60 protein-coding genes (2 of these 60 only partly in view) are annotated in these 55277 nt (G+C 62.9%); 43 read left to right on the top strand and 17 right to left on the bottom strand.

Annotated features, from left to right (window positions below; all coding sequences use genetic code 11):
- From A3OO_RS0117235 to A3OO_RS0117225, 3 genes are all read left to right on the top strand, one after another.
- Positions 1-239: the end of an SEL1-like repeat protein gene (locus A3OO_RS0117235; protein WP_018409102.1), read on the top strand. 3532 nt of this gene lie to the left of the window's left edge; the window shows 239 of its 3771 coding nt (coding positions 3533-3771); its start codon lies beyond the left edge, outside the window; its stop codon occupies positions 237-239.
- 118 nt (positions 240-357) lie between these two features.
- Positions 358-651, top strand: a complete 294-nt coding sequence (locus tag A3OO_RS0117230) for a hypothetical protein (protein WP_018409101.1) — start codon at positions 358-360, stop codon at positions 649-651.
- 64 nt (positions 652-715) lie between these two features.
- Positions 716-1891 carry a lytic murein transglycosylase gene (locus A3OO_RS0117225; protein WP_026223099.1) on the top strand — a complete coding sequence of 392 codons (1176 nt, stop codon included), beginning with the start codon at positions 716-718 and terminating at the stop codon, positions 1889-1891.
- Here A3OO_RS0117225 and A3OO_RS0117220 read toward each other — a convergent pair.
- Positions 1859-3022 carry an AI-2E family transporter gene (locus tag A3OO_RS0117220; RefSeq protein ID WP_040573964.1) on the bottom strand — a complete coding sequence of 388 codons (1164 nt, stop codon included), beginning with the start codon at positions 3020-3022 and terminating at the stop codon, positions 1859-1861. The genes A3OO_RS0117225 and A3OO_RS0117220 overlap by 33 nt on opposite strands.
- A gap of 155 nt (positions 3023-3177) precedes the next feature.
- Positions 3178-3378, bottom strand: coding sequence for a hypothetical protein (locus A3OO_RS0117215; RefSeq protein ID WP_018409098.1), 201 nt, complete (start codon positions 3376-3378; stop codon positions 3178-3180).
- A 165-nt stretch (positions 3379-3543) separates the two neighbouring features.
- Between A3OO_RS0117215 and A3OO_RS0117210 the strand changes: the two genes are divergently transcribed.
- The 3 genes from A3OO_RS0117210 to lptA all read left to right on the top strand — a co-directional run bounded on the left by A3OO_RS0117210 (position 3544) and on the right by lptA (position 5459).
- On the top strand, positions 3544-4158 hold the full coding sequence (locus tag A3OO_RS0117210; RefSeq protein ID WP_018409096.1) for a ribonuclease D: 615 nt from the start codon (positions 3544-3546) through the stop codon (positions 4156-4158).
- 65 nt (positions 4159-4223) lie between these two features.
- A complete protein-coding gene (gene lptC, locus A3OO_RS0117205; protein ID WP_018409095.1) occupies positions 4224-4928 on the top strand; it encodes an LPS export ABC transporter periplasmic protein LptC in 705 nt (234 codons plus the stop codon).
- Positions 4929-5459 carry a lipopolysaccharide transport periplasmic protein LptA gene (lptA, locus tag A3OO_RS0117200; protein ID WP_018409094.1) on the top strand — a complete coding sequence of 177 codons (531 nt, stop codon included), beginning with the start codon at positions 4929-4931 and terminating at the stop codon, positions 5457-5459.
- A gap of 12 nt (positions 5460-5471) precedes the next feature.
- Here lptA and A3OO_RS0117195 read toward each other — a convergent pair whose 3' ends face one another.
- On the bottom strand, positions 5472-5969 hold the full coding sequence (locus A3OO_RS0117195) for a lytic transglycosylase domain-containing protein (protein ID WP_040573963.1): 498 nt from the start codon (positions 5967-5969) through the stop codon (positions 5472-5474).
- A gap of 169 nt (positions 5970-6138) precedes the next feature.
- On the opposite strand from A3OO_RS0117195, the gene A3OO_RS0117190 reads away from it, so the two are divergent.
- The 4 genes from A3OO_RS0117190 (at position 6139) to A3OO_RS0117175 (ending at position 7996) form a co-directional block, all read left to right on the top strand.
- A complete protein-coding gene (locus A3OO_RS0117190; RefSeq protein ID WP_018409092.1) occupies positions 6139-6468 on the top strand; it encodes a DUF3175 domain-containing protein in 330 nt (109 codons plus the stop codon).
- Between the two features lie 202 nt (positions 6469-6670).
- The gene (locus A3OO_RS0117185; RefSeq protein WP_245257182.1) at positions 6671-6925 is read left to right on the top strand and encodes a type II toxin-antitoxin system Phd/YefM family antitoxin; all 255 of its coding nucleotides are present in this window, start codon (positions 6671-6673) and stop codon (positions 6923-6925) included.
- Positions 6922-7347, top strand: a complete 426-nt coding sequence (locus A3OO_RS0117180; protein ID WP_018409089.1) for a type II toxin-antitoxin system VapC family toxin — start codon at positions 6922-6924, stop codon at positions 7345-7347. Before A3OO_RS0117185 ends, A3OO_RS0117180 begins: the two co-directional genes overlap by 4 nt.
- 100 nt (positions 7348-7447) lie before the next feature.
- A complete protein-coding gene (locus A3OO_RS0117175) occupies positions 7448-7996 on the top strand; it encodes a hypothetical protein (protein WP_018409088.1) in 549 nt (182 codons plus the stop codon).
- Positions 7997-8028: 32 nt separating this feature from the next.
- Here the strand turns inward: A3OO_RS0117175 and ettA are convergent, their stop codons facing one another.
- Entirely contained in the window at positions 8029-9681 is a 1653-nt protein-coding gene (gene ettA / locus A3OO_RS0117170; RefSeq protein ID WP_018409087.1) for an energy-dependent translational throttle protein EttA, read from the bottom strand.
- A gap of 132 nt (positions 9682-9813) precedes the next feature.
- Positions 9814-10497 carry a hypothetical protein gene (locus A3OO_RS0117165; RefSeq protein ID WP_018409086.1) on the bottom strand — a complete coding sequence of 228 codons (684 nt, stop codon included), beginning with the start codon at positions 10495-10497 and terminating at the stop codon, positions 9814-9816.
- A 140-nt stretch (positions 10498-10637) separates the two neighbouring features.
- On the opposite strand from A3OO_RS0117165, the gene purD reads away from it, so the two are divergent.
- Complete coding sequence (gene purD / locus A3OO_RS0117160) at positions 10638-11921, top strand: phosphoribosylamine--glycine ligase (RefSeq protein WP_018409085.1); 1284 nt, start codon at positions 10638-10640, stop codon at positions 11919-11921.
- 36 nt (positions 11922-11957) lie between these two features.
- Here purD and A3OO_RS0117155 read toward each other — a convergent pair whose 3' ends face one another.
- The 4 genes from A3OO_RS0117155 to A3OO_RS0117140 are packed head-to-tail and all read right to left on the bottom strand — an operon-like array spanning position 11958 to position 14313.
- Positions 11958-12566, bottom strand: a complete 609-nt coding sequence (locus tag A3OO_RS0117155; protein WP_018409084.1) for a TPM domain-containing protein — start codon at positions 12564-12566, stop codon at positions 11958-11960.
- On the bottom strand, positions 12566-13354 hold the full coding sequence (locus tag A3OO_RS0117150) for a TPM domain-containing protein (protein ID WP_018409083.1): 789 nt from the start codon (positions 13352-13354) through the stop codon (positions 12566-12568). The genes A3OO_RS0117155 and A3OO_RS0117150 overlap by 1 nt, the downstream gene beginning before the upstream one ends.
- Positions 13355-13356: 2 nt before the next feature.
- Complete coding sequence (locus A3OO_RS0117145; protein ID WP_018409082.1) at positions 13357-13788, bottom strand: transcriptional repressor; 432 nt, start codon at positions 13786-13788, stop codon at positions 13357-13359.
- Between the two features lie 39 nt (positions 13789-13827).
- Positions 13828-14313: a hypothetical protein gene (locus tag A3OO_RS0117140; protein ID WP_026223098.1), complete on the bottom strand. Its 486-nt coding sequence runs from the start codon at positions 14311-14313 to the stop codon at positions 13828-13830.
- Positions 14314-14418: 105 nt separating this feature from the next.
- Between A3OO_RS0117140 and A3OO_RS0117135 the strand changes: the two genes are divergently transcribed.
- The 4 genes from A3OO_RS0117135 to A3OO_RS0117120 all read left to right on the top strand — a co-directional run bounded on the left by A3OO_RS0117135 (position 14419) and on the right by A3OO_RS0117120 (position 20220).
- A complete protein-coding gene (locus A3OO_RS0117135; protein ID WP_018409080.1) occupies positions 14419-15657 on the top strand; it encodes an argininosuccinate synthase in 1239 nt (412 codons plus the stop codon).
- 170 nt (positions 15658-15827) lie between these two features.
- Positions 15828-16922, top strand: coding sequence for a lysine-2,3-aminomutase-like protein (locus A3OO_RS0117130; RefSeq protein WP_018409079.1), 1095 nt, complete (start codon positions 15828-15830; stop codon positions 16920-16922).
- A 58-nt stretch (positions 16923-16980) separates the two neighbouring features.
- Positions 16981-19656, top strand: coding sequence for a DUF3772 domain-containing protein (locus A3OO_RS0117125; RefSeq protein ID WP_026223097.1), 2676 nt, complete (start codon positions 16981-16983; stop codon positions 19654-19656).
- Positions 19657-19695: 39 nt separating this feature from the next.
- A complete protein-coding gene (locus tag A3OO_RS0117120) occupies positions 19696-20220 on the top strand; it encodes a CAP domain-containing protein (protein WP_018409078.1) in 525 nt (174 codons plus the stop codon).
- A gap of 2 nt (positions 20221-20222) precedes the next feature.
- Here the strand turns inward: A3OO_RS0117120 and A3OO_RS0117115 are convergent, their stop codons facing one another.
- Positions 20223-20432 (bottom strand): hypothetical protein, encoded by a 210-nt coding sequence (locus tag A3OO_RS0117115; RefSeq protein WP_018409077.1) that lies wholly within the window; start codon positions 20430-20432, stop codon positions 20223-20225.
- Between the two features lie 137 nt (positions 20433-20569).
- Here A3OO_RS0117115 and A3OO_RS0117110 point away from each other — a divergent pair, with 137 nt between their 5' ends.
- Positions 20570-21646, top strand: coding sequence for a DUF2336 domain-containing protein (locus A3OO_RS0117110; protein WP_026223096.1), 1077 nt, complete (start codon positions 20570-20572; stop codon positions 21644-21646).
- A 111-nt stretch (positions 21647-21757) separates the two neighbouring features.
- Here A3OO_RS0117110 and A3OO_RS0117105 read toward each other — a convergent pair whose 3' ends face one another.
- Genes A3OO_RS0117105 through A3OO_RS0117095 form a run of 3 tightly spaced genes read right to left on the bottom strand, consistent with a single transcriptional unit; the run spans position 21758 to position 24733 of the window.
- Complete coding sequence (locus A3OO_RS0117105) at positions 21758-22099, bottom strand: DUF1491 family protein (protein ID WP_018409075.1); 342 nt, start codon at positions 22097-22099, stop codon at positions 21758-21760.
- Between the two features lie 47 nt (positions 22100-22146).
- Positions 22147-22896, bottom strand: coding sequence for a peptidoglycan-binding domain-containing protein (locus tag A3OO_RS0117100; protein ID WP_018409074.1), 750 nt, complete (start codon positions 22894-22896; stop codon positions 22147-22149).
- The gene (locus tag A3OO_RS0117095) at positions 22889-24733 is read right to left on the bottom strand and encodes a sensor histidine kinase (RefSeq protein ID WP_156824854.1); all 1845 of its coding nucleotides are present in this window, start codon (positions 24731-24733) and stop codon (positions 22889-22891) included. The genes A3OO_RS0117100 and A3OO_RS0117095 overlap by 8 nt, the downstream gene beginning before the upstream one ends.
- 213 nt (positions 24734-24946) lie before the next feature.
- Here A3OO_RS0117095 and A3OO_RS0117090 point away from each other — a divergent pair, with 213 nt between their 5' ends.
- The 5 genes from A3OO_RS0117090 to A3OO_RS0117065 all read left to right on the top strand — a co-directional run bounded on the left by A3OO_RS0117090 (position 24947) and on the right by A3OO_RS0117065 (position 28626).
- Positions 24947-25225: a hypothetical protein gene (locus tag A3OO_RS0117090; protein ID WP_156824941.1), complete on the top strand. Its 279-nt coding sequence runs from the start codon at positions 24947-24949 to the stop codon at positions 25223-25225.
- A gap of 192 nt (positions 25226-25417) precedes the next feature.
- Complete coding sequence (locus A3OO_RS0117085; RefSeq protein ID WP_018409071.1) at positions 25418-26011, top strand: hypothetical protein; 594 nt, start codon at positions 25418-25420, stop codon at positions 26009-26011.
- Positions 26012-26123: 112 nt separating this feature from the next.
- Positions 26124-27929, top strand: coding sequence for a translation elongation factor 4 (gene lepA, locus A3OO_RS0117080; protein WP_026223094.1), 1806 nt, complete (start codon positions 26124-26126; stop codon positions 27927-27929).
- Positions 27930-28120: 191 nt separating this feature from the next.
- Positions 28121-28375, top strand: a complete 255-nt coding sequence (locus A3OO_RS0117070; protein WP_018409068.1) for a type II toxin-antitoxin system Phd/YefM family antitoxin — start codon at positions 28121-28123, stop codon at positions 28373-28375.
- On the top strand, positions 28372-28626 hold the full coding sequence (locus A3OO_RS0117065) for a Txe/YoeB family addiction module toxin (protein ID WP_018409067.1): 255 nt from the start codon (positions 28372-28374) through the stop codon (positions 28624-28626). The genes A3OO_RS0117070 and A3OO_RS0117065 overlap by 4 nt, the downstream gene beginning before the upstream one ends.
- A 4-nt stretch (positions 28627-28630) precedes the next feature.
- Here A3OO_RS0117065 and A3OO_RS0117060 read toward each other — a convergent pair whose 3' ends face one another.
- A complete protein-coding gene (locus tag A3OO_RS0117060) occupies positions 28631-29533 on the bottom strand; it encodes a DMT family transporter (RefSeq protein WP_018409066.1) in 903 nt (300 codons plus the stop codon).
- A 131-nt stretch (positions 29534-29664) separates the two neighbouring features.
- Positions 29665-30396 carry a class I SAM-dependent methyltransferase gene (locus A3OO_RS0117055; protein WP_018409065.1) on the bottom strand — a complete coding sequence of 244 codons (732 nt, stop codon included), beginning with the start codon at positions 30394-30396 and terminating at the stop codon, positions 29665-29667.
- 114 nt (positions 30397-30510) lie between these two features.
- Between A3OO_RS0117055 and A3OO_RS0117050 the strand changes: the two genes are divergently transcribed.
- The 4 genes from A3OO_RS0117050 to A3OO_RS0117035 all read left to right on the top strand — a co-directional run bounded on the left by A3OO_RS0117050 (position 30511) and on the right by A3OO_RS0117035 (position 33234).
- Positions 30511-31815 (top strand): glutamate-5-semialdehyde dehydrogenase, encoded by a 1305-nt coding sequence (locus A3OO_RS0117050; RefSeq protein ID WP_018409064.1) that lies wholly within the window; start codon positions 30511-30513, stop codon positions 31813-31815.
- A gap of 197 nt (positions 31816-32012) precedes the next feature.
- Positions 32013-32297 (top strand): type II toxin-antitoxin system RelE/ParE family toxin, encoded by a 285-nt coding sequence (locus A3OO_RS0117045; RefSeq protein WP_018409063.1) that lies wholly within the window; start codon positions 32013-32015, stop codon positions 32295-32297.
- Complete coding sequence (locus A3OO_RS0117040) at positions 32269-32583, top strand: HigA family addiction module antitoxin (protein WP_026223093.1); 315 nt, start codon at positions 32269-32271, stop codon at positions 32581-32583. The genes A3OO_RS0117045 and A3OO_RS0117040 overlap by 29 nt, the downstream gene beginning before the upstream one ends.
- Positions 32584-32667: 84 nt before the next feature.
- Positions 32668-33234 (top strand): nicotinate-nucleotide adenylyltransferase, encoded by a 567-nt coding sequence (locus tag A3OO_RS0117035; RefSeq protein WP_018409061.1) that lies wholly within the window; start codon positions 32668-32670, stop codon positions 33232-33234.
- Between the two features lie 67 nt (positions 33235-33301).
- On the opposite strand, the gene A3OO_RS0117030 is transcribed toward A3OO_RS0117035, so the two are convergent.
- Together A3OO_RS0117030 and rimO are read right to left on the bottom strand one after the other, a co-directional pair.
- Positions 33302-33622 carry a hypothetical protein gene (locus tag A3OO_RS0117030; RefSeq protein ID WP_018409060.1) on the bottom strand — a complete coding sequence of 107 codons (321 nt, stop codon included), beginning with the start codon at positions 33620-33622 and terminating at the stop codon, positions 33302-33304.
- Positions 33623-33668: 46 nt separating this feature from the next.
- The gene (rimO, locus tag A3OO_RS0117025; protein WP_018409059.1) at positions 33669-35018 is read right to left on the bottom strand and encodes a 30S ribosomal protein S12 methylthiotransferase RimO; all 1350 of its coding nucleotides are present in this window, start codon (positions 35016-35018) and stop codon (positions 33669-33671) included.
- Between the two features lie 352 nt (positions 35019-35370).
- Between rimO and A3OO_RS0117020 the strand changes: the two genes are divergently transcribed.
- The 18 genes from A3OO_RS0117020 to hypD all read left to right on the top strand — a co-directional run.
- Positions 35371-36354, top strand: a complete 984-nt coding sequence (locus A3OO_RS0117020; RefSeq protein WP_026223092.1) for a beta-ketoacyl-ACP synthase III — start codon at positions 35371-35373, stop codon at positions 36352-36354.
- A 194-nt stretch (positions 36355-36548) separates the two neighbouring features.
- Positions 36549-37523, top strand: a complete 975-nt coding sequence (locus A3OO_RS0117015; RefSeq protein ID WP_018409056.1) for a sulfate ABC transporter substrate-binding protein — start codon at positions 36549-36551, stop codon at positions 37521-37523.
- Entirely contained in the window at positions 37520-38383 is an 864-nt protein-coding gene (gene cysT / locus A3OO_RS0117010; protein WP_018409055.1) for a sulfate ABC transporter permease subunit CysT, read from the top strand. The genes A3OO_RS0117015 and cysT overlap by 4 nt, the downstream gene beginning before the upstream one ends.
- Positions 38376-39266, top strand: a complete 891-nt coding sequence (cysW, locus tag A3OO_RS0117005; protein WP_018409054.1) for a sulfate ABC transporter permease subunit CysW — start codon at positions 38376-38378, stop codon at positions 39264-39266. The genes cysT and cysW overlap by 8 nt, the downstream gene beginning before the upstream one ends.
- A complete protein-coding gene (locus tag A3OO_RS0117000) occupies positions 39229-40359 on the top strand; it encodes a sulfate/molybdate ABC transporter ATP-binding protein (RefSeq protein ID WP_018409053.1) in 1131 nt (376 codons plus the stop codon). The genes cysW and A3OO_RS0117000 overlap by 38 nt, the downstream gene beginning before the upstream one ends.
- A complete protein-coding gene (gene tam, locus A3OO_RS0116995) occupies positions 40356-41168 on the top strand; it encodes a trans-aconitate 2-methyltransferase (protein ID WP_018409052.1) in 813 nt (270 codons plus the stop codon). The genes A3OO_RS0117000 and tam overlap by 4 nt, the downstream gene beginning before the upstream one ends.
- A 591-nt stretch (positions 41169-41759) precedes the next feature.
- Positions 41760-44129: an alginate export family protein gene (locus A3OO_RS0116990; protein WP_245257181.1), complete on the top strand. Its 2370-nt coding sequence runs from the start codon at positions 41760-41762 to the stop codon at positions 44127-44129.
- A 420-nt stretch (positions 44130-44549) separates the two neighbouring features.
- Complete coding sequence (locus A3OO_RS0116985; protein WP_018409050.1) at positions 44550-45635, top strand: NADH-quinone oxidoreductase subunit B family protein; 1086 nt, start codon at positions 44550-44552, stop codon at positions 45633-45635.
- Between the two features lie 17 nt (positions 45636-45652).
- Entirely contained in the window at positions 45653-47473 is a 1821-nt protein-coding gene (locus A3OO_RS21825; protein WP_040573472.1) for a nickel-dependent hydrogenase large subunit, read from the top strand.
- On the top strand, positions 47470-47991 hold the full coding sequence (locus A3OO_RS0116975) for a hypothetical protein (RefSeq protein WP_018409048.1): 522 nt from the start codon (positions 47470-47472) through the stop codon (positions 47989-47991). Before A3OO_RS21825 ends, A3OO_RS0116975 begins: the two co-directional genes overlap by 4 nt.
- Positions 47992-48009: 18 nt before the next feature.
- On the top strand, positions 48010-48633 hold the full coding sequence (locus A3OO_RS0116970; protein WP_018409047.1) for a DUF5947 family protein: 624 nt from the start codon (positions 48010-48012) through the stop codon (positions 48631-48633).
- Positions 48626-49273 carry a DUF6084 family protein gene (locus A3OO_RS0116965; RefSeq protein WP_018409046.1) on the top strand — a complete coding sequence of 216 codons (648 nt, stop codon included), beginning with the start codon at positions 48626-48628 and terminating at the stop codon, positions 49271-49273. Before A3OO_RS0116970 ends, A3OO_RS0116965 begins: the two co-directional genes overlap by 8 nt.
- Positions 49270-50628 carry a hypothetical protein gene (locus A3OO_RS0116960; protein WP_018409045.1) on the top strand — a complete coding sequence of 453 codons (1359 nt, stop codon included), beginning with the start codon at positions 49270-49272 and terminating at the stop codon, positions 50626-50628. Before A3OO_RS0116965 ends, A3OO_RS0116960 begins: the two co-directional genes overlap by 4 nt.
- Entirely contained in the window at positions 50625-51113 is a 489-nt protein-coding gene (locus A3OO_RS0116955; RefSeq protein ID WP_018409044.1) for a hydrogenase maturation protease, read from the top strand. The genes A3OO_RS0116960 and A3OO_RS0116955 overlap by 4 nt, the downstream gene beginning before the upstream one ends.
- A 172-nt stretch (positions 51114-51285) precedes the next feature.
- Positions 51286-53685 (top strand): carbamoyltransferase HypF, encoded by a 2400-nt coding sequence (gene hypF, locus A3OO_RS0116945; protein ID WP_040573957.1) that lies wholly within the window; start codon positions 51286-51288, stop codon positions 53683-53685.
- The gene (locus A3OO_RS0116940; protein ID WP_018409041.1) at positions 53649-53945 is read left to right on the top strand and encodes a HypC/HybG/HupF family hydrogenase formation chaperone; all 297 of its coding nucleotides are present in this window, start codon (positions 53649-53651) and stop codon (positions 53943-53945) included. The genes hypF and A3OO_RS0116940 overlap by 37 nt, the downstream gene beginning before the upstream one ends.
- A gap of 4 nt (positions 53946-53949) precedes the next feature.
- Positions 53950-54639, top strand: a complete 690-nt coding sequence (locus A3OO_RS0116935; protein WP_018409040.1) for a D-sedoheptulose-7-phosphate isomerase — start codon at positions 53950-53952, stop codon at positions 54637-54639.
- A protein-coding gene (gene hypD, locus A3OO_RS0116930) for a hydrogenase formation protein HypD (protein WP_018409039.1) crosses the window boundary here: on the top strand, positions 54636-55277 show its 5' portion. It continues 501 nt past the right edge of the window; 642 of the gene's 1143 nt are visible here — the first part of the coding sequence; its start codon is at positions 54636-54638; its stop codon lies off the right edge, out of view. The genes A3OO_RS0116935 and hypD overlap by 4 nt, the downstream gene beginning before the upstream one ends.

The raw sequence follows: 55277 nt of genomic DNA, 5'->3' as shown, positions 1-55277 counted from the left end.
CCGACCAGGGCGACGACGACGCGGCCAAAAAGCGCGACGAAATCGGCGCCCGGCTCGATTCCAAGGAGCTTGCCGCGGCCAAGGCGATGGCCGCGTCGTTCCGCGCCAAAATTCCGACCTCGGAGGCGAATGACGCGCCGGCGCTCAGGACGGGCGGCGGCGAGGGCGCACGGGAGCAGACCCCGGTGAAGCCGGCGCCGAAGTCGCCTTCCGGCAAGCCGCGGGTCTCGCAGCTTTGAAGCTTCGCTTGGCGGGCCATTAACGATTCGTCTACGGGATCGCTCCTATTGTCCGATCGAGCGAGCTTGCCGGCGCAGCGCGTGCGCACATGTGGCTCGCCCGTCTTGGGAGAATACGATGCGCAGAACTATTGCGACGCTTTCGGCGGCTTTGGCTCTCGGCGCGGCGTCCCTGGCGCCGATTGCGCCAGCGCGCGCCGATTCAGCCGGCCCCGCCATTGCGGCGGGCATTGGCGGGTTTGCGCTTGGCGCCATCACCGGCGGGGCGCTCGCCAACTCGGGGCCGCCCGTGGTCTATGCGCCTGCGCCCGTCTATGTGGCGCCGCCACCGGTGTGCTGGGTCGAGCGCCGTCCGGTCTTCGACGAATATGGCGAGGTGATCGGCTCCCGCCCGCGTCGCGTCTGCGAGTGACGCGGTCTTTTCACGACCGATGCGGCTCATGAAAAAGCCGCGTCCTTACGCTAGAATTCGTGGCATGAAGGCACATCATCTTCTGGCGGCGCTTGCCGCGCTCATGCTCACGGCCGCGCCCGCCCGCGCCGAATGGTCGAGCTGCCTCTCCAGCCTGCGCTCGGCGGCGGCCAGCGCCGGCGTCGGCCAGCAGACCATCGCGTCGGCGACGAATGGGCTCGCCCCGAACGACGCCGTCAGCTTCATGGACAAGCAGCCGGAGTTTACGACGCCCGTCTGGGACTATGTCGCCGGGCTCGTCGACGAGGAGCGCGTCGAGGAAGGGCGCGTGATGCTGCATCAGCATTCCCGCGCGCTGCACGCGGCGGAAGGCCGCTACGGTGTGGACGCTCCGACCATCGTCGCCGTGTGGGGCGTCGAATCCGACTTCGGCAAGAGCTTCGGAAAGCGCCCCGTGGTGCAGAGCCTCGCGACGCTCGCCTGCGAAGCGCCGCGTCGCAACGACTATTGGCGCAAGGAATTCATCGCCGCGCTCAAAGTCCTCGACCACGGCGATATCGCGCCGGAGGAGTTCTACGGCTCCTGGGCGGGAGCTTTCGGCCACACGCAATTCATGCCGTCGACCTTTCTCGGCATGGCGGTCGATTTCGACGGCGACGGGCGGCGCAATATCGCCAGCTCGGCGGCCGACTCGCTCGGCTCGACGGCGAATTATCTGCACAAGAGCGGCTGGCGCGCCGGCATGCCCTGGGGCTTCGAAGTGCGTCTGCCGGAAGGCTATTCCGGACCTTCCGGACGCAAGGGCCGCCAATCGATGGGCTTCTGGCAGTCGCGCGGCGTGACGCGCCTCGATGGCGGCGGCCTTGGCGAGGGAACTGCGGCGCTGCTGCTGCCGGCGGGGCGGAACGGACCCGCGTTCCTGGTGACGAAAAATTTCGACGCGGTCTACGCCTATAACGCCTCCGAATCTTACGCGTTGGCGATCTGCGTCCTGTCCGACAGGCTGCGCGGAAGGCCGGGCATTCAAACGCCATGGCCGACAGACGATCCGGGCCTCTCGCGCGCCGAGCGCCGCGAATTGCAAGCGCTTCTGACCCGCAGCGGCTACGACGTCGGCGACTCCGATGGTGTGATCGGAACCAAAACCAAAGAGGCGATCGCCGATTTTCAGTCGCGCGCCGGCTTGCAGCGCAATGGCCGCGCCGGCCTAAAGGTTCTTAACGCCTTGCGCGGACGATAGCGCCGGCGGCGCCTCCACGTTGAAGTCGGGTTCGGCGGCCGTTTCGTTGACCAATTTGAGGTCGTCGGCGATCCACGCCTTCGTCAGCTCCCAAACGACGGCGAGCACGACCGGTCCTGCAAACAGGCCGGCGATGCCATGCGCGAGAACGCCGCCGATCACGCCCACGAAAATCACCGGTATCGGCGTCGACAGCCCATGCGCGAAAATGAACGGCTTCAGCACATTGTCCACGTAATTGACGCTGAGCATGCAGACCGTCAGCGCCAGCGCCGGCCCGGTTGCTAACGTCGTCCACCCCCAGAAGATGACGGGCGCGACGACGATCAACGGCCCGATCTGAATAATGCCGAGGACGAGGATGGCGAGAGTCAAAAGGCTCGCGCCCGGCACGTCGGCGAGATACATGCCGGCGCCGCCAACGATGGCCTGCAAGAGCGACAGGCCCATGACGCCGCGCGAAACCGCGTTGATCGTCGCGCCCGCGAGATCGACGAATTTCTCGCCGCTCGAAGGATCGATCCGCCGCGACAGCGCGCGCGCCCCTGCCAGCATTTGCGGCGCGGCGGCGAGAATGAAGCCCATGAGCAGGACGGAGACCAGAAATTTGAGCGTGCCCGCGCCGGCGCTCTTCGCCATGTCCAGCAAAAATTCCCCGGCGGGCTTCAGCTGCGGCAATACTTGGGTGAAGGCGCTGCGCAGATTGGTCGAGGCCAGCAGCCAGAAGGAATAGAGCTGCTCGCCGATGAACGGCCAATCCTTGATCGACGGCGGCGGCGGCGGGACGGCGATATCGCCGGTTTCAATGCCCGCCATCACCGCCTTGATGGGGTCGATGGCGCCGACGGCCATCCAGGTGACGGGCCCGATGATCAGCACGAGGCCGGCGATCGTCATCAAAATGGCGGCGGCGATCGGCCGGCCGCCCAATATTTCGGCCACAATGCGAAAGATCGGATAGAGCGCCACGGCAAGCACGACGCTCCACAGAATAATCGCCGCGAAAGGCAGGACGATGATGAAGGTCCAGTAGATCAGCGCGCCGATCGCGAACAGCCGGATCGCCAGTTCGATGACCAGCGTGTTGAAGCGGCGGTCGGAGCCGTTGAGGCTATTGGTCGGATCGTTCACCGGCGTTCTCTCTTCGCGATTTTGCGTCGCAATAGAGTGAAGATTTGGCGGGCGTCTGACAAGAGGAGCAGTTTGCGCGTCATCGGGCGGGTCGGTTCCGGGCGGGCCGCAGCCCCGTCCGAAGGCCAACCGAAGCCCTGCGGGTTCAACCGGCCCTAATAGTCGCCGCTTCCAACCAAAGGATGGATGCCGCCGGCGCCGCTGTGATCGGCGTTCTGCCGATTGCGCTTGCCGGTTTTTGTCGCCTGGTCCGATTTTGCGGCCGAAACGGATTTGGCGGTGGATTTTGAGGACGCCGCGGACGCGGGCGGCGCAGCAATTGCGCAAGCGACAATCAAAGCAAGAATGTAACGCATGGGGTTACTCCCTGGGCCAGGAGGTCCATCGACCAGGGCCCAGCTAATAGTTAGCACAATTCGCCGCGCAGGCGAGCGCGTCGGGCGCAGACCCCCGCGGCGCTTCGACAAGCCTTGCGCATTCTGCGATAGACTGTCCGCTCCACATCGAAAGATTCGAGCCGCATGACCATCCGCCTCCACCAGGGCGATCTCCCCGAGGGGATCGGCGCTGGCGCCATTGTCGCGATCGACACCGAGACTCTGGGCCTTAATCCGCATCGTGACCGTCTGTGCCTGGCGCAGCTCTCCTTCGGCGACGGGAACGCCGAGCTTGTCCAGTTCGGGCGCGGTCAGACGCGCGCGCCAAATCTCGAGCGCCTGCTCGCCGATCCGGCCGTTCTGAAGCTCTTCCACTTCGCCCGTTTCGACATCGGCATATTGGCCAAGACCTTCGGCTTCGTTCCGGCGCCGGTCTATTGCACCAAGATCGCCTCCAAGCTCGCGCGCACCTATACGGACCGGCATGGCCTGAAGGATCTCGTGCGCGAGCTTCTTGGCGTCGAGATTTCGAAGCAGCAGCAGTCGTCGGACTGGGGCGCCACGGTTCTTTCCGACGCGCAGCAGACCTATGCGGCGTCGGACGTCCTCTATCTGCACCAGCTCAAGGACAAGCTCGACGCCATGCTGGTCCGTGAGGGCCGCGCCGAATTGGCGCAGGCCTGTTTCGACTTTCTTCCCGCCCGCGCCCGGCTCGACCTCGCCGGCTGGCCGGAAACGGATATTTTCGCCCATGAGTAAGGCTCTGGCGATCGAGGCTTTGGCTTTGCCTCGAATTCGCCACCTGCACGCCTCATGATCACGTCATGACCGACGTCTTGCCGGCGCCCAGCGCCCGCGATCGCCTGGGCGGCCTTGTTGCGCCGCGCCAGAGCGCCTTTCCGGAGGCGCTGCGCCACACGACGCGCGTTGCGCACCTGCGCCGCTGGATCCTTTGGGGGGCGGGCGGCGTCGTTGGAATCGTCGGCCTCGGCCTTCTGATCAGCTCGCTGCGCTTTCTGCCCGCCGATCTGAGCCTCGCGCGCGTCGCGCTCAAGGGATCCCGCATCGTCATCGAGAGCCCCAAGCTCGTCGGCTATCGCAAGGACGGGCGTCCCTACGAGGTGCGCGCGCTCGTGGGCACGCAGGATCTGGCGAAGCCCGATGTCTTCGAACTCGATCAGCTCGAGGTCCGGGTCGAGAACGCCAAGGACAATTCCATAATTCTGTCGGCGGCGAAGGGCGTCTACAACAGGAAAGCCGATCGGGCCGATATGACCGGCGGGGTCAACATCCACGAAGACAACAACTTTGATATGCGGCTCGAGTCGGCGGTCATGGATTTCAAGGACAGCGTGATGACGTCCGACAAGCCCGTGCTGTTGAAGATCGACGGCGGCGAGGTCACCGCGCAGTCTGTCGCATTTTCCCAAAAGGACCGTCACGCGAGTTTCGCGGGCGGAGTCCATTCGGTGCTATACGGTGAGGGTGATGCGCCTTCACAAACTTCGGGCGCAGCGATCAAGGATTAAATGCGCCGCCACCTCTTCGTTCTCTCCCTAGCTGCGCTCGTCGCCGCGACGCCGGCCAGCGCCGCGGGCCGCTCGGGCGGCATTCTGCCGGGCGCCTCCGCCAAGGATCCGCTCAACATCGACGCGGGCAAGCTCGATTATTTCGAGAAGGAGCAGAAGCTCATCTACTCCGGCAGCGTGATCGTCACGAATGGGCCCTCGACGCTCAAGGCCTCGCGCCTCATCATTTTTCTCGAGGGAAAGGGCGCCGGACAACCCGCCGAGACGACCAACGACCGCGTCAAACATATCGACGCCGAAGGTCCGGTGACGCTGGTTTCAAAGGACCAGATCGGCACAGGCGATCGGGGCAGCTACGACAAGGCCGAAAACAAGGTTTATCTTACCGGCAACGTCACGCTCACCCAAGCCGAGAACATCGTGAAGGGCGACAAGCTCGTCTATGACGTGACGACCGGCATGGCGACCGTTCAGGGCGGCGCGGCCCAGGGGGGCCGGGTGCGCAGCACCTTCACCCCGAAAAACCAATAAGTCTTTTGAGACTTAGTGGGACGCGGACGTCACCAGCTCGTCGAGCATCCGCTTGCGCTTCGCTTCGTAGTAGTAGCCGCCGGCGTAGAGCCTGATCGCCCGGCCTTCATCGCCGCCGCTGACCTTATAGGCGTTGGCGAGATACGGCACCGCGAAAGCAAGATTGGTGTCGGCGTCGAGAAGACCGCTCGCCGGGCCCTGATAGCCCATGTGCCGCGCCGTGTCGTGGCGGATCTGCATCAACCCCCAATAGGGTCCGTGCCGGGCGCTGGGATTGTAATTGCTCTCGCGGCGGATCGAGCGATGAATGAGCGATTCCGGAATGTCATAGACGCGGGCGTAATGGGAGATGCGCGCATGCAGCGCATCCTGGCCGGTAAGCTCGGTCGCCTTGGCGGCCTCTTCATAGGCGGCGGGGGCTGACGCGACGGGCGACTCCTGCGGCGCACAGCCCGCGAGCGGCAGAGCGCCGATGGCGAAAAAGGCAGCGGCCCGGCGGAATAGTCTCATAAAAAATCCCTCGTCGACCGCCCAGGGCCCAGCTGGGAAATCCGCCACGCGCAGATGGCGAATTCGTGGCGGCCACGCTTCGGGGACATTGATTTCTGTGGGCGGCCGACTACCTGGCCAAGGCTCCTGACAAATGCTCCTGACTAGCGCTCCTGAGATGAGGCGGATGATGGCGCAAAGGCAGCCGAAAAGCCGCGCGCCGGCAAAAAGTTCAAAGACGGCGACCAACTACTGGTCGGGCGAGGTCACGAGCCACAGCAACGCGCTCGATCTCGATGCCGGGGTATTCACATGGGACGACCCCGTGAAGATCGCCCGCTCCCTGAAGCGGTCGGCGGAGGCGAGCGAGCGGCGCAAAGCGGACCCGTTCCGTTCCGCCATGTCGATGCTGACCTTCTACATCAACAGGGCCGGCAAGGATTTGCCCGACGCGCGCCGCCGGGTGCTGGAGCAGGCGAAGGACGAGCTGCGCAAGGCGTTTGGACGGACGCCCCATTGAGCGCACCGCAGATTGCGGACCGCGCGGCGCCAAGACGAAGGCGCTGACGGATTTCTTATTGGCGCGCAGGCGAACGTGCGTGGCGCGCCGATTTTGACGCGGGATTTGGGACCGTATTGAAATAACTCTCTGGGGTCGTATCGCATTGCGTCGTCGGAAATTATGTCCTATTTTTCTAAAAGTGACCATTTTTGAGGCGGCCATGCCCTCCTACCCGATCGCCAAGGCGAAAGAACAATTGTCCCGGCTGATCGACGCGGCGCTGGCGGGCGAGACGGTGACGATCACCCGTCACGGCAAACCCGTCGTCGAACTGCGACCGAGCGCACCCGACGAAGCGCCCAAACGAATGACGAAAGCCGACCTCGAACGGCTGCGCAAGCGACGAGGCGAGCGTCCGCCGCTCGGCGAGGACGCGGTGACTCTCATCCGCAGGATGCGGGACGAAGAGGAATGAGCTTTTACCTGGACGCCAATGTCCTCGTTTCCCTTTTCGCTGTTGACGCCCATTCGAACAAGGTTGACGCATGGATCGACTCCGACCCCGGCGCGCTTTTTGTCAGTAACTTCGCGCGCGTCGAATTTGCCGCTGTCGTTTCGCGACAGGTTCGCGTCAAGGCGATGAGCGACACGGCGGCGCGCGAAGCGCTCGCTGATTTCGACGACTGGGCGCGAGAGATGACACAGCCCATCGAGGCCGAAGCGCGGGACATGATTTTGGCGGAGAGCCTTGTTCGCGATTTCGCGACCAAACTCACAGCGCCCGACGCGCTGCATCTCGCGCTGGCCTCGAACCGGGGCTATCGACTGGCGACGTTCGATACGCGGCTGGCGGCGGCGGCGGCGATGAGAGGCGTGCGGGTTTCCGAGTTGGGGTAGAGGCGGCGCGCTGTTGTGCGAGGCGTCCTGAACGCGATATCGACAGCCGACGTCGACAGGGCGAGCGACGCCGGGGCCTGACGAGGAGCCGTGAGATATCATGCGCGCTAATCAGAGGTCAGGAGCGGCGCTAGTTCTCGCGATCCTGCTGATCGCAGTGGGCGTTGTCGATGCGCTCGCTGAAGGCATGAATGAGCGTCAACTTCAATGTGCGACCGCGGCGGTGATTCATGCGTTGCACGATGCGCCTGCGCGGAAGGATGGCTTGAACCGCTTTATCATCATGTCGCTGGGGCAGGGCCAGCGATATGTGCAATGCCGGTTTGTCGAAGGCGACGCGGGCGCATTGTGCGAAGCGTCGAGCGGCGCATACGGGCCGACTGGCATTAACAGAGTCTTGACCGCCAAACAGCGCAGCGACTTATCGAAACTGGGCTTCGTCAGAAAGGCCGGCAGTAAAAATTATGTGCGCGAATTTTCGATGGCGAGCCGCGCCGATATTGAAGGGCTTGGCTTCTTCATGGTTCAGACATTGATAGGCGTTTACGGCTTGGGGCGTGCAGAGAAGTTCATCATTCAATCGTCGCTCGACAGCCGCGCCGCCATTTCGCGCGCGTGTCCGCAGGCGCTGCAATTTTTTGCAAATTGACGGCGGGACGAGATAGAACTGGTTTCAGCTCCTTACCGCGCGAACTTCTTATATTTCAGCCGGTGCGGAATGACGCTGTCGATCCCGAGGCGCCGCTTCTTGTCTTCCTCGTAATCGGCGAAGTTGCCTTCGAACCATTCGACATGGCTGTCGCCTTCATAGGCGAGAATATGCGTCGCGATGCGGTCGAGGAAAAAGCGGTCATGCGAGATGATGACGGCGCAGCCGGCGAAATCGACGAGCGCCTCTTCGAGCGCGCGCAGCGTGTCGACGTCGAGATCATTGGTCGGCTCGTCGAGCAGCAGCACATTGGCGCCGCTCTTCAGCATCTTGGCGAGGTGCACGCGGTTGCGTTCGCCGCCTGAGAGCTGCCCGACCTTCTTTTGCTGATCGGCGCCTTTGAAATTGAAGGCCGAGCAATAGGCGCGGCTGTTGATCTCGCGCTTGCCGAGATAGATCACCTCATTGCCGTCCGAGATTTCCTCCCAGACGGACTTGTTGGCGTGCAGCGCGTCGCGCGACTGGTCGACATAGCCGAGCTGCACGCTGTCGCCGATCTCGATTGTCCCATTGTCGGGCTTCTCTTGTCCGGTGATCATGCGAAACAGCGTCGTCTTGCCGGCGCCGTTCGGCCCGATCACCCCGACGATGCCGCCGGGCGGCAGTTTGAAGGAGAGATCGTCGATCAGAAGCGTGTCGCCATAGCCTTTCGACAAATGATCAAAATCGATGACATTGTCGCCGAGGCGCTCGGCCACCGGAATGACGATCTGCGCGGTCGTCGGCGCCTTGTCGTTCTGCTTGGCGACGAGTTCCTCATAGCGCTGAATGCGCGCCTTGCTTTTGGCCTGCCGCGCCTTTGGCGAAGCGGCGATCCACTCGCTCTCGGCTTCGAGTGCCCGCTGGCGCGCCTTGTCCTCGGAGGATTCCTGGGCCAGTCGCTTCTGCTTCTGCTTCAGCCAGCTGGTGTAATTGCCCTCGTAGGGGATGCCGCGGCCGCGATCCAGCTCCAATATCCATCCGGTGACATTGTCCAAGAAATAGCGGTCGTGGGTGACGATCAGGATTGCGCCGGGATACTGGCGCAGATGTCCTTCGAGCCAGTTGACGGTTTCAGCGTCGAGATGGTTCGTCGGTTCGTCGAGGAGCAGCATTTCCGGCTGTTCGAGCAGCAATTTGCACAGCGCGACGCGACGCCGCTCGCCGCCTGAAAGCTTGGTGACGTCAGCGTCGTCCGGCGGGCAGCCGAGCGCGTCCATCGCCTGGTCGACCTGGCTGTCCAAGTCCCAAAGACCTTTGGCCTCGATTTCGTCTTGGAGCTTCGTCATCTCGTCGGCGGTCTCGTCCGAATAATTCATGGCGAGATCGTTATAACGATCGAGAATGGCCTTCTTGTCGGCGACGCCGAGCATGACATTGCCCCGCACGTCGAGCGTCGGGTCGAGCTGCGGCTCCTGCGGCAAATAGCCGACCCGCGCGCCCTCGGCGACGAAGCCCTCGCCAGAATATTCCTTGTCGGCGCCCGCCATAATGCGCAGCAGCGTCGATTTGCCGGAGCCGTTGACGCCCAGAACGCCGATCTTCGCGTCGGGGTAAAAGGAGAGGTTGATGTTCTCCAAGACCTTCTTGCCGCCCGGATAGGTCTTGCTGAGGCCCTGCATGTGATAGATGAACTGCCGCGCCATATCGCCTCGCAAAGAGAGATTGCGCTGTCTTTAGAGCATTTTCACTCCGGGAGGGAAGCCGTCTGGGGCCTCGACGAGTCAGAAAAATGCCCCCGACGGCTGGTCGGGGGCATTTGTCCCGCAGGCGCTCGCTCAGGTTCGCATAAAGCTCAGAACCGTGGCGCTAAGGGTGCTGCCCGTGAGCACAATCGTCGAGCCGAGCGCAAGCAGCGCGACCAGGTTCAGGGTCAAATCGTTAGGACTGCCGGCAAGCGCCAGAATGCCGAGGACGATCGCCGCCAATCCTGCGAGCGCCTGAATGCCGGCTGAACCGGACGCCATTTCGCTCGCGAGCATCTCGGCGCCGACATGTTGCGACTGTCCGATTGCGGTTTCCATCTGGGCGGAGGCGCGTCGCAGCACATAGAGTCGCCATACGGCGTTGCTGCTCAGCAACAGAGCGGTGCCATAGCCGATCGCGGCGACCGGGGTCAGTATTGCCGCACTGATTCCAAGGAGCGACAGAACGCCCAGCACGATACCGGCGGCGCCGACGAGGAAGACGAGCGCGAGACTATTGCCGCCCATCTGCTCGACGGAAGCGGTGCGAACGCCGCCGGGAAACACGACCTGCATATATTCCGACAGCATAGCTCCGCCTTGAATTAACAATGCGACGCCAAACACGATCGTCGCGATCGCGACCATCATGGGGGGCGCTATTCCAACTAAGCCGCAAATCACAAGGACGATGGTGGCGACGCCGCCAATGGCGTCAATAAGGCCGCCATAGGCGACCGCATTGTCGTGCGTTGCGATATCTCGGGTAATGGACATGTGGGACACTCCAGCCGCTAGCCCCCGGACCGATAGCTAGCGGCGCTTACGCAACGGGCAAGCACAGCATTTGGGGAGCGGATTGCCTTTTAGCGTCCGCGCGCTCTAGAAGCGGAAACGAAGCAACCGGGCGAGCGTTAATGAATGTTCTTCTGATCGGATCGGGCGGTCGCGAGCATGCGATCTCCAATGCGCTAACAAAAAGCCCGCTGCTGACGCGGCTCTATATCGCGCCAGGCAATCCGGGGACGGCTCGCGTGGGAGATAACGTCGATCTCGACGTCGCCAATCACCCCGCCGTGATCGACTTTTGTCGCGATGCGGGGATTGCGCTCGTCGTCGTCGGACCTGAGCAGCCGCTGATCGGCGGTCTCGTCGACGAACTGGAAAAGCACGGGATCCTCGCCTTCGGACCGACGCAGGCGGCGGCTCAGCTCGAAGGCTCCAAAGGTTTCACCAAGGATTTGTGTCGCGACTATGGGATTCCGACCGCGAGCTATGCGCGGTTTGCTGCGCTTGAGCCGGCGCTGCACTATCTGCGTGAGCAGGGCGCGCCGATCGTCGTCAAGGCGGACGGGCTCGCCGCCGGCAAAGGCGTCGTCGTGGCTGGCACGCTTGAGGAAGCGGAACGCGCTGTTCAGGCCATGTTCGCGGGCGCGTTCGGCCTCTCAGGCGCAGAGGTCGTCATCGAGGAATGTCTCCTAGGCGAAGAGGCGTCGTTCTTTGCAATTTGCGACGGCGTTCGCGCGCTGCCGTTCGCGACGGCGCAGGATCATAAGCGAGTCGGCGACGGCGACACGGGACCAAACACGGGCGGCATGGGCGCCTATTCGCCGGCCTCCGTCGTGACGCTCGATATCGAAGCGCGCGTTATGGCCGAGATCATCGAGCCGACGATGCGCGCCATGCGCGACAAGGGCGCGCCCTTCAAGGGCATGCTTTACGCCGGACTTATGCTGACACAGGACGGGCCAAAGCTCATCGAATACAATTGCCGTTTCGGCGACCCCGAGGCGCAAGTCATTCTGCCCCGTTTCGAGGGCGATCTTCTCGAGCTGATGCTTGCCGCCGCGCGGGGCGAATTGCCTCAGGAGCGACCGCGGTTTTCGCCGCTCGCGGCGTTGACGGTCGTGCTGGCGGCGAAAAACTATCCGGGAACGCCAATGACCGGCTCGGAAATCCGCAATTTGGAAAGCGCCGAAGCCGTCGAGGGCGTCGCCATCACCCACGCCGGCACGCGCGAGGAAGGCGGCCGACTTCTCGCCGCCGGAGGTCGCGTGCTGAATGTCACGGCGTTAGGCGAAAGCGTCGCCGAGGCCCAGGCGCGCGCTTACGCGGCGGTCGACCTCATCGATTGGCCGGGCGGGTTTTGCCGCCGCGACATCGGCTGGCGGGAAGTCGCGCGCGAACGAAAGTCCTCCTGAGCGTGGACGCGCAGGAGTGGTCCGGCCAAGGGCCCGCTACATCACATAGATTTTATCCGGCAGTTCGTCGCCGCTCGCGCCGGGCGGCGCATGCCGCGCCAGGAGGCGCGCGCATTCCTCTATCGCCGCGACAAAGCCGTCCGCCAGCCGTTCGCGTTTCAGGTCTTCAAGCAGCAAATCGAGCGCTGCCTGCCATTCGTCATTACTGATCTTTGCGGCGATGGCGTCATCGGCGACGATGCGCGCGTAACGCTCGGCGAATGAGACGAATATGAGAACGCCCGTGCGCGCCTTGGTGGCGGAGACGCCGCGCGAAAAAAATTGCTCGATCGCCTCTCGCGCGGCGCGGGCGCGCTTTACGGCGCGCGGCGTCAGGAAAAAGCGCACCGGTCCCCATGAAACGACGAGCGTCGCAATGATAAAGATGGCGATCTGCGCTGCGAAAATCTCACGAGGCGAAAGTTCGGTGAAAAGCAGCATGGGCCAAGGCGACGCTAGCGCGATAAAAGCGCCCCAGAGCGGTGGCACGAAGGCGTAATCGGATGAGCGACGCGCCAGCACGCAGACGATCTCGCCGGAGGTTTTTTCTTCGGCCCGGTGAATAGCCTCCGCGATGCGCTCGAAGTCGTCCGCCGTGAGTTGCATCACCAATCCCCCGAAGCGCCGCCGCCGCCGGACGAGCCGCCGCCGCCGGAAAACCCGCCGCCGTCTCCGAAACCGCCTCCCCCTCCCCACCCGCCGCGAGAATCATCCCCCCAGAACCCGCCGCTCGGGGGCAAGACGATAAAAGGGGGGCCGCCGCGCCTGTAACTCCGCTGGTACCTTTGCCGGCCGCGCGCGCTACGCGCCATCCAGACCACGATGAACAGAAACAGTGCGAAAAAAATGAGCGGGGAAAGCTCATCGAAGGTCGTGGACTGCGGGCCGCGCGCGCGTTTGGTCCATTCGGCGGAATCGCCGGAGAGCACCTCGATAATCCCCTCGACGCCGCGTTCGATTCCCGCGCCGTAGTCTCGCGCTTTAAATCGCGGCGCCACCGCGCTCGTCAAAATGATCTTCGACAGCGCGTCGGTGAGCGTTCCTTCCAGGCCATAGCCAACTTCGATGCGCATTTTGCGCTCGCTCGGCGCCACCAGAAACAGAACGCCATTGTTCTTTTTTGCTTCGCCGAGCTTCCACGCGCGAAACAGGCCGTTGGCGTAGGTTTCGACGTCCAAGCCCTCCAGCGAATTGACAGAGGCGACGACGAGCTGAATGCCGGATTTATCCTCGAGATCCCTGAGCTTGCTCTCGATGGCGCTTTTCGTGGACGGCGGAATGACATCGGCCTGGTCAACCACCCGACCAGTGAGCAGCGGATAGTTCACCGCCGCGAAGGCGAGCGACGCGACAAGAAAGAAGAGCGGCGCAAGCCAGCGCGCGGCGCCGCCCATGGCTATTTGCCTTCGCACCGGGCGCAGCGCCCGGCGATTTCCACGACGCGCGTGCGGGCGCTGAAATGCGCCGCTCCGACGAGAGCCGCGAGTTCGCGGGCAAATCCTTGCGACGTCGCCTCTTTCACCTCGCCGCATTGCTCGCAAATGATGAAGACGACGGGCTCCTCGGCTTCATGGGCATGGCCGCAGACGATATAGGCGTTTTTTGACGCAAGCCGATGCGCGAGGCCGTTGTCCATGAGGTAGCCAAGCGCGCGATAGACGGAGACGGGCGCGGGGCGCTTGCCCTCTTCGTCGGCCATGAGATCGATCATCTCATAAGCGCCGACCGGGCGGTTCGCTTGCGTGAGAATGTCGAGCGCACGGCGGCGCGCCGGCGTCAGGCCGGCGACCTTGGACCGTGTGGGATTTTTCGTCGAATGGCTGCTCATTGCGCCAATTTAGGGGGCTCCGACGTAAAAAACGAGGCTTTAGCGTTTGGCGCAGGCCGCGGCGAATTTCTTGAATTTCTCCGCTGCGTTGGCGAGGGGCGCCGATCGCTTTGTTCCGCCAACGGCGATGTCGAGCGTTTCCCCGCCGACCATCGCCCCGAAGATCGGGTCTTTCGCCGGCAGGCTCCCTTCGAAGCTCGGCACGCCCGCTTCTTCATTGGGCACGAGCTTGCCGGCGACCTTCGCCGTCTTTTCGCCGACCGAAAAGATCGCCGTCGTCTTGCCTCCCGCTTTGAGCTTGTTGCTTGTTTCGGCGACCCAGATTTTGACCAAGCCGCTCCCTGGCGCGCAGGTGAAGCTCCCAAGGCTGTCGTCGCTTTCCGGCACCCCATAGCCAAGATAGATGCTGTCGGCGTTTTTCTCCTCCAATCCGCCGAGCGTCCAGACGCGCTGGTCGGTTTGCGCGCAGAGACCTGATAGCCCCAGAAAAGAAAGGACGCCCGTCAGGGCGAATGTTCGCTTCACGCCGTTCCTCCTGCGCAGACTTGGGCCGCGTCGCGCCGCCTTGCGCTCGGGCCCGCGGCGCCTATAGTCCGCGCGCAAATCGCCTCCCGCCGAGCCAGAGCCAAAATGACCCGCCAGAAAAAAGAAATCAAACGCGTCGTCCTCGCCTATTCCGGGGGGCTCGACACCTCGATCATTTTGAAATGGCTCCAGACGACCTATGGCGCGGAAGTCATCACCTTCACCGCCGATCTTGGTCAGGGCGAGGAGCTCGAGCCCGCGCGCGAGAAGGCGCTGCTTCTGGGCGTCAAGCCTGAAAACATCTTCATCGAAGATCTGCGCGAAGAATTCGTGCGCGATTACGTCTTCCCGATGTTCCGCGCCAACGCTCAATATGAGGGGCTTTATCTGCTTGGCACCTCGATCGCGCGCCCGCTCATCGCCAAGAAGCAGATCGAGATCGCGCGCAAAATGGGCGCCGACGCGGTCTGCCATGGCGCGACCGGCAAGGGCAACGACCAGGTGCGGTTCGAACTCGGCTATTACGCGCTTGAGCCCGATATCACCGTGATCGCGCCGTGGCGCGAATGGGACTTCGTCTCGCGCGCCGATCTCATCGCCTTCGCCGAAAAGAACCAGATCCCGATCGCCAAGGATAAGCGCGGCGAAGCGCCGTTTTCGACCGACGCCAATCTTCTGCACACGTCTTCGGAAGGCAAGGTGCTCGAAGATCCGACTAACGAGACGCCCGATTACGTCTATTCGCGCACCGGCGATCCCGAAGATGCGCCGGACGCGGCGCAATATGTCACGATCGACTTCGAAAAAGGCGACGCCGTCGCGGTGGATGGCGTCACGCTTTCGCCTGCGGCGCTCCTCGCCAAGCTCAATGATCTCGGACGTCTTCACGGCATCGGGCGATTGGATCTCGTCGAAAACCGCTTCGTCGGCATGAAGTCGCGTGGCATGTATGAAACGCCCGGCGGCGCGATTCTGCTTGTCGCGCACCGCGGAATCGAAAGCCTGACGCTCGACCGCGGCGCCGCGCATCTCAAAGACGAGCTGATGCCGCGCTACGCCGAACTGATCTATAACGGCTTCTGGTTCGCGCCGGAGCGCGAGATGCTGCAGGCCGCGATCGACAAGAGCCAGGAGCATGTCACGGGCCGCGTGCGCATCAAGCTCTACAAGGGCTCGGCGACGCTCGTCGGTCGCGAAAGCCCCTGGTCTCTTTACGATCAGGACCTTGTCACTTTCGAAGAAGGCGGAACCTACGACCAGCGCGACGCGGAAGGCTTCATCAAGCTCAACGCCCTGCGGCTGCGCACGCTGGCCAAGCGCGCCGCGCGGGGGGCGAAGCAATAACGAACCGCGCGGATGATTTTTTCGCGGAACGCTTGACGCCTCCCTCTCCCGCGCAGCGGGGCAGGGAAAGGGAGGGGGAATATATTCGAGCCGAGCGCAAACCGCATCGCCCCCTCTACAACTCTCCCCCGCTGCGCGGGAGAGAGGGAGATTGCGCGGCGGAGAAACGCGTGCCGCTGGACCAAGACGCGGCTGCGCTCATTCGCGCGCCGTCGCGCACGCTTACCTCGCTTGCCGATCTGGTTGACGCGCGCCTCATAAGCGAGGTCAACGGTCTCGATCAGGTGGCGCAGCGCTACAGCATCGCCGTTACGCCGGAGATCGTGGCGCTGATCGACCCCGACGATCCGAATGATCCGATTGCGCGGCAATTTATCCCCGATCTTCGCGAGGCCGCGACGACGCCGCAGGAACGCGCCGATCCCATCGGCGACGACGCGCATTCGCCGCTTCCGGGGCTCGTGCATCGCTATCCCGACCGCGTGCTCCTAAAGCTGCTGTCCGTCTGTCCGGTCTACTGCCGTTTTTGTTTCCGGCGCGAGACGGTCGGTCGCGGCAAAGGCGATCTGCTGCCCGAGCGTCACGTCGCGGCGGCGCTCGACTACATCGCGCGGCGACCGCAGATTTTCGAAGTGATCCTCACCGGCGGCGATCCCTTGATGCTGTCGGCGCGTCGACTCGGCGCCGTGTCGCGCCGGCTTGCCGAGATCCCGCACGCGCAGCTGTTACGCGTCCACACGCGCGCGCCGACGGTCGCGCCCGATCTCGTGACGCGCGATCGGCTTGCCGCGCTTCGCGAAAGCGGCAAGACGCTGCTCATCGCCTTGCATGTCAATCATGCGCGCGAATTGACCGAGTCGGCGCGCGCGGCGATCGCCCAGTTGCGCGAGGCAGGCGCAGTCCTTCTCTCCCAGACCGTGCTGCTCAAAGGCGTCAATGACAACGTCGACGTCTTGGAGCGGTTGATGCGCGATTTGGCAGGTTTGGGCGTTCGGCCCTATTATCTGCACCATCCAGATCTCGCGCCGGGGACCGCGCATTTTCGGCTCAGCCTCGCGGCGGGCAGGCGAATCTACGCAGAGCTCTCGCGTCGCGTGACCAGCGTTGCGCTGCCGGCCTATGTGCTCGACATTCCCGGCGGGTTCGGCAAGGTGCGGGTCGCCGAGGGCGCCGCGGCGCCGGACGGGCAGGGGGGATGGACCGTGGTCGACCGGAACGGCGACGAGCGGTCCTACCTCGACGAACTCGAACCGCCGCAAGATTGACCTTTCGCCCGCGTGTTCGAAACCGATTTGATCGGCTCGCTCCACCCAAGGAACGCATGTGCGCAAACTGACGCTCCTGATCGCCATCCTGATTGCGACGCTCGCCGCCCCCGGGCTGCGCGCCGACGAAGCCCCGGCTTCGATCGAGCAGTTCAACGCGCGTCTCGATCGCGCGCGCGCCACGCTGGACGAGGTGCAGAAGACGCTTGAGCAGCCCGAGCTTTCCGACGCCGCGCTGCGCAGTCTGCGCGCGCGTATAGAACCCTTGCCGCACGAACTCGAGGAAACGATCGAAAAGCTGACGCCGCGTCTTGCCGCGATCGATGCGCGGTTGAAGGAGCTTGCGCCCGCCGCCGCAAAACCCCAGGAGCCGCCAAAAGAGGCTCCGAAAGCGCCCGAGAAGCCGGCGGAGTCCAAGCCCCAGGCCAAACCTGCTGTAAAGAACGGCGTCGCGAAGCCGCCGCCGGCGAGAGGGCCGCCGGTCCCGGCGCCCGAAGCGACGCCGAACGGGCCCGAATCCGCCGACGCCGCCGCGCGCGTCAGCGCTGACGCCGAACTCCAAGAGCAGCGTCGCCTGTACGACGCGGTCGACGCGACTCTCAAACGCGCGCGCGCCATGTTGCTCGAGACGCGGCAGGTCGCCGTCACGATTGTCGCGCGCCAGCGCGGGCTCTTTGCGAAGAATCTCTTTCTGCGCACGGACGGTCTATTCTCGCCTTCGCTGTGGCGCGCCGCGCTCGACGGGGCGCCCGCCGTGATCAGCGATTCTGCGACCTTTCTTTCCGATCGAACGGCGAACGTCGTAGATCGCGTCAACAATGGTCGACGCGCGCAGTTTTTGGCCGTAATTTTTCTGATCGCAGCGAGCGTCGCCTTGGCGCTCTTCATGGCGCGACGCGTCGTCCGGCGTTCGGAGGACGAGTCTGCTCCGACGCCTTTGCGCAAGGCGGCCGCCGCCGGATGGACGGCGCTCGTCATCGCGGCCGTGCCGGTTGCGGCGGTCGGCGCGTTAAGCCTCGCCTTCGACGCCTATGATCTTATCGACGGCGCGCTCGAACCGATCTGGCGACGCTTTGTCGAGGGTGTGGCGCGCATCGCCTTCGCCTACGCCATCGCGCGCGCGGTTCTTGCTCCCGCGCATCCGAACTGGCGGCTGATTGATCCGGGCGATCGGCTTGCGAAACGTCTCACGCAACTCGTCACGCTGGCTGCGGTGACTCTTTCCGCGGCGCGTTTCCTCGAGCAGTTGGAAGAGTCCGTGCAGGGGGGGCTTCCTATCGTGATCGTGACGCGCGGCCTCGGCGTTATGATCGTCGCGGCGCTCATCGCTATCGCGCTCTTCAATCTGCCAAGCCGAGTCGAAGTCGAGGACGGCGCCGCCGTCGCCACCCCCGAGGGCCGCGACTGGATGAGCGCCGCGCGCTTCTTCGGCGCTCTTATCCTGCTCGTGCTCGTTGGAGCGTGCGCGGCCGGCTACGTCACTTTCGCTAATTTCGTCATCCTGCAGATCGGCTGGACGGCGGCGGTCATCGCCATTCTGTATGTCGTCGTCACCCTTTCGCGCGGCGGCATCGAGGCGTCGCTTGCGCCGACGAGTTTCCTCGGTCGTAAAATGATCACCGGTCTTGGCGTGCGCCGTGAGCAGCTCGCGCCGCTCGCCGTGCTCCTGTCCGGCATTGTCACGCTGCTCTGTTTCCTCGCGGCGGCGTTGGTGGCGCTTGCGCCGCTCGGCTATGAGTCGGGCGATTTCCTGGGCAATATTCGCTCGGCGTTCGTTTCCTTCAAGATCGGCGACGTCACGATCTCTCCTTCAAGCGCGCTTGTGGCGATGCTGCTCTTCGCTGCGGCGCTCGCCGCAACGCAGGGGCTGCGGCGCTGGCTTGACGCGCGTTTTTTGCCGCTCACCCGGCTCGATCTCGGTTTGCGCAACTCCATAAGCGCGACGCTTGGCTACGCCGGCTTCATTTTCGCGGCGGCGCTCGCACTGTCCTATGTCGGGCTCGGGTTCGAAAAACTCGCGATCGTCGCCGGCGCGCTCTCGGTCGGCATCGGCTTTGGCCTGCAATCGATCGTCAACAATTTCGTCTCCGGCCTCATCCTGCTGTGGGAGCGCGCCATTCGCGTCGGCGACTGGGTCGTGGTCGGCGACGAGCAGGGCTATGTCAAACGCATCAATGTCCGCTCCACCGAAATCGAGACCTTCGATCGCGCGACGATGATCGTGCCGAATTCGAATCTCGTCGCGGGCGTCGTGAAGAACTGGCTGCGCGGCGACAAGGTCGGCCGCATCAAGATCGCCATTTCGCCGCATGTCGGCGTCGATCCGGAAAGAATGCGCGACATTCTTCTTGCGGCGGCGCGCGCGCAGGAAAGCGTTTTGCGGATACCCGCGCCGCAGGTGATGTTCCTCGGCATGGAGGCGAATATCTTTAAATTCGAGCTCTGGTGCTACGTCGAGGATGTCGAGCAGTCCGCGCGCGTGCGCAGCGACCTGCACTTCGATCTCTATGAGCGCCTCCACGACGCCGGAATCTCGATCGGTCCGGCGGCTTCGCCGCCGCCGCCGACAATCGTCAACATTCCCGAACTCGACAAGCTGGCCGCAGCGGCCGTCGCGAGCGCGCTGGCGATCGAAGCCAATCTGGCGGGCGTCAAGAGCGAAGATGAGCGCACCGAACGGTCCTACGACTCTAAGGAGGACGCTGCGAGCCCGGACGATGCGCAAGCAAAGTAATTCCTGCCATTCATTGTTTCTCAAAGAATGAGGCGCGAGATGCGCTCGATGTCTTTGTTGTCTCCTCTCCGCATCGCCACTCTCCTGGCGCTCGGCGCGCTTGCCGGCTGCAACGCCGCGCAAGAGCCTGCGCCCAGGGTGACCGGGCCGGAGCCGCCGATGTATCGCTCTCTGGCGGCGGCCGGCGCGCACGTCGATCCCGTGACCGCGCGCGACATGATCTCGCTTTATCGACGCAACAGCGGGCTCGGCGCTCTGACCCTGGATGACGGACTGGAGCGCGTCGCGGAGGCGCAGGCGCGGGACATGGCGCAAAGCGGCGATCTTGCGGCGCGCGGCGAACTCGGCGACCGCCTCGCAGGCGCCGGCATTCAAACGCCGGCGGCCGTGGAGAATGTATCGGCGGGCTACCGCACGCTGGCGGAAGCTTTTTCCGGCTGGCGCGATTCCGCGCCGCATAATGCGCGCATGCTGGACAAGCGCGTGAAACGGATGGGCATCGCGACGGCGTACGCGGCCGGGGCGAAATATAAGGTCTATTGGGCGCTCGTTCTTGCCGACTGAGGTCAGGCGCGGACCCGGCGCCTGCGCTTGCCGCCGCCCGGCGGCGCGCCGCAGGACTCCGGAGCGGGCTTCTCCTGCGGATTGACGAGGGCGTCGTCCATCCGCACATAGCGCACGCCGAGAAAGAACAGGATCTGTGCGTCGCGTTCGGGCGCCTCGCGGCGTTTCGACGCCGCTCTCGTGCGCGGCTGGAAGGCGATGACCTTCCCCATGGCGATTTCTCCAAGCTCGTTCCGCCGACGATGAATCAGCCGTCCTTAACGATTAGGAATTGGCGAGGGTTAATGCTCCGTCAACGACCGGATGCTAAATTTTCTGCAAGTTGCGTATGGGTTCGAGTGGTGAAGTGATGGGCGCCGATAGAGAACAGCGTCGGATGGTCGACGCTTCGCTGCTTCGAGCGGTCGTCGATCAATTTGTCGAGCGATCGATGCATCCGACGGCCGACATCCGGCAGTTCGAACAGCTCGCGCTCGGGCTCATCGACATTGTCGATGCAGAAACAGTAGCCCGTGCGGCGCTGCCGCTCTGCTTCCATCGGGAAACGCCCGCCTCGATTTTCGCGCGTCTTTTCGATAAGGGCGGCGCTGCGGCCGCGCTTGCCTTTCAATTCGCGCCTAAGCTCGCGCAGCGGGACATGATCGCCACCGCCGAGCAGGGGCCGGCGCAATTCGCGGCGGCCGTCGCCCGCCGCCGCGACCTCGATCGGGAGACGATGCTGGCGCTTGCCTCACGCCGCGAGGGCGAAGTGCTTCGTGGGCTCGCCGGCAATCTCGCTGCGCATTTCGATTCGGCGTCCAGGCGCGCACTGGTCGTGGCGGCGCGCGATGATCTGACGCTTGCGCGCATGTTGCTCGACCGCGACGATCTTGATCTCGACCCAGAACCGCTTTTCCTTGCGGCGAACCGGCTCGAGCGCACGGCGATCGTGCTCAACGCCTGCCGCCAAATATTGGCGAGCGGCGCGACCGAAGCGCCGCTTCGCGCCGACAGCGCTTTCGTCGAGAAACTGGAAGCCGCGGCGCAACGCCATGATCGCAACGCGATGGCCGCTCTCCTCTCGGAGGCGCTCGAGTGCCGAAAGGAACGGGCGCGCGCGCTTGTCGTCGATCATCTCGGGGAGGCGCTCGCTCTGGCGCTCAACGCGATCGGCGTCCCGCTCGAATCGGCGACGCGCATCTTTCTTTGCGCCGAGCCTGGCGTTGCCCGTGACGCCGAGGTCGTTCAGGCGTTGCTCGGCGTAATGCGCTCGACGCCGCAGCGTGCGGCGGCGCGCATCGTGGGCGCAATGACTGGCGCGGCGCGATCGGAGCGCGAAATTTCACGCCGTGCCGCGCGAGAAGATCCGGGTGCGCTGACGCGCCGCCGCGCGACGCCTCAGCAATCATTGGCGCGGCCATCGCGCAAACTCGATCAATCCGCTTAGAGCGCTTCCCGATCGCATGGGATCATGTGATCGATAGGCGTCGCTCAATCTAAATGTTGGAGCAGGTTCTCATCGAAAAAGTTTGTCGGCTTTTTCGCAAACCTGCTTGCGCTAAGCGGCGAGGTCGACGAACACGCGGCCGTCCGGGTCCTCGATCTCGACGATCCAAAGGTCCGGGTCGAACATGATCTCGCGCTTGAGCCTCTGCTCGGCCTCCCCCGGATCGAGCCAGTCGCCTGCATGGACGCGCGCGAACAGCCGATCGACTCCCTCCGGCGGCTCTTCGCTCTGCGGGGCAGGGCCATAGACGGCGGCGCGCCCATCAAGCCGATCGAGTTTGACAAAGATCGCGCCGGCTTCGGCGGCGCCGCGCCGGCGCAGCATGGCGACCGCGCCTTGCACCTCAGCCCGGCGGATCAGCGCGGAAACGAATATGTCGGATCTCAGTCGCATGGGCGCAAACTAGCGCTTGAGCGGCGGGATTGTCGAACGCGCGCGACTCAAGGGAGCGGGAGGCGGGAGCGCGCCGCGAGCTGCTGCAGCAATTTCGGCGTGATCCGGCCCTTGACCGGCAGTCCGGCGTCGCCCTCAAACTTCTCCAAGGCGTGGCGCGTCGCGCCGCTGAGAACGCCGTCGGAGCGCACCACGTAGCCGAGCTTCAGGAGCGCGCGCTGTGCATAAAGAACGTTTTTGTCGAGCGTCGCGGTCTTGTCCGCGGCGTCGGCCTTTTCGGCCTTGTCGGCCTTGTCGCCGCTCGCCTTAATCGGGGTCGGGTCGCCGACGATCAGCAGGCCGATCGCGTCCCGCTTCTTGTCCGCCGTGTGCGGCGGATCTGCTTTCGCCGGCGCGCTCTTGCCCCAGTCGGGGCTTTTGGCGGCGTCAAGCTTTTCGATCTTGCTGGCGATGAGGTCTTTCGGAATGGCGCGCGCGGGGACATTCGCGTCTCGATCTGTGCGGGCTTCGACGGCGGGCGGGCGCGCCGGCGGCGTCGGCGCGCCCAGGACCGCGTTCGAAGTCTGAGCCGAAAAGAGCGGCGCCGGATGTCTTCCGTCCTGGAGGAACAGCGCGTTCATCGGCACGCCGATCGCCGCCACGGTGGCGATGCCGAGGATAAGCATGACGCCGATTCGCTTGGCGCCGAACATGCGCGCAAGGATTGAGCGACGACCATTGCGTCGTGTGTCGCGCGGCGGGGCGCGATCGGCGGGAGAAGCCTGAAAGCGAGAGGCGTAGAGCGAGGCGTCACGCAATTTTCTTCACCGTTGCTGGTTCTGCGTCGCCGACCACGGCCACGCTGAGCGGCGCGCCAAGTCGGGCGATCGTCTGGATTCTTGCCGGACCCCCGGTTGCGCCGCTGTTGCGGCAGTCGAGCGGCAGGCGCACGGAAACCGCCGTGCCGACCTGCAGGCCGCTTTCGATGGTGATCGAACCGCCGTGCAGCCCCACGAGTCCGCACACCATGGAAAGGCCGAGGCCAGTTCCCTCGCGCCCGCTGTCGAGCGACGCGCGCGTCTGAAAGAAGGGATCGCCGAGCCGCGCGAGATCGCCTGCGGCGATGCCTGCTCCATCGTCGGCGACGGTGACGACGACGTGATTTCCTTCAAGCTGAAGCGCGAGCTTCACCGTGCCGCCGCGCGGCGTGAATTTCACTGCGTTAGAGAGCAGATTGATCAGGATCTGTCTGCAGCCGCGTTTGTCGGCGACGATCTCGCCAAGGCTTTCGGCATATTCGCGCGCGAGCGTCACGCCAGACTGATCGGCCTGCAGCTGCATCATGTCGCAGCACTGATCGGCGAGCGTCGGCAGGGCGAACGACTCAGCGGCGATTTCCATGACGCCGGATTCGATCCTGGACATATCCAGGATGGAGTTGACGATCTCGAGGAGATGGTGGCCGGAGTCGCTGATGATCGACGCATATTCCCGCTGTTTGGCGGGTTCGGAAGGCGCAATCTCGTCGGTCGCCAACATTTGGGAGAAGCCGATGATCGCGTTGAGCGGCGTGCGCAGCTCATGACTGACATTGGCGAGAAGGCGCACGTTGCTGGTTGCAGCGCGCTCGGCTGCCGCGTGAGCCGCCGCAAGCGCGATATCGGCTTCGAGCGTGGCGTGTACGTCGCGCAGGGCGCAGACGACGGCCTCTGTTGCGCATTCCTCGTCGTTTAATTGAGCGCGGCGCAGGCGCGCCTCGAAAGAGTTGAAAACGGGCGCGATGAATTCGCTGGAAGCATTGCGCGCAACGCCAACCTGAACGCGAACGGCCGCGGGCGCCACCGCCTTGCCGTCGACGGCGTCGGAGACCGCCTTGAGGAAGCTCGGCCGGTCGGCGACGTGAATCCGCGTGAAGAATTCGCGGCCGACCAGATCGCGCTTGAGATCAAAGACGTGGCGCCCGTCACCCAGGACCGCGTTGACGAAGCCGGCGCGATCGAGGTGCAGCAGGATGTCGCCGACCGCGCCTGTCAGGAGCATGAGGTCGCGGTCGTTGCGCGCTTCGGCGCGGGCGCGAGCCTGCTCGACCCGGACGGCGCCGAAGACGAGAGCGGCGATATAGAGAAATAGCGGCGCGCCGAGAAGGATAGTCGTCGTTGCATGTTCCGTCAGCAGTTCGCGCGGCGCCCGCAGATTGAGACCAGCTGTCAGCGCGAGGGCGGCGATGGCGACCACTTCTATGACGATGACCGTTCCGACGTCGGGCGTCAGGGCAGCCTCTACGAGCGCAACGAGCAGCAGAGCGATTGAAAACGCGTCGTAGCCCGGCATTAGCGCGTGGATGGCCGTCGCCATCGCCAGCCAGCCGCCGATCGAGAGGCTCCGCGCAAGGCGCAAATCTCCCGCGCGCGACAACACGATCACGGAGGCGAGCGGGATCTGCGCGAGAAGGAAAAGGACGCAATCGCTTGTTGTCGGCGCGCCATGCAAGAACAGAAACAGCGGCGCCGAGAGCAGGACGCAGGCGGCGACGACGAGCCGAGCGACGATGAACGCACGATGACGCGCCTCTTCCACCGGTCGTCCGGCGACCCGCTCATGCAATGCGGCGTCCACGCAAGACTGGTAACGGCTGTCCTCGGCGATGCTACTCAAGGCGTACGCTCCCTATCGCAATAGCGATAGCAGGGCGTCCTTAAGCAGCCGCTAAGCCGATGCGAAAGCTTCAACAGCTACTCGGCGACGCGTCGACATGGTTTGCACTTTATTGCCGTGACTTTCAGGGAAAGAATTGAAGGCGCGTTTACGAAGGCTCAACCCCGCCGCGCCATCACTTACAAGAAACCGCTATCGCTGATGGAGACGAGTTTGGTTTTTCTGGCCAAATGCGCGATTTGCATCCTCCTCGTCTGCGTCGCCCTGCAATGGCGCGCTGATCACGCGCCAGTTGTGCCGAAAAGCGCAGCCGTCCGCGCTTCTGCGCCACAGCACGCGGCTGGCTTCGTACAGGACGCGATCGAGAAAGCGTCCGCGCTGGTTCGCGCCGGCGGCGACGCGCTCGCCGGCGCCGCGCGTGATAAATGTCTGGCGGCGCCGCGCGACTGCCTCTCGGCGGCGCAGCGCGTGCAGTCGGGTCGCGCGCAGTAACAGCCAATCCACGACGGCGCAGTGTGCAATAGCTGCGCAGTTGCGCCGGTTTTGCAGAATCAATTTTTTGACACTAAACATGTTGGCGCTTGGCGCGCGATTTGAGGCCGAACCGCCACCGAGGCCATTCCGTTTTTGCTCGCGCGACCCGTTCGCACATCGCGAGCCATCCTCTCCCTAAAGGAGGCGGCCATGTCCGAAGAAACTTCATCGCAACCCGAAGATACGGTTTCCCGCTCCGAACTGACCAATCTGCAGGAGCAGCTCAAAGCGACGCGCATGGAGCGCGACCGGCAGATTTTCGAGAAGTCCGAGATCGTCGCGAAGGCGAACGCCTACGCCAAGGAGCGCGACGATGTTCGCGACAGCCTGGCGGCGATGACCGCGGAGCGCGACCGCCTCGCCGCGGAGAACGCCGGGGCGTCGACGAAAGCGCTTGAGACGTCTCGGCAGCTCGAAGCCGCCAATCGCCGGGCCGACGAGGCTTCGGCTGAGGTCGTGCGGCTGCGCCACGCGATCGCCACCGCGCCGTCATCCGATCCCGCCGTCGTGCTGTGGAGCCTCATCTCGGAAAAGACCAGGGATGGCGTCGCCTGGGTAAGAGGCAAGATTCCCGCCGACAGCGCGGCTTTGCCCTGGTTCGACAAGACAGTCTCGCTCGTAACCCAGGTCGGCTGCATGGCCGTGCGGGCGACGGACGCCTTCATCCGCTGGGCCGTGCCCAAAGCCATTGAGCTTTTTAACAAGGGCAAGGCGGAGCTCGAGGCGCGGATGGAGAAGAAGTAGCCTTCCAGAAGGCTCGGCGCGCGCCCTGGGCGCCCGCCTGGGAATGAAATGGCGCTGGGCGCGGGCTGACGCGCCCTTTCATTCCTTGGCGGGCGCTGCTATCCCCGCGCACATGACCGCCCACAAGATCGAAAACATCCGCAATTTCTCGATTGTCGCGCATATCGACCACGGCAAATCGACCCTGGCCGACAGGCTCATTCAGGAGACGGGGACGGTCGCCGCGCGCGACATGGTCGAGCAGGTGCTCGACTCGATGGACATCGAGCGCGAGCGCGGCATCACCATCAAGGCGCAGACGGTGCGCCTCAATTACAAGGCCAAGGACGGCAAGGATTACGTCCTCAATCTGATGGACACGCCGGGCCACGTCGACTTCGCCTATGAGGTGTCCCGCTCGCTGAAGGCCTGCGAAGGCTCGCTGCTTGTCGTCGACGCCTCGCAGGGGGTCGAAGCGCAGACGCTCGCGAACGTCTATCAGGCCATCGACGCCGGCCATGAGATCGTTCCCGTCCTGAACAAGATCGATCTGCCGGCGGCTGAACCCGACCGCATCAAGGAGCAGATCGAGGAGGTCATCGGGCTCGACGCCTCGGGCGCGGTGCTCATTTCGGCCAAGACCGGCATCGGCATTCCCGACGTGCTCGAGGCGATCGTCACGCGCCTGCCGCCGCCAAATGGCGACGAGAAGGCCCCTTTGAAGGCGCTGCTCGTCGACAGCTGGTATGATGCTTATCTCGGCGTCGTCGTGCTGGTGCGAATCTTCGATGGAACCCTGAAGAAGGGCCAGAAGATAAAGATGATGGCGGCCGACGCCCATTACGAAGTGGATAAGATCGGCGTCTTTCGTCCCAAAATGCAGGATGTAGCGTCGCTTGGTCCCGGCGAAGTCGGCTTCATCACGGCGCAGATCAAGCAGGTGGCGGATACCCGCGTCGGCGACACGATCACCGACGACAAGAAGCCGACCGCCGAGGCGTTGCCCGGCTTCAAGCCGGCGCAGCCCGTGGTGTTCTGCGGACTGTTCCCCGTGGACGCCGCCGACTTCGAGGATTTGCGGGCGGCGATCGGCAAGCTGCGCCTGAACGACGCCAGCTTCTCTTATGAGATGGAGACGTCCGCCGCGCTCGGCTTCGGATTCCGCTGCGGTTTCCTGGGCCTGCTGCATCTCGAAATCATTCAGGAACGTCTGCAGCGGGAGTTCGATCTCGATCTCATCGCGACCGCGCCGTCGGTCATCTACAAGATCAGCATGACCAACGGCGACGAGATCGAGCTGCACAACCCAGCCGACATGCCGGATGTCGTGAAGATCGAGGAGATCAATGAGCCCTGGATCAGGGCGACGATCCTGACGCCCGACGACTATCTCGGCTCGGTGCTGAAACTCTGTCAGGATCGGCGCGGCGTGCAGGTCGATCTCAACTATGTCGGCAAGCGCGCCATGGCGGTCTACGATCTGCCGCTCAACGAGGTGGTGTTTGATTTCTATGACCGGCTGAAGTCGATCTCGAAGGGTTATGCCTCCTTCGATTATCAGATCACCGACTATCGCGCCGGCGATCTCGTGAAGCTCAGCATTCTCGTCAACGCCGAGCCGGTCGACGCACTGTCAATGCTCGTCCATCGCACCCGCGCTGACTCGCGCGGCCGCGCCATGTGCGAGAAGCTGAAAGAGCTGATCCCGCCGCATATGTTCCAGGTGCCGATTCAGGCGGCGATCGGCGGAAAGATCATCGCGCGCGAGACGGTGCGCGCCTTCCGCAAAGACGTGACCGCGAAATGCTACGGCGGCGACGTTAGCCGCAAGCGCAAGCTCCTGGAGAAGCAGAAGGAAGGCAAGAAGAAGATGCGTCAGTTCGGCCGCGTCGAGATTCCGCAGGAGGCGTTTATCGCGGCGCTGAAGATGGAGGAGTAGGGCGCCCTCTCCCGTTTGCGGGGGAGGGTGACGAGCCGTCTCCGCCGTCATGCCCGCGCTTGTCGCGGGCATCCACGCGAGGCCTACGCCAATCTGGCAAAGCGGCGCAGCGTCCCGGCGTGGATGGCCGGGACAACCCCGGCCATGACGACATTCTTGCGAGCGTACGCAATTAGGTACATATTGGAGCGATGCGCACCACCTCCTACAGCGATTTCCGCAAAAATCTCGCCGCCACGCTCGACCGCGTCACAGAAGACCATGAGCCGGTCGTCATCACCCGTGACAAGGGCAAGCCTGCCGCCGTGCTGATCTCGCTCGAAGACTTCGCCTCCTATGAAGAGACGAGCTATCTGCTGCAGAGTCCGCGCAATGCAGAGCGCCTGCGCGCAGCCATCCAGGAGCTCGACGCGGGGCGTGGAAAAGAGCGCAAGCTCGTTGAATGAAGCTCGTCTTCGCCGAACAGGCTTGGGCCGATTATCTCTATTGGCAAGGCCAAGATAAAAAGACACTGGAACGCATCAATACGCTCATTAAAGAATGCGCCCGTGCGCCCTTTGAGGGCCTTGGCAAGCCGGAACCCTTACGTGGCGATTTACGCGGCTGGTGGTCGCGTCGCATTGATCGCGAGCATCGCCTAGTCTACCGCGTCGAAGACGGCGCCTTGCTGATTGCTCAGTGCCGCTATCATTACTGACGCCTCACTCCCTTGCCAGCGCGATCATCACCGCGCCGACGAGCATCACCGCCGCGCCAAGCAGCCGGCCGCTTGATTCCTCCTTCAGCACACGTCCGCTCGCGAGCACGGTGAAGAGCGCCGACAATCGCTTGATGGCGATGACATAGGGCGTGAACAGCACGGTCAGCGCCCACATCTGCAAAGTGTTGCCAAAGGCCATCGCCGACCCCGCGCCGATGGCGTAACGCAAATCGAACGCGCTTGGCGCGGGCCGGCGACCGGCAAGCCAGTAGAGCAGGGCAAAAAACGCGATGACGATCGTCACCGCCGCGATCCAGATCAGCGGCGTCGACGCCCTGACGCCGAGCTTGTCGATGTTGGCGGTGACGCTCCAGATCACCGCGGTGCCGATCATCATTCGCGCGCCTTTGTCGCGCGCGAAGACATGAAAGTTGAAGCGGCGCCCGTTTGCCCGGTCGGCGTCGAGCAAGCCGACGCCGAGCACGGTGAACAGCACGCCGAAGACGCCCATCGGCGGCGCGTGCTCGCCCGTCATGATCGGCGAGGTGAACAGCATCAGCACCGGCGTGAGCAGCACAAGCGGCGCGACCAGCGATGCGTCGGACAGTCGAAAGGCGCGGATGTAAAGCACATAGGCGACGACATTGAGCGCGCCCGACCAGGCCAGCAGAGTCCAAAAACCAGGCTTCGTCAGCGACGAAAAGGTTTCGCCCGGCGCGCCGAGAAGGCCCGGATAGAAGACGACGCAAGCAAGGCTCAGCAAGACAGCGCCCGCGCACCATTGCGCGGCGAGAATGGCGCGATCGCCGGCCGTTCGAGTCGCCGCCTTGGTGCCGAGATCGGTGACGGATTGGCAAATGGCGGTGACGAGCGAGGCGAAGAGAGCGAGAAGCGCGAGGTCCATGGCGCCCTATAGCGCATGATCAGCGAGAGCGGGAGTTGACGTTGCCTGAGATATCGAGCTTGCGCGCGGCAAACCCTCTCCCCATGGGAGAGGGTTGCGCGCCTCGTCTTGAAAGAGAAGCGCGCGTCGCCTCACCCGCCCGGCTTCACCGCCGTCACCAGCGTGTCCACGCCGTCGCGGAATTCAACCGCGACCGGCGCGAAGCCCGCGGCGCGCAACTGCTCGAGCGCCGGCTCGAAATGCATAATGTGCAGAGGCGATTCGTCGCTCAATAGATGCACAATCCAGTCTTCGAGCAGATCGAGTCGGTTCATCTTCGTGAAAATCTTGAACCAACCCCGCACCACGGCTTGCGTATCGGCAAGATGCGCGGCGGGGTCGTCCATCGCGTAGCGGTCGCCGTTGACGAAAATTCCGCCCGGCTTCAGGACGCGGAAAATCTGCGAAACCACGGCCTTACGGTAGTCGTCAGCGAAGTTATGGATCGCGTAATTCGAAATGACGACATCCATGTGCGCATCGGGCAGCGCGCGCAGCGCCGTCAGCGCATCGGCTTCGACAAATTTGACGCGGCCCGCCAGGGCGTATTCGGCGAGATGGGTTCGCGCCTGATCGAGCATTTCGCCGGCGCTGTCGATCGCGGTGAGCTTGAGGTCGCCCCGCGCCGAGAGCGCCGCGAGCGTGCTGATCCCCGTTCCGCAGCCGATCTCGAAGCCATCGATCGGCCCTGCGTCGGAACGCCAAGCGGCGATTCGGTCGCCGATCTTTCTGGCGAGCGTGGCGGCGTTTGGACACATCAGCCGCAGCACGTCATATTCGGCCGCCAAGGGCCCAGTGAACGGATTCTCTTGAAGCGCGGACATGCGGCTTTTTTTTCATATCGCGACAGGCCTCGCAAGGGCGGCCTGTCTGGAGGGCGGCTTTTCTTGCTTGGGCCGCCATGTTAGCGAAACTCCAGCATGTCCCGTGAGAAAGCTATGACGCAGGCAGTACGCGCCGAGCCGCAGGCAGGCGGCGCAGACGCGACGATCAGCGACACATTTGTCGCGCTCGGGCGCGCCGCGCGCGCAGCGGCGCGGGCGGTGGCGCTCGCCTCGACCGACGCCAAGAACAAGGCGCTGCGCGCAGCCGCCGGCGAAATTCGCCGCCAGAGCAACGCCATACTCGCCGCCAATGCGCTCGACGTCGCTGACGCCAAGGCGCGCGGAACGGCGGCGTCTTTTCTCGATCGGCTGACGCTCGATCCCGCCCGCGTCGAGGCGATCGCCCGTGGACTGGAGGAGATCGCCGAGCTGCCGGATCCTGTTGGCCGCGTTCTGGCGAGTTTCGATCGCCCGAACGGCCTGAAGATCGAGCGCGTCTCGACGCCGCTTGGCGTCATCGGCGTGATCTACGAAAGCCGGCCCAATGTCACCGCCGACGCTGGCGCTCTGTGTCTCAAGGCCGGCAACGCCGCGATTCTGCGCGGCGGCTCGGAGAGCCTGCGCTCGTCGGCCGCCATTCACGCCTGCCTCGTCGCGGGGCTGAAGGGGGCTGGGCTTCCCGAAGCGGCGATCTCGCTTGTCGCGACCGCGGATCGCGCCGCCGTGGGCGCGATGCTCGCGGGCCTCGACGGCAATATCGACGTGATCGTGCCGCGCGGCGGCAAGAGTCTCGTCGCCCGCGTGCAGCATGAGGCGCGTGTGCCGGTTTTCGCGCACCTTGAAGGCATCGTGCATGTCTTCGTGCATAAGGACGCCGATCTCGACATGGCGAGGCGCGTGCTGCTGAACGCCAAGATGCGGCGCACCGGCATATGCGGCGCTGCGGAAACGCTGCTCGTCGACAGGGCCTGCGCCGCGACCCACCTTCAGCCGCTCGTCTCGATGCTGATCGATTCAGGCTGCGAAGTGCGCGGTGACGCAGCCTCTCAAGCCGCCGACGCGCGCGTCAAGCCGGCCGCCGAAGTCGATTGGCGCGCCGAATATCTCGACGCCATCATCGCGGCGCGGGTCGTCGACGGGTTAGCGGGCGCAATCGATCACATTGAGACTTACGGCTCGCATCACACCGATTGCATCATCACGCGCGACGCCACTGCGGCGCAGCGCTTCATGAATGAGGTTGATTCCGCGATCGTGCTGCACAACGCCTCGACGCAATTCGCCGACGGCGGCGAATTCGGCTTCGGCGCCGAGATCGGCATCGCCACGGGCCGTATGCATGCGCGCGGACCCGTCGGCGTCGAGCAGCTGACCTCGTTCAAATACCGCGTCTATGGCGACGGCCAGGTGCGGGGGTGAGTGGCGAAGCCAAATCTGAAGAGTGACTCTGCAGCGAGTGTGCGCAGTTTCTGAAGGCGTTTTGAGAGCCTGTTCGCTTTCCGCTATCGGCATATGACGTTTTTCCACGACTGTTCGATCGGCCGCCTAAGCGCTCTTTCCTCCTGTTTCGCTTGCGCTGGCATTGAAGCGTATAACGTTATGCGTTATAAATTTTCATGATCAGGAGTTTCGCTGACTCCGAGACTGAATCGATCTGGTCGGGTCATCGCAGCCGCAGGCTGCCGCCTGACATTCAGGCCGTGGCTCTGCGCAAACTGCGCCTGCTCAATCAAGCGCGCATATTGAACGATTTGCGCGTCCCGCCGGGGAATCGTCTTGAGGCGCTGAAAGGCGATCGGTTCGGCCAGCATTCAATCAGGATCAATGACCAATGGCGCGTCTGTTTTATCTGGATCGAGGGAGGGCCGTCCGATGTCACGATCGTCGACTACCATGACTGAGCTGTTGCCCAATCCGACCCCGGGCGAAATTCTTGCCGAGGAATTTTTGAAGCCCATGGGACTGAGCCAGAATGCGCTCGCGCGCGCCATTCGCGTGCCGCCCCGCCGCATCAATGAGATCGTTCTTGGCAGGCGCGCGATCACCGCCGACACGGATTTGCGCCTGGCGCGATATTTCGGGATTTCGGAAGGCTTCTTTCTCGGGCTGCAGGCGGACTATGATCTTATGGCCCGGCGCCGGCAGATCGGCTCCGAGCTCGGCGCGATCGAGCCGCGCGCCGCCTGAGAACGCTTGATCTAACCCAAGCTTGCGCCGCATATCGGCTCGATGACTTCCACCCCCGTCCGTCTACCGCCTCACGCGCCCGGCATGCGCATCGGCCTTTTCGGCGGCTCGTTCGATCCGCCGCACGAAGGCCATGCGCTCGTCTCGCGCGTCGCGCTGACGCGCTTGAAGCTGGATCGGCTGTGGTGGATCGTCTCGCCCGGCAATCCACTCAAGGACGCAAGCGAACTGCCGTCGATTGGGGCGCGAATAGCGGCTGCGAAAAAGATCTTGCGCGATCCGCGGGTCGCCTTCACGGGATTCGAAGCCGAGATCGGCGCGCGCTACACCTGCGACACGCTCGCTTGGCTGCACACGCATTGTCCTGGCGTGCGTTTCGTCTGGATCATGGGCGCGGATAATCTTTTGCAGTTTCATCGCTGGCGGCGATGGCAGGACATTGCGCGGACGACGCCGATCGCCGTCATCGACCGGCCGGGCGCGACGCTCAGATCCGTAAACGCCAAGGCGGCGGTCTATTTCAAGAGCGCGAGGATTCCCGAGAGAGAGGCCGGCATGCTTGCAGTGACGCCGCCGCCAGCGATCGTCTACCTGCACGGGCCAAGAATCGAGCGCTCTTCGACCGAGTTGCGCGCCGGAGCGCGTTCATAACCGCGCTCCGGTTTGATTTGACGCAATTTCAGACGCGCCGGCTTCGCCTTCGGCGGAGAATGCTTCCCTATTTGCGCTCGAAGAGCGGCAATATCCAGCGCTTATAGGCCCAGAAGCTCAGAGGAATGCCGACGAAGATCGCGACCCACATCAGCGCCGAATTGTCCGTGCTGTGCTCGTAAAAGCCGCCGCCTTCGGTCACCGACTGCGTATAGGGATTGCGCACGAAGAGCGTAATGGCGAATGAGCCGATGACGATCAGCGCGGTCGCGATGTAGAGGCTGCGCGGAATGACGAACTTCGGCAGCTGCGGCTGCGTCGGCCTATCGGGCATCGGCGCCGGGGTTTCCTGCGGCGGCGTGCCCTTGTCTTGCGGTTCTTCGGTCATGGCGCTTCTCTCCCAAATCTATCCTTGGCTCCAATATAGGGCTGCCCTAGGTCGCTGCGCCATAGACGTCATAGGCCTCCGAGCGTTCAATTTTCGCCGTGACGATGTCGCCCGCGCGCAGCGGGCGCCGCGATGCGACAAAGGCCGCGCCGTCGATCTGCGGCGCGTCGGCCTTGGTGCGGCCTTTGGCGAGCGCGCCAGAAGGTCCGCCGCCCGGTTCGTCAATGATGATCGAAAGACGCTTGCCGATTTTGCGCTTCATCAGCCGCGCGCTGATCGCCTGCTGTTTTTCCATGAAGCGCTTCCAGCGCGTCTCCTTCACGTCGTCGGGAACGGCAGGTAGGCCAAGCGCCTCGGCCGGCGCGCCGGCGACAGGCTCATATTTGAAGGCGCCGGCACGGTCGATCTCGGCCTCCTCCAGCCAATCGAGAAGATAATCGAAATCCGCGTCGGTCTCGCCGGGAAAGCCGACGATGAACGTCGATCGCAGCGTGAGGTCGGGACACGCCTCGCGCCAGGCTCGAATGCGCGCCAGAGTCTTTTCATCGTTTCCTGGGCGTTTCATGGCCTTCAGCACGTTCGGCGCGGCATGCTGAAAAGGAATGTCGAGATAGGGAAGGATTTTCCCTTCCGCCATCAATGGCATCACCTCGTCGACATGAGGATAGGGATAGACGTAGTGCAGGCGGACCCAAAGGCCGAGATCGCCTAGTTCGCGCGCCAGGTCGAAAAAGCGCGCGCGCACGCTACGGTCGCCGAACATGCTTTCGGCATAGCGGATGTCGCGGCCGTAGGCGCTCGTGTCCTGCGAAATGACCAGCAGCTCTTTGACGCCGGCGCGCGCCAGCTTCTCCGCCTCGCGCAGCACATCGGCGGCCGGCCGCGAAACGAGCGGCCCGCGCAGATGCGGGATGATGCAGAAGGAGCAGCTGTTGTCGCAGCCTTCGGAGATTTTCAGATAGGCATAATGGCGCGGCGTGAGCTTCACGCCTTGTTCAGGAAGAAGGTCGACAAAGGGATCGTGGGCCGGCGCGGCGGCCCGATGCACCGCGTCGACGACGCTCTCATATTGCTGCGGGCCGGTGATCGCCAGCACCTGCGGGAAGCGTTCGGCGATCGCGTCTGGCTCGGCGCCCATGCAGCCGGTGACGATCACCTTGCCGTTTTCGTTCAGCGCGGCGCCGATCGCTTGGAGCGACTCCGCCTTGGCGCTATCGAGGAAGCCGCATGTGTTGACGATGACGACGTCAGCCCCGGCGTGGGTGCGCGACAGCTCGTAGCCTTCGGCGCGCAGCTGCGTGATGATCCGTTCGCTATCGACGAGGGCCTTCGGACAGCCGAGCGAGACGAAGGAGACGCGCGGGGCGGCGCTCAGCGGCCTCTGTTGTTCCTGCATGGCGCCCCTTGCCATGCGGCGGCGGACTTTGCAATCGCGGGCTCGGGCGTTACGCCGTCAGCGCGCCAATGAGAGCGAAGAGCGCGGCGGCGGCAAAAATGATAGCGTGGACCATAAACGCAACTCCGACGAGCCCAGAATTGGTCTAGTTGCGCGCGCTTTAAGAAAGCGTTGACGGCCTCGTTTTGGGACAGTCTGCCGTCGCAGGCGCAAAAAAGCCAATAAGTCAGAGACGATTGGGGCCCTTGCCGGAGCTCAAAAAGAAAAATTTGCGCTCGGCCTGAGCCGCTCTTAATGAATAGCGCCTCGCTACGAGCTTCAGCCACGCCGTCTCAGAAGGAAGCGCCACGTCTTGACGAATTCCATAGTTCTCGGAACCGGGTCTTATGCGCCGCAGCGCGTCATCTCCAATGCCGACCTCGAGAAAATCGTCAGGACGAACAATGAGTGGATCGTTAGCCGCACCGGCATCAAAGAGCGCCGAGTGGCCGCAGATCATGAGGCCACATCCGATCTGGCGACCGCCGCCGGGCGCGAGGCGCTGCAGTTCGCTGGCGTAAAGCCCGACGACGTCGACATGATCATCGTATGCACGGTGACGGGCGACACGCCGACGCCGTCCTGCGCGTCATTTGTTCAGGCGCAGCTCGGCGCGAGAAACGCCTTCGCCTTCGACGTCGGCGCCGCCTGCGCGGGTTCGCTTTACGGGTTGTCGATCGCCGACCAGTTTATCAGAAGCGGCAAGGTCAAGCGCGCGCTGGTGATCGGCGCCGAGACCCTCAGTCGCTTCGTCGATTGGACAAATCGCGAGACATGCGTGCTGTTTGGCGACGCCGCCGGCGCGATTTTGCTGGGCGCCAGCGAAGAGGAAGGGCGCGGCGTGCTCGCCGCCAGCCTGCGCACCGACGGCTCGATGACAGGCATTCTCGGCATCTATGGCGGCGGCAGCCGCCGCCCGCCATCTGCTGAAATGCTCGAAGAAAAGGCCGGCAAAATCAAGATGCGCGGGCGCGAGGTCTATAAGGTGGCGACGCGCCTGTTGCCTGAAGTGGTCGGCGACACGCTCGAAGCCGCCGGTCTGACCGCAGCCGACGTCGATCACGTGATCGCCCACCAGGCCAACAAGCGCATCATCGAGTCCGCAATGCAGAATCTCGGCGTTCCGTTCGAGAAATGCTGGATCAACATTGACCGCTACGGCAATACGTCGAGCGCCTCGATGCCGATCACGCTCGATGAGGCGAATCGCGCCGGAAAGCTGAAAAAGGGCGACGTCATCGCGATGATGGCGATCGGCGCGGGAATGACCTGGGGCGGCGCAGTTCTGCGCTGGTAGGCGTTACCTTTCGCGGCCGTCCACACTCGAAGCTCCGCTGACGTCACGCAGGCTTGACCCGCGCTTTTTCCGCCTTGCCCAATCAGTCTACTCATGCTAGTGATTTTATAGACTGTTGGAGAGGCGTCACCATGAGCGAGAAATTGCAAAAAAGTGTGGGACTTGGAATTTTAGGGGGATTGGTTGCCCTCACGATGCTGGCGAGCGCGCATTCTCAAGCGGGCCAGACGTTCCTGAACGTCTCCTATGACCCCACGCGCGAACTCTACAAGGCGATTAATCCGGCCTTCGCGGCGGACTGGAAAGCCAGGACTGGCGAAACGATCGAACTTCTGGCGTCGCATGGCGGCTCAGGCGCGCAGGCGCGCGCGGTGATCGAGGGCCTGAATGCCGATGTCGTGACGCTGGCGCTCGCCGCCGACATTGACGCGATCGCCAGCAAGAGCGGCAAGATTCCGGTCGATTGGCAAAAGCGCCGACCGAATAACTCGTCGCCCTATACGTCGACGATCGTGTTTCTTGTCCGCAAGGGCAATCCGAAAGCAGTCAAGGATTGGGACGATCTGGCGAAGCCCGGCGTCGCGGTGATCACGCCCAACCCGAAGACGTCCGGCGGCGCGCGCTGGAATTATCTTGCGGCCTGGGGCTACGGGCTGAAGAAATTCGGCGGCGACGAAGCCAAGACCAAGGATTTTGTCAAGGCGATCTACAAGAACGCCCCGGTCATGGACACAGGCGCGAGAGGCTCGACGATCACCTTCGCCCAGCGCGGCATCGGCGACGTGCTCCTCGCATGGGAGAACGAAGCCTTCCTTGCGCTGAAGGAATTCGGCGCTGACAAGTTCGAGATCGTGACGCCGCCGCAATCCATCCTGGCCGAGCCGCCGGTCGCCGTCGTTGACGCCAACGCCGACGCCAAAGGCAACAGGCAGCTCGCGGAAGCCTATCTCGACTTTCTCTATTCTCCGTCGGCGCAGGCGATCATCGCACGCAATTTCTATCGTCCTGTTCATCCCGAATATGCGGCGAAGGACGACGTGAAGAAATTCGCCAAGATCGAATTCATCACCGTCGATAAAAGTTTCGGCGGTTGGGCGGCGGCGCAAAAGAAGCATTTCGCCGACGGCGGCATTTTCGACGACATCCAGAAACAAGAGCTGACAAGGTGACCTCCCCGAGCCTTGTCGGCAAAAACGCTCGGCGCTTCGCGGCGCCGAGCGTCATTCCAGGCTTCGGCCTGACCTTCGGCTATACGCTGATCTATCTTGGCGTGATCGTCCTCTTTCCGCTCGCCACGCTCATCTGGTGGTCATCGGGACTGGGATTTTCCGGGCTCTACGCGATCGCCTCGGAGCCGCGCGTCGCCGCGTCGCTGCGCACGACGTTCTTCATCTCCTTCGCCGCCGCGTTCGTCGATCTGTTCTTTGGCCTCATCGTCGCCTGGGTGCTCACTCGGTACGATTTTCCCGGCCGTCGACTGCTCGACGCGTTCGTCGATCTGCCCTTCGCGCTGCCGACGGCCGTGGCCGGCATTTCGCTTGCGGCGCTGTATTCGCCGAATGGCTGGTTTGGCGCGCCGCTCGCCGACTACGACATCAAGATCGCCTTTACCCGCTGGGGCATTCTGGTCGCGCTCATCTTCATCGGACTGCCGTTCGTCGTGCGCACCGTGCAGCCGATTATTTCCGAGCTCGAAGCGGAACTAGAGGAAGCCTCCGCCACTCTCGGCGCGGGCAGGCTGCAAACCGTCATCCGTGTGATGCTGCCGCCCCTGGCGCCGGCGCTGCTCACCGGCTTCGCGCTCGCCTTCGCCAGATCCATTGGCGAATATGGCTCGGTGATCTTCATCGCCGGCAATATCGCTTACGTCTCTGAGATCGCGCCGCTGCTCATCGTCGTGAAGCTTGAACAATATGACGTCCCCGGCGCGACCGGAATCGCAACGATCATGCTGGCGATTTCCTTCGCCGCGCTGCTGCTCATCAATCTGGTCCAGGCATGGAGCCGCAGGAGATTCGGCCATGTCTGAGATCGCGGTCACGTCGAGCGGCCGCAGTCGCGGCGTCAAATTCCGGCCGGTTACGCAGGACTCGTCGTTCGCGCGCTATACGCTTATTGCGACCGCGGTGCTGTTTCTCGCTCTCTTCCTTTTTGCGCCGCTTGCAATCGTCTTCGTCGAAGCCTTCAGCAAAGGGATCGGCCCTTTTCTGACCGCGTTCGGCGATCCAGACGCCCGCGCCGCGATCCGTCTGACGCTTCTTGTCGCGGCGATCTCCGTTCCGGCGAATCTTGTGTTCGGGCTCGCGGCGTCCTGGTCGATCGCCAAATTTTCCTTTCCCGGCAAGAGCGTTCTGATCACGCTGATCGATCTTCCGTTCTCTGTCTCGCCGGTCGTCGCCGGTCTCGTCTATGTTCTGGTGTTCGGGGGCCAGGGCCTCTTTGGCCCGTGGCTCGCGGCTCACGGCGTGCAAATCATCTTTGCCGTGCCCGGCATCGTGCTGGCGACCATCTTCGTCACCTTTCCTTTCGTTGCGCGCGAACTCATTCCGTTGATGGAGGAGCAGGGCAAGATCGAGGAGGAAGCCGCGCTCACGCTCGGCGCCTCCGGCTTCAAGACTTTTCTCACCGTGACGCTGCCCAACATTAAATGGGGCCTGCTGTACGGCGTGCTGCTGTGTAACGCCCGCGCCATGGGAGAGTTCGGCGCCGTTTCGGTCGTATCGGGCCACATACGAGGCCTGACCAATACAATTCCGCTTCAGGTGGAGATACTCTACAATGAGTACAATAATGTCGCCGCTTTCGCGCTCGCGGTCCTTCTTGCAGGCTTGGCGCTTGTCACACTCGGGCTCAAGACGTTCCTCGAATGGCGCCATGCTGACGCGCTCTCCGGACGCGCTCGCCGCCACTGAGGGAAGTAAGCGCGGAACTTCCATTCGCATCGAGGGGGTCGAGCAGGATTTCGGCGCCTTTCCGGCCTTGCGCGACGTCAGCCTCGACATTCAGCCTGGCGAACTCGTCGCGCTGCTTGGACCCTCGGGCTCCGGCAAGACGACGTTGCTGCGGGTGATCGCGGGCCTCAATTCTCCCGATCGCGGCCGCATCCTCTTCGATGGCGAGAATGCGACCAATCTGCCCGTGCAGGACCGCCATGTCGGCATGGTGTTTCAGAACTATGCGCTCTTCAAACATATGACCGTCGCCGACAACATCGCCTACGGTCTGAGAGTTCGTCCCAGACGCACGCGTCCCCCGCGGGCGGCGATCAAGGCGCGCGTCATGGAGCTTCTGCAGTTCGTGCAGCTCGACGGACTCGGCGGCCGCTATCCGGCGCAGCTCTCCGGCGGCCAGCGTCAGCGCGTCGCCCTCGCGCGCGCGCTCGCCATCGAACCGCGCGTGCTGCTGCTCGACGAGCCCTTCGGCGCCCTTGACGCGCGCGTGCGTAAGGATTTGCGCCGCTGGCTGCGCGACATTCACAAGCAAACGGGATTGACGACGGTCTTCGTCACGCATGATCAGGATGAAGCGATGGAGCTTGCGGATCGCGTCGTCGTGCTCAACGAAGGCCGCATCGAACAGATTGGAACGCCCGAAGAGCTTTACGACCGTCCGGCTTCGCCATTCGTCATCTCCTTCGTTGGCGAAGCGGTCGCGCTGCCTGTCACCATCTCCGACGGCCATGTGACGTTCGGCGGCCGCGAATTGCATATCGATACGCATGGCTTGCGCAGCGGGCCGGCGAGAGTCTTCTTCCGCCCGGCCGATATCGCCGTCACGGCTGAAGGGAGCGGCGATCTCGAAGGCCGCGTCGAGAGCCTGCGACGCACGCCTGCCGGCGTTCGCGCCACGATCGCCATCGACGGCTACGATCAAACGCTCGAAATTGACTCGCCGCTCGACCGTTCGGCTTCGCTCGGCGGCCGCGTCCCGCTTTCGCTGGCGAAAGCCCGCATCTTTCCCGCCGACGAGAATGGCGACTATGTCAACGCCGGAGACGGCATTTGAGCGCGGCGCCTGCTGAAGGGATCGACGAAAGGCGCGCGACAAACGACTGGAATTCGGCGCTTTATTTGAAATTCGAAGCGGAGCGTACGCGCGCCGCCCGCGACCTGCTCGCGCACGTGCCTTATTGCGACACGCAACGGGTTTATGACCTCGGATGCGGACCCGGAAACAGCACGCAGCTCCTCGCGATGAGCTTTTCCGGCGCCGACATCATCGGGATCGACAAATCCGACAACATGCTGTCGGTCGCCCGCGCGCGCACGCCCACAGCGACTTTTATCAAGGAGGACATCGCGCATTGGCGCCCGTCAGAGCCCGCCGATCTCATCTTCGCCAATGCGGCTCTGAATTTCCTCCCCGACCATCGCGGGTTGATGACAAGGCTTTTGAGTTATTTGCGGCCCGGCGGCCGTCTTGCGGTGCAGATGCCGAACAATACGCATGAGCTTTCGCACGCGGCGATGCGCATGGTCGCGGCGGATGGCCCCTGGGCTTCGCGTCTGCTTCCAGTCGCCAAGTCGATCATGGTGCTCGGTCCGCTCGAGGAATATTACAATCTGCTCGCGCCGCTCTGCAGTACGATCGATATTTGGCAGACGGTCTATGTCCACCCGCTCGACGGCCCTGACGGCGTGGTCGAATGGTTCGAAGGATCTGGCCTTCGTCCCTTCCTCGACTTGCTCGACGCAAATGAGCGCATCGAATTTTTAGCGCGATACAGAGGGAGGCTTGCACAGGCCTATCCGCGGCAACCGGACGGCAAAGTTCTTCTGCGGTATCCGCGCCTCTTCTTCGCGCTGCAAAAATAGGGCGGCGGGCTAGGTCTCTGCTCGCTATGGCGGCCCCCAATCCCTCAAACTGTGACATTACCGCAACGCTCTCGCTCGATGTGCGCAGTTGTCTACTAAATCGATAGACAAAAAGCCAAGGTTTCGCTTTACTGCCTCTTGCGGCGTGGACGGAAAATGGTCGCAGAAGGGCAACCTCTGCGGCCCAGAGAGAGTGGCTGGAATGTCAAAGCGAAAATTAAGCGCGCGGGCTGCAATGTTGCGTTTACTGTGGCGATTTCACAACAGCGCAAGTCGAAAATCGAGTTGATTAAAACATGAGCTTAACAGATCGACCGTAACGGCATATCCGATATGTATACGGTTTACATATCGGTCCGTCGATCAAAGCGCCAACCGGAGTCCGGGTTAAGCGATACGGGACAAACGTCGATGTCGACAAGCAAGAACAGTAAGAAGTTAAGATTAGCCGCATTTGGCGCCGTTGTCGGCGCTGCCCTTAGCGTTCCCGAAATAGCGGGCGCCGAAGACAAAGCACCCTCGAAGGAAATTGCGGGAAATGGGGGTCAGTCGGATGACGGCGCAAAAGCGGCCGCGCCGGAAAAAAAGTCAGTGAAGACGAAGACCGAGGGCAAGAGTGTCGCTGCTGGTCCCGGGGCGCCTGGAGCGCCGGCTGAGAAGAAAAGCTATTACGTGCCCACCCGCGGCTATCGTTTGGAGCCGCAGCCCGACATCCCGCCCTATGTGCGCAATCTGGCGAAGACCTACAAGGAATTCGAAGGCATCGACTGGTTGAACGTCGGCCTCGATTCACGCGTGCGTTTTGAATATCGCAAGGACGATTATCGGCCGTGGACGAGCACGACGACCAATCCGCCGACGTCGCAGCGCAAGTATTTTCCCAACTCGCTTTGGCTGTCGCGCACGCGGGCGTATCTGGGCGTGCAGAACATTCTCGATCCCTTTCGATTCGTCGTCGAATTTCAGGACTCGCGCGCCTACAACAGCATCTATGAATATCAAGGCCAGGAGATCAATCAGACGGAGCTCATTTCCGGCTATGGCGAACTGTTTTTCAAGGACGCCTTCGGCAAGGACGATCTCGGCAACGATCGGCCTCTAACGCTTCGCGCTGGGCGCTTTCACCTCGAGCTGCTCGACCGCCGTCTGATCGCCGAGAACGAGTTCCGCAACACGACCAACAATTTTGACGGCTTCCGGATCAAAATCGGCAAGAAGGATAATGACTGGGATATCGACAGTTTCCTGATGCGGCCGGTCATTCGTTATCCATATCAGTTCGACCGACCTGACTGGCAGAACTGGATCTACGGCAGCGTGTTCAGCATCCGCCGCTGGTCGGAATATGCGACGATCCAGCCTTATTTCTTGGGCCGCAAGCAATATGGGGATCCGCTCAACGTCTCGAACGCGCTGAAGTTTCATCGCGATACTTATGCGCCTGGCCTGCGCGTCTACGGCGTGATCAATGATTTTGATTACGACTTCGACATCAATAAGCAGTTTGGCGAAACCGGTGAGTTCCGTCAGTTTCGGAATGTCCAAAACGCCGTGCAGACGACGGTGCAGCATGACGCCATCGCCTATGCATTCGAGGCGGGCTACACATTTTCAGATCATCCATGGAAGCCGCGGATCAGCGCCAACTACGCCTATGGCTCGGGCAATAAGAGTCCGTTCGACAGCGTCAATCAGACCTTCGATATCTTCTATGGCTTCAACCAGCCGTTCTCGCGCAACGACTATATCGCCTGGAACAACGTCAAGGCGCCTAAGGCGCGCATCGAATTTTCGCCTTTCAAAGATCTTCGGATCGATACGGCGTTCAGCGCCTACTGGCTGGCGAGCGCGGCGGCGGCCTGGGACCGCGCCAATCTTTTTGCGCCGCTTGGCAACAGAGGCACGTTCATCGGGACGGAATATGATCTGCGCATCCGCTACAAACTCAATCAGTTCATCAATCTGACCGCGAGCTACGCGCGCTTCTGGCCAGGTTCGTTCACATCGAGCTTTGCGCCGCCGGTCGCGCTGCAGCCGTTCTTCCCGCAATCTTTCTCCGGACAGACCACGACGACGAATGGCCTGACCGGGCGCCCGACCGACTTCTTCTATCTGGAAGTCACCGCCAATGCCTTTGGCGACGGCAATCCGATCACCAAGCCGCCGGGCTCGGACTTCCTCGCTCTCTTCTCGCCTGAGGGGCCTCCGCCGCGGCCTGCGCCGCCGCCAAGCTGGTCTGACGTTTACGTCGGCCTCAACGGCGGCGGAGCTTGGTCGAGCCCGCGATCGTTCGTGCAGCCCTGGCCATTTGGCGCAGCTGCCGCGAGTCCGGCCGTGGCTGCCAGCGCGACGCCGATCGACCAGACGAACCATCTCGCCGGCTTCATCGGCGGTTTCCAGATTGGCGCCAATTGGAAGTTCTTCGACAGCTTCTTGGCCGGCGCCGAGGCGGATCTGCACGGCGTTTCGGGCAACACCGACACGCGGTGGCAAGCGACCCTCGCGCAGGGGGGAGGCAATAGTTTCGCCACCTATGCGCAGCGCACCGCGACGCTCAATTATCTGGGAACGATCCGCGGCCGATTGGGCTATCTCGTCACCCCGACGCTCGCCGTCTATGGCACCGGCGGCATGGCCTATGGCGGCGTTACCTCCAACGCCGCGATATTTACCCGCCGTATCGGCGGCGCCAACCAGACGCTCGTCAATCCCGTCTATCAGGACAGCTTGATCGGCTGGACGGCGGGCGGCGGCGCGGAATGGATGTTTACGCCCGAGTGGAGCGTTAAGATCGACTATCTTCGCTACGATCTCGGCGCCGCTCAAGGGTTCAATTTCGCGGCGCAGACGAACGGCTTTTACGCCTATGGCGCGTCAAGCTCGACGCGCTTCAATGGCAACCTGATCCATGCCGGCGTCAACCGTCACTTCGATCTCATCAGCATCGCAGAGACGAAATAGGCTCAAGCTGAAGTGCGAGGCGCTGCGTCAGTTAAGGCAGCGCCAGTTCGCTTCTGAAGCGCGCTTTCGTGGACGCTTCAATCGCGCTCGCCTTCAATTTCGTTCGACCGGGAACTGCGGTCGCAGATGCACGGTTCAACGCGCCAGCCCTGGCGGAAGAAATGCGTCGCATGGGGGAAGGCTTGCGCGCCCCGCAGGGGTGTTCTGGTGGTCCGGCATGGCGCACGAGCTGCGCATTTTGTTCCCTCCTAGGAACATTTCTCAAGTTCCAGAGTTTTCCTTCGGCCGTGACAGGCCTGTACGCCACCGCTACCCGTCCGATGGTTGCGTTGACTCTTCAGCCCGTAAAGCGAAAGCTGAGCAGGTACGCCCCGGTTTGAAACTTTCCGTCGCCACGTCTTTTGGTGAAAGGATTGACCGATGGCTCCAGACCCCAATCCAGTTCCCAAAGGAAAAGAGCGGCCTCCATCCGCAATCGAAGAGCTCGACGTGCTCTGGCTTACGGCGGGACTGAGTTGCGACGGTGACTCCGTCTCCATCACCGCCGCGAGCGAACCGAGCATAGAGGATGTCATCCTCGGAGCGATCCCCGGCCTACCGAAGGTGCGCTTGCATAATGCAGTGCTCTCCTACGAAGTGGGCGATGACTTCATGAAGGCCTTCCATCAAGGCGCGCGGGGCGAACTCGAAAACTTCGTCCTTGTGGTCGAAGGCTCCATCCCGAACGAGAAGCTGAGCGGCGATGGGTATTGGGCGGCGATTGGGACGGATGCGGCGACCGGAGAGCCAATCAGAACGACCGAATGGATCGACCGTTTGACTCCAAAGGCGCTCGCCGTAATCGGCGCCGGAACATGCGCCGCATATGGCGGCATTCATGCAATGAAGGGCAATCCCACCGGCTGCATGGGCCTTCAGGACTATCTTGGCGCCGAGTGGAAATCGAAGGCCGGTTTGCCAATCGTCAACGTCCCGGGCTGTCCTGTGCAGCCGGACAATTTCATGGAGACATTTCTCTACCTGCTGCGCCAGCTTGCCGGTCTGGCGCCGATGATTCCTGTCGATGGACACGGGCGTCCGCGCTGGTTGTTTGGTCCCACCGTTCATGAGGGATGTGACCGCGGCGCTTATTACGAAGAAGCCGATTTCGCGCAAGAATATGGTTCGCGCAAGTGCCTGGTGAAGATCGGCTGCTGGGGACCGGTCGTTCAATGCAACGTGCCCAAGCGCGGTTGGATTGCCGGTCTCGGCGGCTGCCCGAACGTCGGCGGCATCTGCATCGGCTGCACCATGCCGGGCTTTCCCGACAAGTTCATGCCGTTCATGGACGAACCGCCCGGCGCCCGTATTTCATCGGTTCTGGTGAAGCCCTACGGCGTGCTGATCCGCAATCTGCGCAAAATCACCAATCACACGCTCAACAAGGAGCCGAAGTGGCGCAACAGGGAGCCGACCTACACCACCGGGTACGATCCTGATCAGCCGAACAAAACTCATCCACTCTAAAGTAAGGGACTGCGATCATGGTCGACCTTGCAACGCGTCGCTCCGCGTCTCCGAGCCCCCATAAAGCGTCGCCAAATCTCGTTGAGATGAATTGGGATCCGATTACCCGAATCGTCGGCAGTCTGGGAATTTTCACCAAAATTGATTTCGAGAATCGGCAGGTCGCCGAATGTCACAGCACGTCGTCGATCTTTCGTGGCTACAGCATTTTCATGAAGGGCAAAGATCCTCGTGATTCCCACTTCATTACCAGCCGCATTTGCGGAATCTGCGGCGACAATCACGCGACGTGCTCGGTCTATGCGCAGAATATGGCCTATAGCATCAAGCCGCCGCCGCTCGCCGACTGGATCATCAATCTCGGCGAAGCCGCGGAGTATATGTTCGACCACAATATCTTTCAGGACAATCTCGTCGGGGTCGATTTCTGCGAGCAGATGGTCAAGGAAACCAATCCAAGCGTCTGGGTAAAGGCGCAACGGACCCCGGCGCGAAACTCGGACGCTCATGGCTATCGCACGATCGCCGACATCATGACCGCGCTCAATCCATTTTCCGGCGAATTCTACCGTGAGACATTGATTGTGAGCCGCTACACGCGTGAGATGTTCAGCCTGATGGAGGGGCGCCATGTGCACCCCTCCACTCTTTATCCGGGCGGCGTCGGCACCGTGCCGTCGAACCAGCTCTTCACCGAATATCTGACGCGACTCGTGCGCTACGCCGAGTTCATGAAAAAATGCGTGCCGCTGCACGATGATCTGTTCGACTTTTTTTATGAAGCGCTGCCCGGCTACGAGGAAGTCGGACGTCGACGAATTCTGCTGGGTTGCTGGGGCGCGTTTCAGGACCCGAACTATTGCGACTACAATTATAAGCATATGACCGACTGGGGCCGGAAGATGTTCGTCACCCCGGGCGTTGTCGTCGACGGCAAGCTTGTGACGACCGACCTCGTCGACATCAATCTGCAGATTCGCATCCTGCGCGGTCAGTCCTATTACGAGGACTGGGACAATTGCGAAACCTTCGTCAAGACGGACCCGCTGGGCAATCCGGTCGATCAGAAGCATCCGTGGAATCAGACGACCATCCCGAGGCCGCAGAAGCGCGACTTCGACAAGAACTATTCCTGGGTCATGTGTCCGCGCTGGCTCGACAAGAGCAGCGGAGATCATCTGCCTCTCGACACCGGCGGAGGCGCCTTCGCGCGCCTGTTTTCGACGGCGCTGGCGGGGCTCGTCGACATGAACGGCTATGTCAAAGCGACGGGCGACAGCGTGAAGATCAATCTCCCCAAGACGGCGCTCAAACCTGCGGTGGAGTTTGAATGGAAGGTTCCAAAGTGGAGCAACGCGATCGAACGCGATCGGGCGCGCACCTATTTTCAAGCCTACTGCGCCGCCGCGGCATATTACTTCCTGGAGCAGGCCTTTACAGAGATTCAGGCGGGCCGCACCAAGACCTTTACGCCATTCGAGGTTCCGGACGAGGCGATTGGCTGTGGCTTCCACGAGGCGGTGCGCGGCGTGCTGTCACACCATCTCGTCATAAAGGACAAGAAGATCGCCAATTATCATCCCTATCCGCCGACGCCGTGGAACGCGACGCCCCGAGACGATTTCGGAACGCCGGGGCCTTACGAGGACGCGGTTCAGAACACGCCGATCTTCGAAGAGAATGGTCCGGACAAGTTTAAGGGCATCGACATCATGCGCGCGGTGCGCAGTTTCGATCCCTGTCTGCCATGCGGCGTGCATATGTATGTCGGCGGCGGCAAGACCGTTAAGAGCATGCATTCGCCCATGTTTGGCGCGTCGCGAAAGCAACAGCCATGAGTGGGGAGGCGCGCGGGACGGAGACGCTGGAGCAGTCTCTGGCCCGGTTAGAGAAGCTGATGGCGACGCTCGAGAGCATCGCCGACGCGACTGGGCGCGAGACGGCGCGCGAGTTGCTGGCGCTCCTGCTCGATTTGCACGCCCGATCGCTCGCGCGGCTCAGCGCGATCATTGCGGCATCTGACAACGGCGCCGCCTTACTCGAGAAGATCATCGACGATCGGGACCTTCGGGCAATATTGCTCCTCCACGGGCTGCATCCGCAGAGCGTGGAGGATCGTTTACAGGAGGTCATCGCGCGCATGCTACCGCAGTGGAGCGCCCGCGGCCTCCATGTGAGCCTCATGAGCGCGAGTAGAGCCTTTGCAATGGTTCAGCTGCAAAGGAATGGCGTCGCTGAGCCTACCGATCAGTTGCGGCTGGAGATCGAGAACGCGCTCACCGACGCGGCGCCGGACCTCGACGATATTTTGATCGAAATGGACATGACAGCCTTTTATGCCGAAACCGCCGCCTAAAAAAGAAAAAGGCGAGACATGGAAAGAATAGAATCGGGGAATTGGGCGTCTCGGCTGCGGCGCTTCGTGCGCACGACGGAAGAAGAGCATTGCGAGTTCTGCTCGAAGGCCATCGCTTCCCGGCACGCGCATTTGGTCGAGCGCGCGACGCGAAAGTTCTTTTGTGCTTGTCCCCAATGTGCGTTCCTCTTGAGCGGGGGTGAGCGTTTTGCCGCCTTGCGGGCACGCGCTGATGCGCTTCACGACTTCGATCTGAGCGACGACGAATGGCAGGGCTTTCGGATCCCGATTGATCTCGCCTTCGTGTTCCACAGCACGCCGGCGCAGGGTCCCGTGGCGATGTATCCAGGGCCGGCCGGAGCGATCGAGTCTCCTTTTGCCCCCGACGGCTGGTCGCGACTGGTCGCGGCCAATCCGACGCTGGCCGACCTTGATCCGGATGTCGAGGCGTTGCTCGTCAATCGAATGAATGGCGCACGGGAATACTATCTCGTTTCGGTTGATCGCTGCTATGCGCTCGTCGGCCTGATCCGAAGGCGTTGGCGCGGATTGTCGGGCGGCGCAGAGGTCTGGGAGGCCGTTCGCGACTATTTCAGGACGCTGCGAGACGACGTCGAGACGAAGGACAGGGTTCATGGTTGATCTCGACTTTCGCATCGAAGACGTCAAAGTCGAGAAATATTCGGCGGCGCCGCTGCTGCTGTTTGCGTTGCATGTCGTAAACAAGACGCCTGACCTGCCCATTCTCAACGTGATGTTGAACTGCCAGATTCGCATCGAGCCTGCGCGGCGGCGCTATGAAGGCGATGAGCACGATCGGCTTTCCGATCTCTTCGGTCACCCGTCGCGCTGGGGCGAAACCATGCGGAGTTTCCTTTGGACGCATGCGAGCGTTTCCGTTCCCGCCGTCAACCCTGAGCGCATGGTCGATCTGCCGGCGCCTTGCAGCTATGACTTCAACATTGCAGCCACCAAATATTTTCATGGGCTGGAGCAGGGCGACGTTCCGCTCGATTTTCTGTTCAGCGGCTCGATTTTTTACCGCGACAGCGAAGGCAGGCTGCAGATTGAGCAAGTCGCTTGGAGCAAGGAATGCACGTATCGCCTGCCCTTAGGCGTATGGCGCGCGATGATGGAGCACTACTATCCGCAGAGCATGTGGCTTTGTCTGCATCGCGACGCTTTTGAGGACCTGGACCGTTACCGGCGCCGGCAGGGACTTCCGACATTTGAACGCGCCTTGCAGGCGCTACTCGAAGCCAGCGCGGCAGAGGCGACATGAAACTCGACTCCATCAGAGCGATCGCCAACGCCGTTCTTTACGAGGGCTACATCCTTTATCCCTATCGGCCATCGTCAATAAAAAATCGTCAGCGCTGGACGTTCGGCGGCGTCTTTCCTAAGGCGTTCGATCAGCAGGGCGACGCCTCGCGCATGGAGACGCAGGTTCTCTTGCGGGGCGGAGAGCAGGCGGCGTTCAACGTCCATTGTCGATTCCTGCAGGTCATGACGCGCGAGGTCGGACGCCTGGCGACGCCGACGCGAGAGCTTCCGGACGAGGGCGACCCGGCGCTCACGCGCGTTCCGAGCCTCAACATCGACGGTCGGGAGTTGCTGGCCTGGGAGGAGGCGATCGAACGGGAGATCGTTATCGGGCCGCTGCGGGCCGCCGATGTTCAAGGCACCGCCAGCGTGACTCCGTTCTGCTTCAAAGGTGGGCGCGAATTCGAGCCAGTCCGAGATCGGTGCGGTCGCACCGTCGCCGCTCTCATTCGCACGTCTCAAACGATCGAAGGCGTGGTCGAAGCGAAGGCGGAGAAGCTCGCAACTGATTTGTGGAAGCTGACGATCGGGATCGAGAACGTCACGCCGCTTACGGGCGCGCTTCGTGATGAACGCGCCGCCGCGCAACTTCGCGCTTTTGCCTCGACGCATGCGATCCTCACCGTTCAAGATGGCGCGTTCGTCTCGTTGCTCGATCCTCCAGATGATTTGCGGGAGGCTGCGGGGCAGTGCCGAAATGTCGGCGCTTTCCCGGTGCTGGTCGGGGGACGAGACAATAGCGCCATGCTCGCTTCGCCGATCATCCTCTATGATCATCCGGCGATCGCGCCTGAAAGTCCCGGCGACCTGTTCGACGGCACTGAGATCGACGAAATCCTGACGCTTCGTATCCTCGCGATGACCGACGCCGAGAAACGCGAGATGGCGTCCGTCGACGCCCGTGCGCGCGCGCTTCTGGAGCGCACGCATGCTTTGACCGCCGAGGACATGGCGCGGCTTCATGGCGTCATGCGCAATCACCAGTCTCAGGCCAGCGAAATTGAACCGCCGCCGATGGGCGGGGACCATGAAAAGCCTCGCCTCGTCTCGCTGCTGGAGAGCGGACGCTATCTGTGCGTCGGCTCCCGCGTGCGACTACGCCCGAAAGCGGGCGGGGATATCATGGACATCGCGCTCAGAGACAAGATCGCGATCGTCGAGGCGATCGAGCGCGATTTCGAGGACCGGATCCATGTCGCGGTGACGTTGATTGACGATCCGGGTCGGGATCTCGGCGCGGCGGGCTTTCCTGGACATCGGTTCTTTTTCAGTCAGGAGGAGATCGAGCCGATTGCTGCGGGTGATGGGCCATGACCTCAATCCTCGTCGCCTGCGTCGGCAACATCTTCAATGGCGATGACGCCTTCGGCGTCGAGGTGGCGCGCAGGCTTTCACAGGCGAAGCTGCCGGACGGCGCGCGAGTGATCGATTTCGGCATTCGCGGGATCGATCTCACTTATGCGCTGATGGACGGCTATGACGCTGTGATTCTCGTCGATGCGGCCCAGCGGGGGGAAGCGCCGGGCGTCGTCTCAGTGGTTGAGCCCGACCTGATCGCGGCGGGAGACTCCACACCCGAGGATCTGGCGCTTTCGCCGCATGAGCTCGATCCCGCAAAAGTTCTTCATCTGGCGTCGGCGCTTGGCGGGAATTGCCGGCGCGTCCTGCTGGTCGCCTGCGAGCCGTTGACCTTCGGTGGCGACGAAGGCGTCATGGGGCTGAGCGAGCCTGTCGCGGCGGCGGTCGGCGTCGCTGCGGAGACCGTCGAAGTGCTGATTGATGAAATGATGGTGACGTAAACTGGCGCATGTCGCGCTAGCGCCGCGCATCGGGTAAATGGAGAAGTGTCATGAGCGGATGGGAGATTACAGGTATCGTCCTGGGGCTTATCATCCTCGGACTGCTGATCATGAATGCGAAGGACCTCTATCGCTATATCAAGATCAGCAATATGTGAGGCTGACAGGGATCATGAGTTTCGCGGCGGTAGAGCCATCGCAGGCGCTCGAATTTCGGGTGCGCGGGCGGGTGCAGGGGGTCGGCTTTCGCCCGGCGGTCTGGCGCATGGCGCGTGAATTGGGGCTTGCCGGCGAGGTGCTCAATGACGGCGAGGGCGTATTATTGCGCGTCAGCGGCGACCCGTCGCGCGTCGCTGCGCTGCTTCGGCGAATCGAACGAGACCCGCCGCCGCTCGCGCATATCGACAGCATCGAAAGGCGGCGCTACAGCGGCCGTCTGCCACAGGAGTTCCGTATAGCCGAAAGCATCGGCGGACCCGCACGCACCCAGGTCGCGCCGGATGCGGCGCTCTGCGGCGCATGCGCGGCGGAGCTGCGCGATCCAGACGAACGCCGCTATCGCTATCCGTTCACCAATTGCACTCATTGCGGACCGCGCCTCAGCATTGTGACGGCCATTCCCTATGACCGCGCGACGACCACGATGGCGCCCTTCGCCTTGTGTGCGGCGTGTGAGGCGGAATATCGCAATCCGAATGATCGCCGTTTTCACGCAGAAGCGGTGGCCTGCCCGTCGTGTGGGCCGACTGCATCGCTGGTTGCATTCGGTGAAGCGGAAGTTCCGCGCGCCGGCGACGCCGACGCGGTAAAGATTGCGGCGGGGCTTATCGCGCAGGGCGACATCATCGCCGTTAAGGGACTGGGCGGCTATCATCTCGCGTGTGACGCGACCAGCCCTGAAAGCGTCGCGCGCCTGCGCCGTTTGAAGCGTCGTGACGCAAAGCCCTTCGCGCTGATGGCGCGGGATCTTGGCGTTATCCGTCGCTACTGCGCAATCGACGCCGTCGAGGAGCGCGCGCTCGAAAGCGTTGAGGCGCCGATCGTGCTGCTGCGCGCAACAGGTCCTGAGCATTTGCCTGAGGCCGTCGCGCCCGGACTTGCCACGCTCGGCTTCATGCTGCCGACAACGCCCTTGCATCTGCTATTGATGGATCAGTTCGAACATCCCCTCGTGATGACGAGCGGCAATATTTCAGACGAGCCCGCCGTCGTCGATGACGCGGAGGCGTACCGACAGCTTGCCGAAATCGCCTCCTTCGCATTGACGCATAATCGCGCCATCGCCAATCGCGTTGACGACTCGGTCGTGCGGGTCATGGCCGGGCGATCGCGGGTTCTTCGGCGCGCCCGCGGCTACGCGCCCGCGCCGCTGCGCTTGCCGAGCGGCTTCGAGAAGGCGCCCGACCTGTTGGCGATGGGCGGGGAGCTGAAGGCGACCTTCTGCCTCGTCAAGGACGGTCAGGCGATCCTGTCGCAGCATCAAGGCGATCTCGAGAATGCGGCGACGTTGGATGATTATAAGAAGAACCTCGCCCTCTATCGGAGCCTGTTTGATCATGCGCCGACGGCGATCGTCGTCGACCGGCATCCTGAATATCTGTCGTCGAAACTCGGACGCGCAGAGCCCGACACACGGACCTTGCCGTTGATTGACGTTCAACATCATCACGCCCATGTCGCCGCCTGCCTTGCCGAAAACGGTCAATCGCTCGATGCGCCGCCGGCGCTCGGGATCGTGCTCGACGGCCTAGGCTTTGGCGATGACGGGACGATATGGGGCGGAGAGTTCCTGCTCGCCGACTATCTTGGCTACGAGCGGCTGGCGCGGTTGAAGCCGGTCGTCATGCCCGGCGGCGCACAGGCGGTGCGCGAACCTTGGCGAAACCTCTATGCGCATCTTAGGGCCGCGGGCGCGTTCGACGCAACGCCTTCCACGTTCGGCGATTGGAGCGCCTTGGAGGGCAAACCGCTTGCGACGATCGACCGGATGATCGCCCAAGGCCTCAATTCGCCGTTAGCCTCCTCGTGCGGACGTCTCTTCGATGCGGTCGCCGCCGCGCTCGGCGTTTGCGCCGACCGTCAGGCCTATGAAGGCGAAGCCGGGGCCCGACTTGAGGCGCTCGCGGCCGCGGCGCCAAACGAGACACGCGGCTATGCGCTCAGGATTTCCGAGTCCGCGCTCATCGACGTCGACGCGGCGCCGATGTGGCGCGCAATTCTCGATGACCTCCGGCAGGGCGTTTCGGCGCAGACCATTGCGCGCCGTTTTCACCTCGGTCTGGCGCAGTCAATCACTGAAGTCGCCGTGCGGCTGGCGGCTGCGCGACGCTTTGAAACGGTGGCGCTATCGGGCGGCTGCTTTCAAAATCACCTGCTTTTCGAAAGCGTCTACGACGGTTTGTGCGAGGCTGGCTTCACGGTGCTCACACATGCTGACGCGCCCGCTAATGATGGCGGGCTCTCGATGGGTCAGGCCGCCATCGGCGCCGCGCATCTGATGAGAGCCGACATGATAAGAGATGGAAAGGACGGCGCATGTGCCTCGGCATCCCCGGCTGCATCGTTAGCATAGACAATGCCGACGATCTCGTCGCGACCGTTGACGTGAGCGGGGTGCGCCGGCAGATCAACATCAGCTGCATCGTGGATGAAGCGCATCCTGTGGAGTCGTGCGTCGGCGATTGGGTTCTTGTCCACGTCGGCTTTGCAATGAGCCGGATCAACGAGGCGGAGGCGGCGGAGACGCTCAGATTGCTGCAAGAGCTTGGCGAACTCCAAGCCGAACTCGAGACTATGCAAACGCTCACCGACGCTGTCGCGGCCAAGGAATAGGATCATGACCAGCAAGAGCGCATTGGAGGTCCTTTATCCGTTCCTGCATGGCAAGGAGCAGGATCCCGCCGCCGTTGACGCGAGCCTCATGCAGTCGATTGCCGAAAAGGCGCGCGAGTCGCGCGAGACCAGCGTGAGATTTTTTGGCGAGCAGGCGTCGGTCCTGCTCGACGCGGCGAAGGCGCTTGCCGCCGTTTATCGACGCGGGGGCCGGATGTTCACCATGGGCAATGGCGGTTCCAGTTGCGACGCCTCGCATGTCGCCGTGGAGTTCCTCCATCCGATCACCGCCGGTCGGCCAGCGCTTGCAGCGATAAATCTCACCGCCGACGTGGCGATGACGTCCGCCGTGGGCAACGACGTAGGTTTCGAGCACATTTTCGTGCGCCAGATCATCGCTCACGGCCGGGCGGGAGACGGGCTTGTCGGCCTCTCCACCAGTGGCAATTCGGCAAATCTGATCGCCGCCTTCGTGAAGGCGAAGGAGATGGGTCTGACGACCATCGGCTTTAGCGGCGGCGACGGCGGCAGGATGGCGTTTGGGATCTGCGATCATTGCCTTGTCGTGCCCACGACGTCGGTCCACCGCATCCAGGAGTGTCACGTCGCCGCCTATCACATCCTGTGGGACCTGGTTCACACGCTGCTCGCCGACGACCGCGGCTCGGCCATAAGCAAGGACGTCGCGGCATGAGATATGTCGACGAATTTCGCGATCGTACGAAGGCCGATGTTCTGGTCAAGGATATCGAGCGCCTGCTTGCGCGAATGAAGCGCGACGAAAGTCGACCGCTGCAGATCATGGAAGTCTGCGGCGGGCACACGCATTCGATCTTCCGCTACGGCGTCGAAGGGATGCTGCCGAAGTCCATCGAACTCGTGCATGGACCCGGCTGTCCTGTTTGCGTGCTGCCGATGGGACGCGTCGACGATTGCGTCGCCATCGCCGAGCGGCCGGAGGTGATCTTCACCACCTTCGGCGACGCGATGCGCGTGCCGGGCTCACGCAAGAGTCTGTTGCAGGCGAAGGCCGACGGTTGTGACGTGCGCATGGTCTATTCGCCGATGGATGCGCTGGCGCTCGCGTGTAAAAATCCCGCGCGCGAGGTCGTGTTCTTCGGCATCGGCTTCGAGACCACCATGCCGTCGACGGCGTTGACCGTGCTGCAGGCGGAGCGTGAAGGGATCAAGAACTTTTCGATCTTCTGCAATCACATCACCATCGTTCCGACGATCAAGGCGATTCTCGACAGTCCGGACCTGCGCCTCGATGGATTTCTGGGACCGGGCCATGTCTCGATGGTGATCGGCGATGCGCCCTATGAATTTATC

The sequence above is a fragment of the Methylocystis rosea SV97 genome (genome assembly GCF_000372845.1).
Classification (GTDB): Bacteria; Pseudomonadota; Alphaproteobacteria; order Rhizobiales; family Beijerinckiaceae; genus Methylocystis; species Methylocystis rosea.
Note: the sequence above shows the minus strand (reverse complement) of the source record. Positions and strands in the feature narration are given on the sequence as shown.

Excerpts from the sequence above, each read along its gene's own strand:
- A3OO_RS0117230 (WP_018409101.1), top strand. The coding sequence starts at position 358 with ATGCGCAGAACTATTGCGACGCTTTCGGCGGCTTTGGCTCTCGGCGCG.
- A3OO_RS0117225 (WP_026223099.1), top strand. The coding sequence starts at position 716 with ATGAAGGCACATCATCTTCTGGCGGCGCTTGCCGCGCTCATGCTCACG.
- A3OO_RS0117215 (WP_018409098.1), bottom strand. The coding sequence starts at position 3,378 with ATGCGTTACATTCTTGCTTTGATTGTCGCTTGCGCAATTGCTGCGCCG.
- A3OO_RS0117210 (WP_018409096.1), top strand. The coding sequence starts at position 3,544 with ATGACCATCCGCCTCCACCAGGGCGATCTCCCCGAGGGGATCGGCGCT.
- lptC (WP_018409095.1), top strand. The coding sequence starts at position 4,224 with ATGACCGACGTCTTGCCGGCGCCCAGCGCCCGCGATCGCCTGGGCGGC.
- lptA (WP_018409094.1), top strand. The coding sequence starts at position 4,929 with ATGCGCCGCCACCTCTTCGTTCTCTCCCTAGCTGCGCTCGTCGCCGCG.
- A3OO_RS0117195 (WP_040573963.1), bottom strand. The coding sequence starts at position 5,969 with ATGAGACTATTCCGCCGGGCCGCTGCCTTTTTCGCCATCGGCGCTCTG.
- A3OO_RS0117190 (WP_018409092.1), top strand. The coding sequence starts at position 6,139 with ATGGCGCAAAGGCAGCCGAAAAGCCGCGCGCCGGCAAAAAGTTCAAAG.
- A3OO_RS0117185 (WP_245257182.1), top strand. The coding sequence starts at position 6,671 with ATGCCCTCCTACCCGATCGCCAAGGCGAAAGAACAATTGTCCCGGCTG.
- A3OO_RS0117180 (WP_018409089.1), top strand. The coding sequence starts at position 6,922 with ATGAGCTTTTACCTGGACGCCAATGTCCTCGTTTCCCTTTTCGCTGTT.
- A3OO_RS0117175 (WP_018409088.1), top strand. The coding sequence starts at position 7,448 with ATGCGCGCTAATCAGAGGTCAGGAGCGGCGCTAGTTCTCGCGATCCTG.
- ettA (WP_018409087.1), bottom strand. The coding sequence starts at position 9,681 with ATGGCGCGGCAGTTCATCTATCACATGCAGGGCCTCAGCAAGACCTAT.
- A3OO_RS0117165 (WP_018409086.1), bottom strand. The coding sequence starts at position 10,497 with ATGTCCATTACCCGAGATATCGCAACGCACGACAATGCGGTCGCCTAT.
- purD (WP_018409085.1), top strand. The coding sequence starts at position 10,638 with ATGAATGTTCTTCTGATCGGATCGGGCGGTCGCGAGCATGCGATCTCC.
- A3OO_RS0117155 (WP_018409084.1), bottom strand. The coding sequence starts at position 12,566 with ATGCAACTCACGGCGGACGACTTCGAGCGCATCGCGGAGGCTATTCAC.
- A3OO_RS0117150 (WP_018409083.1), bottom strand. The coding sequence starts at position 13,354 with ATGGGCGGCGCCGCGCGCTGGCTTGCGCCGCTCTTCTTTCTTGTCGCG.
- A3OO_RS0117145 (WP_018409082.1), bottom strand. The coding sequence starts at position 13,788 with ATGAGCAGCCATTCGACGAAAAATCCCACACGGTCCAAGGTCGCCGGC.
- A3OO_RS0117135 (WP_018409080.1), top strand. The coding sequence starts at position 14,419 with ATGACCCGCCAGAAAAAAGAAATCAAACGCGTCGTCCTCGCCTATTCC.
- A3OO_RS0117120 (WP_018409078.1), top strand. The coding sequence starts at position 19,696 with ATGCGCTCGATGTCTTTGTTGTCTCCTCTCCGCATCGCCACTCTCCTG.
- A3OO_RS0117115 (WP_018409077.1), bottom strand. The coding sequence starts at position 20,432 with ATGGGGAAGGTCATCGCCTTCCAGCCGCGCACGAGAGCGGCGTCGAAA.
- A3OO_RS0117110 (WP_026223096.1), top strand. The coding sequence starts at position 20,570 with ATGGGCGCCGATAGAGAACAGCGTCGGATGGTCGACGCTTCGCTGCTT.
- A3OO_RS0117105 (WP_018409075.1), bottom strand. The coding sequence starts at position 22,099 with ATGCGACTGAGATCCGACATATTCGTTTCCGCGCTGATCCGCCGGGCT.
- A3OO_RS0117085 (WP_018409071.1), top strand. The coding sequence starts at position 25,418 with ATGTCCGAAGAAACTTCATCGCAACCCGAAGATACGGTTTCCCGCTCC.
- lepA (WP_026223094.1), top strand. The coding sequence starts at position 26,124 with ATGACCGCCCACAAGATCGAAAACATCCGCAATTTCTCGATTGTCGCG.
- A3OO_RS0117070 (WP_018409068.1), top strand. The coding sequence starts at position 28,121 with ATGCGCACCACCTCCTACAGCGATTTCCGCAAAAATCTCGCCGCCACG.
- A3OO_RS0117065 (WP_018409067.1), top strand. The coding sequence starts at position 28,372 with ATGAAGCTCGTCTTCGCCGAACAGGCTTGGGCCGATTATCTCTATTGG.
- A3OO_RS0117060 (WP_018409066.1), bottom strand. The coding sequence starts at position 29,533 with ATGGACCTCGCGCTTCTCGCTCTCTTCGCCTCGCTCGTCACCGCCATT.
- A3OO_RS0117055 (WP_018409065.1), bottom strand. The coding sequence starts at position 30,396 with ATGTCCGCGCTTCAAGAGAATCCGTTCACTGGGCCCTTGGCGGCCGAA.
- A3OO_RS0117050 (WP_018409064.1), top strand. The coding sequence starts at position 30,511 with ATGACGCAGGCAGTACGCGCCGAGCCGCAGGCAGGCGGCGCAGACGCG.
- A3OO_RS0117045 (WP_018409063.1), top strand. The coding sequence starts at position 32,013 with ATGATCAGGAGTTTCGCTGACTCCGAGACTGAATCGATCTGGTCGGGT.
- A3OO_RS0117040 (WP_026223093.1), top strand. The coding sequence starts at position 32,269 with ATGTCACGATCGTCGACTACCATGACTGAGCTGTTGCCCAATCCGACC.
- A3OO_RS0117035 (WP_018409061.1), top strand. The coding sequence starts at position 32,668 with ATGCGCATCGGCCTTTTCGGCGGCTCGTTCGATCCGCCGCACGAAGGC.
- A3OO_RS0117030 (WP_018409060.1), bottom strand. The coding sequence starts at position 33,622 with ATGACCGAAGAACCGCAAGACAAGGGCACGCCGCCGCAGGAAACCCCG.
- rimO (WP_018409059.1), bottom strand. The coding sequence starts at position 35,018 with ATGCAGGAACAACAGAGGCCGCTGAGCGCCGCCCCGCGCGTCTCCTTC.
- A3OO_RS0117015 (WP_018409056.1), top strand. The coding sequence starts at position 36,549 with ATGCTGGCGAGCGCGCATTCTCAAGCGGGCCAGACGTTCCTGAACGTC.
- cysW (WP_018409054.1), top strand. The coding sequence starts at position 38,376 with ATGTCTGAGATCGCGGTCACGTCGAGCGGCCGCAGTCGCGGCGTCAAA.
- A3OO_RS0117000 (WP_018409053.1), top strand. The coding sequence starts at position 39,229 with ATGCTGACGCGCTCTCCGGACGCGCTCGCCGCCACTGAGGGAAGTAAG.
- A3OO_RS0116985 (WP_018409050.1), top strand. The coding sequence starts at position 44,550 with ATGGCTCCAGACCCCAATCCAGTTCCCAAAGGAAAAGAGCGGCCTCCA.
- A3OO_RS21825 (WP_040573472.1), top strand. The coding sequence starts at position 45,653 with ATGGTCGACCTTGCAACGCGTCGCTCCGCGTCTCCGAGCCCCCATAAA.
- A3OO_RS0116975 (WP_018409048.1), top strand. The coding sequence starts at position 47,470 with ATGAGTGGGGAGGCGCGCGGGACGGAGACGCTGGAGCAGTCTCTGGCC.
- A3OO_RS0116970 (WP_018409047.1), top strand. The coding sequence starts at position 48,010 with ATGGAAAGAATAGAATCGGGGAATTGGGCGTCTCGGCTGCGGCGCTTC.
- A3OO_RS0116965 (WP_018409046.1), top strand. The coding sequence starts at position 48,626 with ATGGTTGATCTCGACTTTCGCATCGAAGACGTCAAAGTCGAGAAATAT.
- A3OO_RS0116960 (WP_018409045.1), top strand. The coding sequence starts at position 49,270 with ATGAAACTCGACTCCATCAGAGCGATCGCCAACGCCGTTCTTTACGAG.
- A3OO_RS0116955 (WP_018409044.1), top strand. The coding sequence starts at position 50,625 with ATGACCTCAATCCTCGTCGCCTGCGTCGGCAACATCTTCAATGGCGAT.
- hypF (WP_040573957.1), top strand. The coding sequence starts at position 51,286 with ATGAGTTTCGCGGCGGTAGAGCCATCGCAGGCGCTCGAATTTCGGGTG.
- A3OO_RS0116940 (WP_018409041.1), top strand. The coding sequence starts at position 53,649 with ATGTGCCTCGGCATCCCCGGCTGCATCGTTAGCATAGACAATGCCGAC.
- A3OO_RS0116935 (WP_018409040.1), top strand. The coding sequence starts at position 53,950 with ATGACCAGCAAGAGCGCATTGGAGGTCCTTTATCCGTTCCTGCATGGC.